Below are 57,671 nucleotides of genomic sequence, written 5' to 3'. Positions count from 1 at the left end.
GGCCAGCCGTGCGCTGATCGGCCCGATCGACCGCATCCTCACCCGCATCGGCGCCGGCGATGACCTCGCGCGCGGGCAGTCGACCTTCATGGTCGAAATGGCCGAGACCAGCTACATCCTGCACCACGCCACCGCGCATTCGCTGGTGCTGATGGATGAGATCGGCCGTGGCACCTCCACCTACGACGGCCTGGCACTGGCCGATGCAGTGGCCCGCCACCTGGCCTACCAGAACCGCTGCTACACGCTGTTTGCCACCCACTACTTCGAGCTGACCGCGCTGGCCGACGAGCAGCACGAGGGCGGCCGCAGCGGCATCGCCAACGTGCATCTGGATGCCGTCGAGCACGGCGAAGCGCTGGTGTTCATGCACGCAGTGAAGGACGGCCCCGCCAACCGCAGCTTCGGCCTGCAGGTGGCCGCACTGGCCGGCCTGCCGCGCGCCACCGTGGCGCAGGCGCGTCGTCGCCTGGCCGAGCTGGAGCAACGTGGCGGTGAAAGCCATGCCGCCGAACTGGCGCCGCAGGCGCTGGATGCACCACAGCAGTTCGGGCTGTTCGCAGCACCGTCGAACAAGGCCCAGGAAGCGCTGGCCGCCATCGACCCGGACGAGCTGACCCCGAAGCAGGCGCTGGAAGCCCTGTACCGGTTGAAAGCGCTGCTGTAACCGCAGCGCACGCCCAAGGCCTCCCCGCCTACCATGCGGGAGGCCCATCGAAAGGTTCTGCAAATCCGATTCTGAGTTTCAATTGACAGAATCTATCGACCTGAATGGATCATTCGATTATTCATTTCATCTGGCCCTAGCTAAAGTCGAGTGAAGATGTTCCATCCCGTCTTCACCCGCAGGAGCCAGCCATGAGCCAGTCCGATAACAACAGCCCCAAGTGCCCGTATCACACCGCGCCGTCGCCTGCGGAAGGCGCCCAGCAGCAGCGTGAACTGAGCACCACGCCCAAGCAGAAGCATGGCGATGATCCGGTCACGCCGATGACCACGGCCTTCGGCGCGCCGGTGGTGGACAACCAGAACAGCAAGACCGCCGGCCCGCGTGGCCCGCTGCTGATGGAAGACGTCTGGCTGCTGGAAAAGCTGGCCAACCTCAACCGCGAGATCATTCCCGAGCGCCGCATGCACGCGAAGGGCTCGGGCGCGTTCGGCACCTTCACCGTCACCCACGACATCAGCAAGTACACCCGCGCCAAGCTATTCGAGAAGGTCGGCAAGCAGACCGAGATGTTCGCCCGCTTCACCACGGTGGCCGGCGAGCGTGGCGCCGCCGACGCCGAGCGTGACATCCGCGGCTTCGCGCTGAAGTTCTACACCGAAGAAGGCAACTGGGACCTGGTCGGCAACAACACCCCGGTGTTCTTCCTGCGCGACCCGCGCAAGTTCGCCGACCTCAACAAGGCGGTCAAGCGCGACCCGCACACCAACCTGCGCAGCGCGCGCAACAACTGGGACTTCTGGACGCTGCTGCCCGAAGCCCTGCTGCAGGTGACCGTGGTGATGAGCGACCGCGGCATTCCGCGCAGCTTCCGCCACATGCACGGTTTCGGCTCGCACACCTACAGCTTCACCAACGCCGACAGCGAACGCTTCTGGGTGAAGTTCCACTTCGTCAGCCAGCAGGGCATCGAATCGCTGACCGACGCACAGGCGCAGATCCTGGTCGGCCATGACCGCGAAAGCCACGGCCGCGACCTGTTCGCCGCGATCGAGAAGGGCGACTTCCCGAAGTGGAAGCTGTTCATCCAGGTCATGCCGGAGCTGGACGCGGAAACCTACCGCGTGCATCCGTTCGACCTGACCAAGGTGTGGCCGAAGAGCGACTACCCGCTGATCGAAGTGGGCCAGTTCGAACTGAACCGCAACCCGGTCAACTGGTACCAGGACGTGGAGCAGTCGGCGTTCGCACCGAGCAACCTGGTGCCGGGCATCGGCCCGTCGCCAGACAAGATGCTGCAGGCACGCCTGTTCGCCTATTCCGATGCGCAGCGCTACCGCCTGGGCGTGAACCACCACCAGATTCCGGTGAACGCAGCGCGCTGCCCGGTGCACAGCAACCACCGCGATGGTGCGATGCGCGTGGACGGCAACTACGGCGGCCTGCCGCACTACGAGCCGAACAGCTACGGCCAGTGGCAGGAGCAGCCGCAGTACCGCGAGCCGCCGATGAAGATCCGGGGCGACGCCGACTTCTGGAATTTCCGCGAGGACGACACCGACTATTTCAGCCAGCCCGGTGCGCTGTTCCGCAGCTACAACCAGGCACAGAAGGACCGCCTGTTCGCCAACACCGCCCGTGCCCTGGGCGATGCGCCGGACTTCATCAAGCAGCGCCACATCGACAACTGCAGCAAGGCCGACCCGGCCTACGGTGCCGGTGTTGCCGCGGCGCTGAAGGCGCTGGCCAGCCAGCCGTCGGATCCGTTCAAGCCGGCGCAGCCGGAAGCGGACTTCCCCACCGCCACCCCGGGCGCCGAAGACATCGAGCTCTGATCGCCCTGCCCCGTGTACGGCACGCCGCCTCCCCGTGAGGCGGCGTCGCCGTTTTAACGGTCCGCGTCGTACCTTCTGCACGCCCAACCCCAATCAAGGATTCCGCAGATGAGCCTGACCGATGAACTTCTCGCCAAATTGCAGGGCGCCCCGCTGCAGCAGGTGTCGCAGCAGCTCGGCATCAGCGATACCCAGGCTTCCGGCGCGATCAGTGCCGCGCTGCCGGTGCTGATGGGCGCGCTGGGCAACAACGCCTCGCAGCCGCAGGGCGCGCAGGCCCTGCTCGGCGCCTTGCAGAACAACCACAGCGGCCTGGACCTGGGCAGCGTGCTCGGCTCAGTGCTGGGCGGCGGTGGCGGTGGTGCCGCCAGCGACGGCGCCGGCATCCTCGGCCACATCTTCGGCGGCAACCAGCAGAAGGTGGAAACCGGCCTGGCCCAGGCCACCCAGCTCGACAGCGGCCGTACCAGCCAACTGCTGCAGATCCTCGCACCAATCGTCATGGCCTTCCTCGCCCAGCGCCTCGGCGGCGGCCAGGCCGATGCCGGCTCGCTCAGCCAGGCGCTCGGCCAGGAAAAGCAGCAGGTGCAGCAACAGGGCGGTCTTGCCGGTGGCCTGCTCGGCAGCTTGCTGGATCAGGATGGTGATGGTCAGCTGGGCGTGGGCGATCTGCTCAAGCTGGGCGGCAATCTGCTCGGCGGCAAGCGCTGAGGGAAAGCCTGGCCGGACATGGGCCGGCGCTACCGGCATCGCCATGGGTAGCGCCGGGCCAGGCCCGGCGGCTTACCGGTTGCCCGCCTTCAAACGCTGCAGGATCGGTGCGAACAAGGGCGCCTGCATCGAGCGCGGCGGCTCGACATGGCCGCCCTTTTCCTGCGCCTGCCAGTACGACCACGGCAGCGGCTTGTCGCCCAGTTCGTAGTCCATGCCCTCCCAGCCATCCTCGCGGAAGGCGTAGAAGGCCCAGTGCACCTTGTCCTGCTCCAGCACCTGCAGCACATCCTGCAGGTAGCGGCTGCAGTCCGGCCACCGCCGCATGCAGCCGAATTCGGCCACCACCATGCGGTTGGCACCGACGCCATGCGAGGCGGCCCACGTCATCGGCTGCTGCAGGTAACGGCGTACACGCGCCGCATCCCAATGCTCGCTGCCTGCACCGAACGGCACCTGCGCCGGATAGCGCCAGGGTTTGGCACGCGTCTGGTTCGGTGCACTGGTTGCTGCATACGGCTCGTACATGTGCACGCTGTACAGCAGCTTCGAATCCGCCAGCGGTGCCGGCCAGTAGTTGAAACCGTCGGCGGCGGCATACCAGCCCGCATCCAGCATCAGCGGCATCGCGGTGTCGACCTCGCGGATGCTGGCGATCAGCTCCGAGTAGAAGCGGCGCAGATCGCGTGGGCCGTCCTGCACACCGGCATACCACCGCTGCATCGCCTCGGTGGACGCATGCTCGGCCAGGCCTGCACCGTACTCGGGCACCGGCTCATTGATGAGGTTGTAGGCGGCCAAGGCAGGATGACCCTTCAGCGCCGTGGCCAGGTCATGCCAGAAGCGACGGGCCGGCACATGGTTGTCGAAGGACTGCCACAGGCGCTGGTCGACCACATCGCCGTTGTGCTGCTTCCAGCGCAGCAACGGCAGCGACAGCGGCGTCAGCACCACTTTCAGTCCGGCCGCATCGGCGTCATCCAGCACCCGCCGCAGCGTGACCAGGTCGGCCGGAACCAGTCCGCGATAGTCATCGGCGTTGCCGATCAGGAAGTCACGACCGCCCTGCCCCTTCCACTTGTCCGGCACCAGCCGCACCCAGGTCGCACCGGTCGCACGCAGCGCCTCGAAGTATTTCCGGTCCGGAGGCGACATGTTCATGCTGTTGCCACCGCGTTGCGGAACGTCCCAGAAGGTGATGTCGGCAGCGTGCAGTGGCGCCGCAGCAAGCAGGGACAGGCATAACAGCAGACGACGCATGGGCAGGCCTCCGATAGGTGAAAAACCAGCCTGCCCAGCGCAATCCGAACGCACCGTGACCGGCGCTTTGTTTCGCACCGCGATAGGAACAATCCGTTGGAATCAGGATTTCGCTAGAGCGCGTCGATGTCACCCAAGGCCCGGATCAAACGCCGCGCGCGCTTGTCCGGCTTGTGTTCCGGCGGCTGGAAACCATCGCGTGCGGCAATGCGCAGTGCACGCTGTTCGGCACGGCGCGCCTTCGAAGCCTCGCTCTCGGCGTACAGCTGCTGTGCCGTTGGCGCCGGCCCGCGCTGGTCGCTCAGGCCCAGCACCTGGATCTCGAAATGCTCCTCGCCGCGGTCGACCTGCAGCTGCTCACCCACGCGCACCGCGCGCGAGGACTTCGGGCGCTGCCCGGCCACGCTGACCTTGCCGGTCTCGATGGCCTGCTTGGCCAGGCTGCGGGTCTTGAAGAAACGGGCCGCCCACAACCAGATGTCCAGGCGGACACTGGGCGACAACGGGGAAAGCTCAGGCATCGGTGCGGACTACTCCGGTGGCTTGTTCAGAGGACGCGGATGGTCGGGGTCGGTGCGGCAGCCGCTGCCCCCGATCAAGGCGGGTACACCAGCGGAAAGATCCTGGCGCTGGCTGCCGACCAGGCACTCGGGACGGTCGGTCGGCCGCACCTGGCTATCGCCCAGCCGGTCACCTGTCGAACATGCGGCCAGTGCGCCGCCGATCAAGGCCAACGCCAAGCTCCATTTCACCTGCAGTCGTTGATGCATTGCCACATCCTGCAAACCGGCTTGGTGCTAGTGTGCGCCTCCCGGGATTCGATCACCACTCCATGGCCAAAGCGCCGCTTGACCTGACCTCCGGCCCGATCGGCCGCAATCTTCTGCTGTTTTCACTGCCGATCCTGGCAGGCAACATCGCGCAGTCGCTGAACGGTTCGGTGAATGCGGTTTGGGTGGGGCGCTTCCTCGGCGAGGCGGCATTGACCGCCACCGCGAACGCCAACAACATCATGTTCTTCCTGATCGGCTCGGTGTTCGGCTTCGGCATGGCCTCGACCATCCTGATCGGCCAGGCGATCGGTGCGCGCGACATCGCGCAGGCACGGCGCGTGGTCGGTACCAGCGCCACCTTCTTCATCGGCCTGTCGGTGATCATCGCCATCGCCGGCTGGTTCATGGCCCATCCGCTGCTGGCGGCGATGGGCACGCCGGCCGCCTCGCTGCCGCTGGCCGAGGCCTACCTGCAGATCATCTTCCTGGCGATGCCGACGCTGTACGCGTTCGCCTTCCTCACCGCCGCGCTGCGCGGTGCCGGTGATTCACGCACGCCGTTCCGTTTCCTGATGGTGTCGGTGGCGCTGGACATCGTGCTGAACCCGGTGCTGATCTTCGGCATGGGGCCGTTCCCGGCGCTGGGCATTGCCGGTTCGGCCTGGGCCACGCTGGTCGCGCAGACGCTGTCGCTGGCCGGCCTGCTGCTGTACATGCGGCACAAGCGCCACACCCTGTGGCTGGGCCGCGCCGACATGCGCCTGTTCAAGCTCGACCTGACCATCCTCAAGGCGCTGGTCATCAAGGGCGTGCCGATGGGCCTGCAGATGGTGCTGATCTCGCTGTCGGTGATCCTGCTGATGACCATGGTCAACCAGTACGGCACCGACACCGGCGCCGGTTACGGCGCTGCCCTGCAGCTGTGGAACTACCTGCAGATGCCGGCGATGGCGATCGGTGCGGCGTGTTCTTCGATGGCGGCACAGAACGTCGGTGCGCAGCGCTGGGATCGCGTGCGCGGCACCGCGCGCCAGGGCGTGCTGTTCAACTTCCTGTTGACCGGCGCGCTGATCCTGCCGCTGGTGGTGTTCGATCGCCAGCTGCTGGCACTGTTCCTGCCACCGGCCAGCCAGGCGCTGGACATCGCCCGCCACCTCAACCACGTGGTGATCGGCTCGTTCCTGTTCTTCGGCGTCAGCTTCGTGATCTCCGGCGTGGTTCGCTCCACCGGCGCGGTGATTCCGCCGCTGCTGATCCTGGCCGGTTCGCTGTGGGGCGTGCGCGTGCCATTCGCCGAACTGCTGCAGCCGTATTGGGGCGCCGATGCGATCTGGTGGAGCTTCCCGGTCAGCTCGCTGGTCTCGATGCTGCTGTCACTGGCCTATTACCGCTGGGGTGGCTGGCGCAAGGCGAAGATGATGGGCAAGCCCTCGCACGCCGAAGAACTGGCCACGCCGTCGGAGATTCCGGCCTGCCCGCCGTCGCCGGTGGCCGACCCGGATGCCGCGCCACCGCGGTAGTGCCGGCCGCTGGCCGGCAACCTCAAACCCCTCCGGAAGCATCGCGCAACAGCCGGCCAGCGGCCGGCTCTACCGCTTCTTCTTCGCCGCCGGTCATTACCACGGTAGTGCCGGCCGCTGGCCGGCAACCTCAAACCCCTCCGGAAGCATCGCGCAACAGCCGGCCAGCGGCCGGCTCTACCGCTTCTTCTTCGCCGCCGGTCATTACCACGGTAGTGCCGGCCGCTGGCCGGCAACCTCAAACCCCTCCGGAAGCATCGCGCAACAGCCGGCCAGCGGCCGGCTCTACCGCTTCTTCTTCGCCGCCGGTCATTACCACGGTAGTGCCGGCCGCTGGCCGGCAACCTCAAAACCCCTCCGGAAGCATCGCGCAACAGCCGGCCAGCGGCCGGCTCTACCGCTTCTTCTTCGCCGCCGGTCATTACCACGGTAGTGCCGGCCGCTGGCCGGCAACCTCAAACCCCTCCGGAAGCATCGCGCAACAGCCGGCCAGCGGCCGGCTCTACCGCTTCTTCTTCGCCGCCGGTCATTACCACGGTAGTGCCGGCCGCTGGCCGGCACCTTCAAACCTCTCCGGAAGCATCGTGCAACAGCCGGCCAGCGGCCGGCTCTACCGCTTCTTCTTCGCCGCCGATCATTACCACGGTAGTGCCGGCCGCTGGCCGGCAACCTCAAACCCCTCCGGAAGCATCGCGCAACAGCCGGCCAGCGGCCGGCTCTACCGTTTCTTCTTTTTGGCAGCGTTGAACGTGGCCGCCGCGCGCAGCAGTGCCTTCAACGCCGCGGCATCCGGCATCGCGCCTTCATGGATGTCGATCGCACGTCGCGTGTTGCCGTCCAGGCTGGCGTTGAACAGGCCCTTCGGATCGGCCAACGCCGCACCGTTGGCAAAGGTCAGCTTCACCGCCTGTTTGTAGGTTTCGCCGGTGCACAGGATGCCGTTGTGCTCCCACACCGGTGTACCGCGCCACTTCCAGGTTTCCTGCACGTCCGGCAGCGCCTCATGGATCAAGGCACGCACGCGTGCCAGCGCCTCGCCACGCCAGTCGCCCAGCTCGGCGATGCGTGCATCGATCAGTTCAGCGGCCGGGGTTCCGGCATCGGCAGGGTTCGGTGCATGCGTGGCCATCAGCGGTTCTCGTCGGCAGGGAGATCGGAACGATGCACTTACATGCGCTCGCCGGGCAATGCCGCGGCCTGGCGCACCCAGTCGAGGAACTGAGCCTCATCCAACGCACCCTCCTGCTGGATGTGCAGGTAGCGCGTATCGGCACTCTTCGACGGCTCCGGCGGCACCGGCTTCAGCGCAGCGCCGCGGAAGAATGCCACCTTGATGTAGCGGGTGAAGCAGTGGAAGCTGAGAAACCAGCCTTCGCCCGGCGCAACCGCATACATCGGCGAATTCCACTTCACTGCCTTGTGCACACCGGGTACAGCCTCTTCGATCAGCGCATCCAGCTGTGCTCCGATCGGCCGCTTCCAGTCCGGCATCGCCGCGATATAGGCCTGCACCGGCGCATCGCCCTCGCCCTTGGCGATCTGCGGGTTGCCGCCGGACAACAGCGCGGGCGCGGTGGAAGGTGCGGTTCGCTTGGCAGGCATCGCACAGCACGTCCATCGGGATGAAACCGCAGCCTAGCGCGGTCTGTCCCCAACGGTCACGGCGCAGTGCGCCATCGGCTCAGTCCGCTTGCCGCGCCCGGAACTGCTGCCAGTCCGGCAGCTTGCGGTGGCGGCGCAGCGAGCGCATCAAGGCCGCCATCACCACGCCGAACAGCGCCCCGGCCACCAGGCCGGCCGCCAGCAGCAGGGCCAGCGGGCGTTCACTGCCCTGCCACAGCATCAGCCACATCAGCGCGGTCCAGAACAGCCCGAACAGCAGACCCTGCACCAGCGCATTGGTGCCGAAGCCGGCCAGGATCGGCGGTGGCAGTGCGATGCCCATGCGCCACAGAAGGCGATGCAGCAGCGGTGCCGACTGCATGCGCGCCAGCCCCTTGCCGTCGAGGAAGCGCAGCGCCGACTGGATCACGGCGGGATAGCGCGGGTTGATGTCGTTCATCCCCTGATCGTGGCCGATGCCATACCGGAAACGCAAACGGCCACCCGAAGGTGGCCGTCGCGGCAACAACCGAAGTTGTTTATCAGGCCTTTTCGGCCAGACGGGCAGCCTTGGCGGCAGCAGCGGCAGCCAGGTCTTCCTTGATGCGGGCAGCCTTGCCTTCCAGGCCACGCAGGTAGTACAGCTTGCCGGCGCGGACCTTACCACGACGCTTCACTTCGACCGAGTCGATGATGGCGCTGTGGGTCTGGAAAACGCGCTCGACGCCGTAGCCGTGCGAGATCTTGCGGACGGTGAACGAGGAGTTCAGGCCGGCGTTCTTGGTGGCGATGACAACGCCTTCGTAGGCCTGCACGCGCTCACGGCTGCCTTCCTTCACCTTCACGTTGACGACAACGGTGTCGCCCTGGCTGAACTTCGGCAGTTCACGGGTGATCTGGGCGGATTCGAATTCCGCGACGATGGACTTGTTCAGCTTGCTCATGGGTTACACCGATTCTTGTTCGGGTGGGCGTGTCGTATCGACAACGTAGGCTCATGCAGTCACCGGACTGTGCTGCACGTTTGTTTTGGGTACTGCGCGCGCCGGCCGGAGCCGACGGGAATTGGCCATGATAGCCGATAACGCCAGCCCTGCGCTAGGGGCTGGCCTTGTGTTTCTGGGCCTGACGGCCCTGCTCCAGCAGCTTGCGGTCGGACTTGCCCAGCGCCTGTTCATCCAGCAGGTCCGGGCGCCGCTGGGCGGTACGGACCAGCGACTGCTGGCGGCGCCAGGCCGCGATGGCCGCGTGGTTGCCCGAGCGCAGCACGTCCGGCACGTCACCCAGCGGGTGCTGGGCCGGCTGGCTGTAATGCGGGCAGTCGAGCAGGCCGAGGTCGCCCTCGAAGCTGTCCTGGGCCGCTGATTCAGCGTCATTCAGGGCCCCGTCCTGCAGGCGGGCCACGGCGTCGATGATGACCGCCGCACCCAGCTCGCCACCCGACAGCACGTAGTCGCCAAGGGAGATTTCCTCGTCGACATTGGCTTCCAGGAAACGCTCGTCGATGCCCTCGTAGCGGCCACAGAGCAGGACCATGCGCGGCAATGCCGCCAGTTCCCGCACCTTGGCCTGGGTCAACGGCGCCCCCTGCGGGCTGAGATGGATCACCCGCGCCGGGGTCGGATCAGCATCGCGGATCGCCTGCAGGCAGGCCTGCAGCGGCTCGATCAGCATCACCATGCCCGGGCCACCACCGAACGGGCGGTCGTCCACCCGGCGGTAGTTGCCTTCGGCGTAATCACGGGGATTCCAGCCATGCAGGCTGAACAGGCCCTTCTCCTGCGCGCCCGACCACGCCCAGTCCAGCGGACTGGGCGAGGAACTCGGGGAACAGGGTGATGACGTCGAAACGCATGCTCACACTCAGAACTCGGGATCCCAGTCGACCACGACCAGGTTGGCCTCGAAGTCGACCGACTTGACGAAGTCCGGCTGCACGAACGGGATCATCCGCTCGCGGTCACCCCGGACCACCACCACGTCGTTGGCGCCGGTGCTGAACAGGTGCGAGACCTGGCCCAGGGCAACGCCCTCGGTGGTCTTCACGTCCAGGCCTTCCAGGTCCACCCAGTAATACTCATCGGGCTTCGGCGGTGGCAGGGCACTGCGGGCCACGTAGATCTCGGTGCCGCGCATCGCTTCGACGGTATCGCGGTCCTCGACGCCGGGGAAACGGGCGACCAGGTGCTTGCCACTGTCGCGGCCACGCACACCTTCAATCGTGGTTTCCACGCCGGACGGGCTGCGCACGATCCACGGCTGGTAACGGAAAATGGCGGAACGTGGCTCGGTCCAGGACTCGAGCTTGATCTCGCCGCGCACACCAAAAGCGCCGACAACCCTGCCCAGCAGGATGCGGCGCTCGATATCTTTCATCTGCTTCAACCAAGAGGGCCACGCCGAAGCGTGGCCCGTCAGGATCAGGCCGCAGCGGCCTGGGACTTGGTCGCTTCCTTGATCAGGTTGCGGACCTTGTCGGTCGGCTGGGCGCCGTTCTTGACCCAATGGTCAACGCGGGCCAGGTCCAGCTCGATGCGCTTCTCGGCGCCCTGAGCGACCGGGTTGTAGAAGCCAACGCGCTCGATGTTGCGGCCGTCGCGCGCTGCGCACGTCGGTGACGATGATGTGGTAGAACGGACGCTTCTTGGCGCCGCCGCGGGTCAGTCGAATCTTGACCATGGTGTTTTTCCTATTGCCCAGTCGCCAGGATGGCGAGGTAAGCGGGCGATTATAGCGACAGAGCCCGGCCGAGCCAACCCCGGGGTGAATCCGCCTTCACGGCAGCGCCGGGCCATGCCCGGCGGCTTTCGTTCAGCAACGTGATCAATCTCCGACCGCCCCCGCCGACGCCCCCAGGGCAATAGCGTCAGAGTGCTCCAGAGACAGGCGCCCGATGCATGCCCAGCACGTCCATCTCCTGCTGCTGCAACAGGTCATCAAATGCATCACTGCCAATCCGCTCGACAAGTTGCCGCTCGGATTCGTGGATGGCGATGCACTGCAGCCAGTTGATCGCCACCGGCGGGAACTGCAGTCCCGGGAACCTGGCGTCATTCCAGAAGAAGGGCGGCACCAGATAGACGTGAGGCATCCGGGTCGATGGGAAGTAGTCCTGCAGGATGTTGGGAATCACACTTCCGGGTTGCACCGCTGCGCGATCGCGCATGATTGCAAAGGCCGTCGAGGCGACGACGTTGTCCCAATGCAGCGCGTCCTGTTCTGCACACGCACACAGTTCGACGCGCGTTTCCAGTTCGTGCCCCTCCGCACGACGTAAGACAAAGTCCGACAGCCCGATGGACGCGATGGACTTCAGCCCTGCTTCCGGAGAGCTGAACGTCGTGAGGATATCGACCGAACGCTGGCGATGATCATCGTGAAAGGCCTGGACCTTGGGCCGTCCCTCACCGCCCATGATCTTGATTGCGTGCATCGCTACCGCACGATGCTGCTCGGTGACCGTGCCCATGACTGATTGGATCTCCTGAGGGGTTCTGCGCTGCGGAGGCATCCGCCGGGCATGGCCCGGCGCTACCGATTACGGCTTGCCACGGTAACGCCGGGTCATGCCCAGCGACCGGTAACCCGCGCGCCCCGTTCAGGAAAGCGGCTGCCACGGCACACTCGCAAGCACCGCCCTTCCCTGTTCAGCCAAGGCCTGCGAGCCGGGCAGGACATGCCCATCAATGGCCTCCAGCGCCCACAGGCCGCTGGCGTTGCAGGCAAAAGCGGCGTTCATACCGATCAGGTCCGCCAGCCGCAACGGCTGCGTGGCCTGCGCCCCCGGCCAATGCTGCTTCAGCAGCGCTTCGGCGGTCCCGCGCAGGGCCGACGCCTGAGGCCAGAGCAGCCGGTCACCATCGTGCACGGCCAGGTTCCAGGTGCTGCCTTCACTCACCTCGCCATCGGCGGTCACGAACAGCACATCGTCAAATCCTTCCGCCATCGCAGCACGGCGTTCGGCAAACAGGCCGAAGGTGCCGACATGCTTGATCTGCGGCAGTTCACGCTGCCAGGTCACGCTGCGAACGCGCTTGGAGGCGGTCAGCGTCACCGGCGCGGACACCGCCACCAGCACGTCCACCGGTACGGCCGCCAGCGGATTGCGGAAATCGAAGCGGCGCGAGTACACCGTCACCCGCAGCGAGGCATCGGCCAGGCCGGCCTGCTGCAGCGCCTGCGCCATCCAGCCCTGCACCTGCGCCGTATCAAGTTCGCTGCCGAACAGTTCGCGGGTCGCCTGCGACAGCCGCGCCAGATGCAGGTCCAGCCCCTGCACCGCTCCGCCCCGCACCTGCAGCGAGGTGAAGTGGCCGTAGTTCACCAGCGCCGGCAGCAGATCCTTCACCTGCGCCGGCTGGCCGTTGCAGGTCAGCGTCATCGCAGCAGCGCCTGCGCCTGTTCCCACATGCCGCGCAATACGTCGGCGGCCGGCTGTGCCGGCGCCATCCACGCCGACTGCCCGGCCCAGGCCTGCATCGCCGCCAGACGATTTTCCTGCACGGCCTGCCTGCGCATCGGCGCGGTCAGGCCGCGCTGCACCGGATACGGGCGTGGCGCCGGTGCGCCTTCCGCAGCGGCGGCGCGCACATAGGGGGTCGCCAGGCCACGGCCCAGGCGGCCGCTGAAGGCGCGGGTCGGCCAGGTATCTTCGGGTTCGCTGGCCGCCAATCCATCGGCCCACGCTGAAGCGATCGCCGCTTCGGGCGTGCGCAGGAAGGCAGTGCCGATCTGCACGGCACTGGCCCCCAGGGTGAGTGCGGCAGCAATGCCACGGCCATCGGCGATGCCACCGGCGGCGATCACCGGAATCTGCAGGTGATCGGCCAGGCGCGGCAACAACGCAAACAGGCCGACCAACTGACGCTCGGCCATCGCCGGATCGAACGCGCCGCGATGGCCACCGGCTTCCACGCCCTGTGCCACCACCGCGTCGGCACCGGCGTCCTGTGCCGCACGCGCTTCGGACAAGGTGGTCGCGCAGGCGATCCAGGCAATGCCGGCGTCCTTCAGCTGCTGCACGTGGCGTGGCAGCAGCACGCCCATGATGGTCGAGGCCACCGCCGGACGTGCCGCAAGCAACGCAGCGAACTGTTCTTCGAAATCGGCGGGCGTGGCGTCGGCAGCGCTGGCCGGCACGTCCGGGCCCCACTGCGCGAGGAAGGCGCGGCTGGCGGCCTCGGCGGCAACATCACGGGTCGGTGCGGGATCCGGCACCCACAGGTTCACCTGCGCCGGACCGGTCGAAGCGGCGCGGAAATCGTCCATCCAGCGACCGATATCGGCCGAAGAGGACAACACCGCGCCCATCGCGCCCATGCTGCCGGCGTTGGCCAGCACGGCCGACAGCGGCACCGGGCAGGCACCGGCCATCGGTGCCAGCAGGATCGGAAGCTGCAATGAAAAACGCCGACAGAAGGTGTCGGCGCGTTCAAGAATCGGCGATGCATTCACGCGACATACCTGTTGGAGAAGTCGCCATCCAGCATACGCCAGTCGTTGTGACCGGGGCCGCGTCGCAATGCGCGCCGGCCCCGTCGCTGCATCAACGGAACGGCATGCCGCGGCCGCCCATGGCGCCCATCATGCCCTTCATGCTGCGCAGCATGCCCTTCATGCCGCCGCCGGCCATCTTGCTCATCATCTTTTCCATCTGCATGTACTGCTTCATCAGCTTGTTGACGTCAGCCGGCGTCACGCCCGAGCCCTTGGCGATGCGCGCGCGGCGCGAACCGTTCAGCAGGTTCGGGTTGCGCCGTTCCTTCTTGGTCATCGAGCTGATGATGGCGATCATGCGCGGCACTTCCTTGCCCTGGCTGACCTGCTGCTTCAGATGGTCGGGGATGTTGCCCAGGCCCGGCAGCTTGTCCATCAGGCCGCCGATGCCGCCCATGTTCTGCATCTGCTCAAGCTGGTCACGCATGTCGTTCAGGTCGAACTTCTTGCCCTTGGCGACCTTCTCGGCCAGCTTGGCCGCCTTGTCCTTGTCGACCTGCTGCTCGACCTGCTCGACCAGCGACAGCACGTCGCCCATGTCGAGGATGCGGCTGGCGATACGGTCCGGGTGGAACACGTCCAGGCCTTCCGGCTTTTCGCTGACGCCGACGAACTTGATCGGCTTGCCGGTGATGTAGCGCACGCTCAGTGCGGCACCGCCACGGGCGTCACCGTCGGTCTTGGTCAGCACCACGCCAGTCAGCGGCAGGGCGTCGCCGAAGGCCTTGGCGGTATTGGCCGCGTCCTGGCCGGTCATGGCGTCGACCACGAACAGGGTTTCGGCCGGGTTCACCGCCGCGTGCAGGGCCTTGATCTCGGCCATCATCGCTTCGTCGATGGCCAGGCGACCGGCGGTATCGACCAGCAGCACGTCGACGAACGACTTGCGTGCATCGTCGATGGCGGCGCGGACGATGGCTTCCGGCTTCTGGTCGGCGCTGGACGGGAAGAACAGCACGCCGACCTGCTCGGCCAGGGTCTTCAGCTGCTCGATCGCGGCCGGACGGTAGACGTCGGCCGAGACCACCATCACCTTCTTCTTGCGCTTTTCCTTCAGGTGCTTGGCCAGCTTGCCCACCGTGGTGGTCTTGCCGGCGCCCTGCAGGCCCGCCATCAGGATGATGGCCGGAGCGGGAACATTGAGGTTCAGGTCGCTGGCTTCGGCGCCCATCACCGCGGTCAGCTCGTCGCGCACGACCTTGATCAGGGCCTGGCCCGGGGTCAGCGACTTCAGCACTTCCTGGCCGACCGCGCGCACCTTGATGCGCTCGATCAGGGCCTGCACCACCGGCAGCGCAACGTCGGCTTCGAGCAGCGCGATGCGGACCTCACGGGTGGCCTCGCGGATGTTCTCCTCGGTCAGGCGGCCGCGGCCACGCAGGCGCTCGATGGTGCCGGAAAGGCGCTGGGTCAGTGACTCGAACATGCGGCGCAACCTGTCTGAAAGCGGGGGACAATAAGGCAGACAGTATAACGGGTCCGCTCCCCTACCCGGACTGCGACCACAGGGCCGTCGCCACCACCGCAGGGGTATGCGAAACTGCAACGATGTTAATCGTTCTCATCGCCGCCCTGCTCTACCTGGCCGCCAGCGCCCTGCTGGTGCGTGCGCTTGGCCGCGATGGAAGCACCGGCTCCCCGGCCTGGCTGTGGCCCGCCCTGCCGGCGATGCTGCTGCACGGCGGCTACCACGTGATGGTGGCGATGCGCACCAACGGCGGGCCGGACATGCACTTCTTCGCCGCGCTGTCGCTGGTCGGCCTGGGCATGGCCTGGCTGACCTCGCTGGTCGGCGCGCGCGGGCGCATGTCGGCACTGGGCGTGGTGGTGTTCCCGCTGGCCGCGGTACTGCTGCTGGCCTACCACGGCTACGGCCACGAACCGAGCAAGGTGCTGGGCTGGCGCCTGGCCAGCCACGCCTGGCTGGCGCTGCTGGCCTACGCCACGCTGAGCATCGCCGCGCTGCTGGCGATCATGCTGTGGCTGCAGGAACGCGCCCTGCGCCGCCGCGAGTTCCGGCCGTGGCTGCGCGCCCTGCCGCCGCTGGCCGATCTGGAATCGCTGCTGTTCCGGGTGATCACCGTCGGCTTCGCGCTGCTGACCTTGACCCTGGTCACCGGCGTGCTGTTCGTCGACGACCTGCTGGCGCAGAAGCTGGTGCACAAGACCGTGCTGAGCGTGCTGTCGTGGATCGTGTTCGGCGTGCTGCTGATCGGCCGTCGCCGCTACGGCTGGCGCGGCATGAAGGCGGTGCACTGGACGCTGGCGGCAATGCTGTTGCTGCTGCTGGCCTTCTTCGGCAGCCAGTTCGCGATCGAACTGGTGTTCGGGCATTCGCGATAGCGGTGTGCCGGCCAACGGTCGGCACCCACCCCGGTAGTGCCGGCCGCTGGCCGGCAACAGGACCGCACCCTGCGTGTATGCCGCAGACGGTCAAGGCAACGGCTGGGCCAGGATCTTCCGTACCGAGCGACCGCTGTTGGTGATGATGTCATCCACCTGCCAGCAGCCTTGGCCCTGGCGCATCATCGGCAGACGGGTCACGTAGGGCTTCTTCCATACCGAATAGCGCATCTCGACCTGGCCGGCGGTGGCCGACGCCTCTTTCCAGCTGTAACGCACCGGGGTTTCGATGTCGCCATCCTGCGCATCCAGCCACGGATTGGAATCGATGGTGCAGATGCCTTCCTCGCGCGTCTGGCAGGCGCGCTCGCCACGCAGGGCCTTGCCGAAGGCCGGGCTGACCAGCGCCGGCGGCGGTTCCAGCAGATCGCCATTGCCGGTGGTTGCCTCGTAGAAGGCACGGGCGACAGCCACTGGTTCCTGGCAGGCCGATGCGGCCTGCACGGCGGGGGCCAGCAGCAGCCCGGCGATCATGAACATCCCTGTCTTTCGCATGTATTTCTCCTTGAGGTAGTGCCGGCCGCTGGCCGGCAACACAGGATATCCCGGCGCTGCCGGCCAGCGGCCGGCACTACCCGATACCAGGCTTACAAGCCGTAACGCTCGATCACGTCCAGGTGCGGCTGGCGATCCTGGTCGCAGGCTTCGGCCAGCCGCAGCCAGCAATGCGGATGCGGCCACTTCGCGGTTTCCTGCTGCAGGAAGCGGTGCAGCGCCAGCGGTGCATGGTCCTGCGGCTGGGCGACGGTGAACAGCAGGCCCGGCAGCGTGCCCTCCTCCTCGTCCGGATCGGTCACGGTGTAGTCCGGGCGGCTGTGCGACCACACCTGCCAGCCCTGCGCCTCGGCCGCTGCGACAAAGGCATTCCACGCGTCTTCGCCCGGGTGCGCGCCGTCGATCAGCCAGCTGCGGGCGAAGCCGCCGCGCTCCAGGACATGCACCTGCGCATAGGTCGGGATGAAATGCTCGCGCGCTTCCTCCTCCTCCGGCGCCGGGTGCACCAGCGCAGCATCGAACACCACCCAGTCGCCCACCTGCTGGGCACGGTTGGCCGGTGCGTTCTCGACGATACGTGCGGTGACCGGGCCACTGCGGCGCGCGTAGTACTCCATCGGCTCGCCGTTCTCTTCGCTGCGGATGATCACCCAGCCCCACGGCTCCTCGACCACGCCGTCCTGGCTGGACAGCTCCATGCCGATCGCCGCCGCCGAGCGGCGCACCGCATCCCAGTCGCGTGCCGCGCTGGCCGCGCTCATGTGGTCCCAGTGTGCGGCGTTGGGTTCTTCCAGCAGCTCCACCAGCTGCGCATAGCAGGCCTGCGCCTCGCTGAAGCGACCGGTTTCCATGTACATCCGCGCCAGCGTACCGCGTGCGCCATGCGAGCCCGGCGAGGCCGCCAGCAGCGCCTGCGCGGCCTGCTCCAGTGCCGGCCAGTCGGACACGCGACGGGCGCGCTGCACCTCGCACCAGTGCGCGAACACCGGCACGCTGCCGCGATAGGCATCAGCCAGCTGGCGCAGGCCTTCGTCGTCGCCCTGCTCGGTCAGCCAGCGCATCAGCGTGTAGGCGGCCGGGCCATCATCCTGCGTGTGTGCGCGCACGAAGCGCCACAGCAATGCGCGCTTCCGTCTGCGCCCCACAGGCGCTCAGCGCGGAGGCAGCCATCTCGGCCAGCGCCTCGTCATCTGGCAGCTGCGCCTGTGCCTGCAGCAACCACTGCGCCTCACGTTCGGGATCGCGCGACTGGTTCTGCTCTCCCTGCTCGTTCAGCCAAACCAGTAGTTCAGCGGCCGGCACCGGCAACGGCGCCACATCCGGCAATGCATCGATGCGTGCCGCCAGGCCGGCCACCAGCGCAGCCGCCCCACGGTCCTGGCGCAGCTGTGCCAGATGGGTACGCGCCAGTTCCAGCTGGCGCAGCGCCACCCAGCGTGCGCCACGCTGCAGGGCCAGCTCCAGGCTCAGCGCAGCAACTTCGATCAGCAGGCGGTGCGAGCCAACCTCGGCAAAGTGTTCGATGATGGTGTTGAAGCGCGTACCCAGGTCCCAGGTATTGCGTGCGGGATCACGCCGGCACAGCGCTGCGGCGGTGTTCGCCCACAGCCGCCAGTAGGTAGGCGTCAGCTCGCTCCACGGCACCAGCTGCTGCAGGGCCTCTTCGTCGCGGTCCAGCTGCGCCAGCGCCCACGCCTTGGACAGGCGGCGCGGCACCGTGCAGTTGGCCGGCTCGTACTCGCCGGACGCCGCCACTTCGGCCTCGCGCTTCTCGATCAGCAGCAGCGCTTCTTCGGCGCGGCCCATGCCCAGCAGGATCTTGATCTGCATCTCCGGGAAGCTGTCGAACACTTCCTTGCCGCAGGCCTCGATCGCGTCGGACTGCACCTGCAGGTAATCCAGTGCCTCCTGGCCGCGGCCATCATCAAGCAGTGCATCGGCCTTCTCGCAGCTCAGGCACTGGAAGCAGGCCCAGCTCGGGTCGATGCGGCCCAGTGTTTCATCGCACACCTCGATGCGCTCCGGCACCCAGCCGGGGCCATCGATGTTGCCATAGCAGGCGGCAAGATCCTGGGTCACGCAGATCGACTGCGGGCATTCCAGGGTGTCCTCGCGATGCGCACGCTCGAACAGCGCCACGGCTTCGCCCAGCGCTCTCGCCTTCGACGCGGTTGCCGACGCGGTTGCGCAGCGCCCAGTGGCCGACGTAGACGTCGACCCACGGGTTGTCCAGCGCCTTGCCCAGCGCTCGCGCTTCGGGCAGCAGCGCGTCAACGCGGTCGACACGCAGTTCGCTCACCTCGTCGGCGAGGCGGTTCAGCAGGTGCGCATTCTGCGCCTGGCCGGCCTGGCGCAGGTCACCCTGCAGTTTTTCGACCCAGTTCCAGATGTCCATGGGGTAAGTACTCCTGTCTAGCGAAGGCTGGATGAGAGGATGCGGTGCTCAGCGCAGCATCTGCTGCAGGGCACCGGCGATATCGGTGAAGGCGCCGTTGAGATCCGGGCCGGGCGTGGCGGTCGCGCGGGCCAGTGGACGGCCCTGCGCGGCGACGATGATCTTCAGTGAGCGCAGCAGGCGCGCTGCGGCTTCGGCCTGCGGGTGGCCGTCGCGCTGGGCGCGCAGCAGCGCCTGCACCGCCGGGTTGTCGAGGTTGAGGTACAGCCGCGATGGCGCACGCGATTCGATGCGCGCAGTGAACTGACGCGCCAGCCGCAGCGCCGCCATTGAAACGCGCTTGTCGTTCTCATCGTCTTCCAGGCGCTGCTTCAGTTCGGCTTCGCGATCGGGCACCACCACCACCGGCAGCGACTCGGGACTGAAGCGTGCCGGCAGCAATTGTTCGCCGTCACCCAGCTGCTCGCGCAGCCATGCCAGCTGCGCCTCATCGAGGCTGTCATCGCTGCGGAACAGCGCACGGTTGCCCTGTTCGGTGCCCAGTTCAACCAGGCGCAGGCCCTTGGCCTGGGCCCAGCGCCGCAGGAACGGCACCACCGCATAGCGATGGCCATGCGCGACCGGCACGCCCATCGCACGGAACAGCATTTCCTCGAAGCCGCCACCGTTGTCGAGGATCACATGCACGGCACCGCGTGCGGGCAGCGCACTGGCAGGCAGATCGCCCTGCGAGGTCGGCACGCGCACGTGCTCCAGCAACAGGTCGAACAGGCGGTCATCGCACAGCGCCGCGCCCAGCAGCGCCTCGTTGTGGCGGCTCAATACACGTCGCCACGCTTCCGGCTGCTGCCGCGCGACGTCGGCCAGGCCATCAATCAGCGCCTCCAGCAACGCATGCTGCACGGCGCGGTACTGGTCGTCGCGCTGCAGGTCTTCGCGGCTGGCGGTAGGCGTGAGCCGCGAGGATTCGATCACCCCGCCGATGAAGCCCGCCCACGGCGGCAGCAGGTCACGCGCATCGTCGTCCAGCAGCATGCCGCGCACGAACACCGACAGGTTGCGGTTGTCACTGGTGCCGTAGGTGGCACCGTCCTGCACCCACAGCAGGCCGGTGGCATCGCTATTGCCATCGGCACGCAGCGGCACGGTGACGATCGGCTCGAAATCATGTTCGAAACGCGCCGCGAACTGCAGCGCCTGGCGACGCGCCTGCACCGGATGCAGGGCCACATCGCCCTGGCCGCGCCACGGCGGCGGCTCGGGGTTGAGCGCCTCGCCTGCAGCACCGATGAAGATCGGCTCGGACAGCAGCGCGCAGTAGCGACCCAGCACTTCGTGCAGGCGCGCCTCGTTGGCCAGCGGCAGGAAGTCCGGATGCAGCTCCAGTTCCACCTCGGTGCCGACCGCGCGTGCCGGCACTTCGCTGACGGTGTACTGCTCGGCGTTGCTGGACACGTACAGATGGCCCAGTTCCGGCGTCTGGTACGAGGTGGTGCGCACGCTGACCCGGCGCGCCAGCACGAAGGCCGACAGGAAGCCGAGGCCGAACATGCCGATCAGGCCCTCATCGTCCTCGCCGCCCTGGCGCAGGCCGCGGGTGTAGCCGACGCCGACGGTCGCCAGGTAGTCATGGATCTCCTGGCGGGTCAGGCCGGCACCGGTATCGATGATGCGCAGCACGCCGGCAGCGGCATCGACCTGCACCGAAATGCGCGAAGGTACCTCGATGCCGGGCTGTTCGATGCGGCGGCGGATGATCGAGTCGTGCGCGTTCTGCACCAGCTCACGCAGCGCCACCACCGGGGTGGAATACAGGTGCTTGCCCAGCACCGTCATCAGTCCATTGAGATCGACCCCGGCACGACGGATTTCGGCGTTGGGGGCGGTGAGCGCGGTGTCCTGCATGTAATCGTTTACTCCTGGGCACGGAAAGACGCCAGAGGGCGTCTTCGTCGAGCGGGAAAAACTAGCACAGGGAGGCTGACCGTTACCGTGTCGGCCGCCGTATTCCACGTGCGCTGTGGTGACGCCGGGCCATGCCCGACGCGATCACGCCGCGTCGATAGCCTCGGACAGGCGCTCCACCGCGATCACTTCCATACCCTTCACCGAGCCGCCCTTGGGCGCATTGGCCTTGGGCACGATGGCGCGCTTGAAACCATGGGTGGCGGCCTCGCGCAGGCGGTCTTCGCCATTGGGTACCGGTCGGATCTCGCCGGACAGGCCAACCTCGCCAAACGCAATCGTCTTTTCCGCCAGCGGCCGGTCCTGCAGCGAGGACAGCACCGCCAGCAGCACCGGCAGGTCGGCAGCGGTCTCCTGCACGCGGATGCCACCGACCACGTTGACGAACACGTCCTGGTCGCCGACCAGCACGCCGCCGTGGCGATGCAGCACCGCCAGCAGCATGGCCAGCCGGTTCTGCTCCAGGCCGACCGCGACACGACGCGGGTTCGACAGCGGCGACGCATCGACCAGTGCCTGCACTTCCACCAGCAGCGGCCGGGTACCCTCGCGCGTGACCATCACGCAGCTGCCCGGCTGATGGGTGCTGCCACCGGACAGGAAGATCGCCGACGGATTGGAGACTTCCTTCAGGCCCTTGTCGCCCATCGCGAACACGCCCAGCTCGTTGACCGCACCGAAGCGGTTCTTGAACGCGCGCAGCAGGCGGAAGCGGCTGCCACTCTCGCCTTCGAAGTACAGCACCGCATCGACCATGTGTTCGAGCACGCGCGGGCCGGCGATACCGCCCTCCTTGGTCACGTGGCCGACCAGGAACACGGCGGTGCCGGTCTCCTTGGCGAAACGCACCAGCCGCGCCGCGCTCTCGCGCACCTGGCTGACCGAGCCGGGCGCGGCGGTCAGGCTCTCGGTCCACAGAGTCTGCACGGAGTCGGCCACGATCAGCCGTGGGCCGGCCTTGGACGCATGCTGCAGGATCGACTCGACGCCGGTCTCGGCCAGCGCGTTGACACCATCCAGCGGCAATTCCAGCCGGTGTGCGCGGCCGGCCACCTGGGCCAGCGACTCCTCGCCCGTGACGTACAGCACCGGCAGCTCGGCCGCCATCTTCGCCACCGCCTGCAGCAGCAGGGTCGACTTGCCGATGCCCGGGTCGCCACCAACCAGTACCACCGCGCCCTCGACCAGGCCACCGCCCAGCACGCGATCGAACTCGCCGATGCCGGTCAAGACACGGCGATGCTCGGTCTGCTCTACGTCCTTCAGGGCGGTGATCTTCGGCGGGTCGATCTTGCCGGCCCAGCCGGCCCGGCGCGACGCGGGCGCCTTGGCCGCCGCAGCGCTCTCCAGCACGATTTCCGACAGCGAGTTCCAGGCGTTGCACTCGGTGCACTGGCCCTGCCACTTGCTGAATTCGGCGCCGCATTCATTGCAGACGTAGGCGGTGCGGGCTTTTGCCATCGGATGATTTCCAGCAACGGGAACAGGCGTGGCAGGATAGCCGAGCCGGGTCGCAGGTGCTGCGACCGCTCAAGTCCCGCCCTCCCGCGCCGATAGCTGTCGCGGGCGTGCGCCTTGCGGGCCCCTCCCTCCCCCTCTGGATTCAACATGACTGGCAGTTACAGTCAGAGCCTGGTCGCCATCTCCCTGCTGGTGGCCATTCTTGCTTCGTACACGGCGCTGGACATGGCCGGCCGCCTGGCCACGGCCGAGGGCCGCGTGGCCCGCTGGTGGCTGGCCGGCGGCGCGGCGGCGATGGGCCTGGGTATCTGGTCGATGCATTTCATCGGCATGCTGGCCTTCGACCTGCCGATTCCGGTCGGCTACGATCTCGGCATCACCCTGTACTCGCTGGCCGTGTCGATCGGCGCCTCGGCCTATGCGCTGTGGCTGGTGTCGCGGTCCAGCCTGCCCTGGCGACGTCTGCTGGCCGGCGCCGTGCTGATGGGCCTGGGCATTGCCACCATGCACTACCTGGGCATGGCCGCGATGCGCATGCAGCCGGGCATCGACTATCACCCGGGCTGGTTCGCTGCCTCCATCGCGGTTGCCATCGGCGCCGCCGGTGCGGCGCTGTGGATTGCCTTCCGCCTGCGTACCGAGCAGCGCCACACCATGCGCCTGCGCGCACTGGCCTCGCTGGTGATGGGCCTGGCCATCGTCGGCATGCATTACACCGGCATGGCCGCCGCACGCTTCCCCGAAGGCAGCATCTGCGGCGCGGTCGGCAGCGGCGGCATCGACACGCGCTGGCTGGCAGTGCTGGTGATCGTCACCACTGTAGCCACGCTGGGTATCGCCCTGGTCGCCTCGCTGTTCGATCGGCAGATGCGCGTGCGTACCGGGTTGCTGGCCGATTCACTGGCACACGCCAACGACAAGCTGATCCAGGCCGCCCTGCATGACCCGCTGACCCAGCTGCCCAACCGCATGCTGCTGCAGGACCGCATCGAACAGGCCATCGAGAAGGCGCGCCGCCGCGGCCGCGCAGTGGCGGTGATGTTCTGCGACCTGGACGGCTTCAAGGCGGTCAACGATGCCTACGGCCACCAATTGGGCGACCGCCTGCTGGTGGCGGTGGCACAGCGCATCGGCGGCCTGCTGCGGCCGCAGGACACGTTCGCGCGCCTCGGCGGCGACGAGTTCGTGATCGTGCTGGCCATCGACACCCCGGACGATGCGGTGGTGGTGGCCGAACGCATCATCGCCGCCGCCGGCGAACCATTCACCCTGGATGCCGCCGAACTGCAGGTCAGCGCCAGTCTCGGCATCGCCCTGTACCCGGATGACGCCAGCAACGAGCGCGAACTGATGGCGCACGCCGATGCGGCGATGTACCACACCAAGGAAACCGGCCGGAACGGCTATACCTTCTTCACCCCGTCGATGCAGCTCAGCGCCAACCGCCAGCTGCGCCTGCTGCAGGATCTGCGCAAGGCGATCGCGCGTGACGAGCTGCTGCTGCACTACCAGCCGAAGTTCCCGGCCGCTGGCGCACCAGCTACCGGCGCCGAGGCCCTGCTGCGCTGGCAGCACCCGGAACTGGGCCTGCTGGCGCCGGATGTGTTCATTCCCATCGCCGAGCGCAGTGGCTTGATCCTGCCGATCGGCGACTGGGTACTGGACCGTGCCTGTGCACAGCTGCGTGCATGGCACGAGGCCGGGCATACCGGATGGTCGATGGCGGTGAACCTGTCGCCGCTGCAGTTCTCCTCGCCGGCCCTGCTGGACAGCGTGCGCGAGGTGCTGCAGCGGCACCGGATCGAGCCGGCGCGGTTGACCCTGGAGATCACCGAGACCACGGCGATGAAGGATGTCGACGCCAGCCTGGCGATTCTCAACGATCTGACCGCGATGGGCGTGCATATCGCCATCGACGATTTCGGCACCGGCTACTCCAGCCTGCTGTACCTGAAGCGGATGCCGGCCACCGAACTAAAGATCGACCGCGCGTTCGTGCACGATCTGGAATGCAATGAAGAGGATGCCGCCATCGTCTCGTCGATCATCGCGCTGGGCCGCACCCTGCAGCTGCAGGTGGTGGCCGAAGGCGTGGAGACGCAGGCGCAGCGCGAATACCTGAGCGAACTGGGCTGCGACCAGCTGCAGGGCTATCACCTGGGCCGACCGATGGACGCCGAGGAATTCCTGCGCCGGGTGGGGTGAGACCCCATCCGCGCATGGCGTGGATCTCCTGGTAGCGCCGGCCGCTGGCCGGCTTCCCGCAACTGCCGGCCAGCGGCCGGCACTACCCCCTTTGTGCCGGCCATGCCAGGTGGGATGAGGCCGATGGCTTTGGGGTCGGATCCCTTGCTGCAGGCAAGGACTCTGACCCCATCCACGCATGGCGTGGATCCTGGTAGAGCCGGCCGCTGGCCGGCTTCCCGTAATTGCCGGCCAGCGGCCGGCACTACCACGCTGTGCCGGCCATGCCGGGTGGGATGAGGCCGATGGCTTTGGGGTCGGATCCCTTGCTGCAGGCAAGGGCTCTGACCCCATCCCCGTACAGCGTGGATCTCCTGGTAGAGCCGGCCGCTGGCCGGCTTCCCGCAATTGCCGGCCAGCGGCCGGCACTACCACCGCGCGTGCCATTCCCGGTGGGCGCGACAAACAAAAAGGCCGCCCGAGGGCGGCCTTTCTGCGTGGCAACGTCGCGCGGACGTCAGTGCATCATGTGCACGTTCATGTTGTGCATGACCCACAGGGTACCGACCACGATGATGCCGATCACCACCACGGTGAAGGCCGCAGCGTTGACGTTCCAGCGGCTTTCCGAAGAGCGGTCCAGGTGCAGGAAGAACACCAGGTGGACCAGCATCTGCAGCACCGCGGTGATCGCGATCACCACACCGTTGACGGTGCGCGAGAAGTCGCCCGACATCACCATCCAGAACGGGATGACGGTCAGCACCACCGCCAGCACGAAGCCGATCAGGTACGACTTCACGGTGCCATGGCTTTCGCCGCCGGTGCCGTGGTCGTGTGCATGGTTGTCATGTGCCATTACAGCGCTCCATTGAGGTAGACGACGGAGAACACGCCGATCCAGATCAGGTCCAGGAAGTGCCAGAACAGGCTCAGGCACGCCATGCGGGTCTTGTTGGTCGGGGTCAGGCCGTACTTCTTCAGCTGCACGAACATCACCAGCAGCCACAGCAGGCCGGCGCTGACGTGCAGGCCGTGGGTACCGACCAGGGCGAAGAACGCCGACAGGAAGGCACTGCGGTCCGGACCGTAGCCCTGATGGATCAGGTGCTGGAACTCCCACACTTCCATGCACATGAAGCCGAAGCCCAGCAGCCAGGTGATGCCCAGCCACAGGTACATCTGGCCCATCTGCTTGCGGTGCATGGCAATCATGCCCAGGCCGAAGGTCAGCGAGGAGGTCAGCAGCAGCGCGGTTTCCCATGCCACGAACGGCAGTTCGAACAGGTCCTTCGCGGTCGGGCCACCATCGGTACCGCCGGCCAGCACCACGTAGGTGGCGAACAGCGAGGCGAAGATGAGGCAGTCGCTCATCAGGTACACCCAGAAACCGAAGACGGTGTTGCCGCCGGTGTCGTGGTGCTCGTGGTCGTCATGGCCATGGGCCGCCGCGTGCGCGGCGTGCCCGTGGCTCAGGGTCGAGGTATTGGTGCTCATGCCTTCAGCTCCGACTTCACCAGGCCCTGGGCTTCCAGGTGCTTGCGGTGTTCGTTCTCGATGCGTTCCACCTCGGCGGCCGGGACCCAGTAGTCCACGTCCTGGTCGAAGGTGCGGTAGATGAACGTGGCGATCATGCCGACGAAGCCGACGATGGCCAGCCACCAGATGTGCCAGATCATCGCGAAGCCGAACACCAGGCTGAAGGCACCGATGACAACGCCCGTGCCGGTGTTGCGCGGCATGTGGATGTCGGTGTACTTGGCCGGCTTCGGCCAAGCTTCACCACGCTGCTTGCGCTCCCAGAAATCGTCCAGTTCGGTGACTTCCGGCAGGGTGCCGAAGTTGTAGAAGGCCGGCGGCGAAGAGGTTTCCCACTCCAGCGTACGCGCATCCCACGGGTCGCCGGTCAGGTCGACGGTCTTCTTGCGGTCACGGATCGACACGGCCACCTGGATGATCTGGCACAGGATGCCGGCGCCGACGATGAAGGCACCTGCAGCTGCGATCAGCAGCAGCGGCTCATAGGCCGGGTTGACCGTGCTCTGCAGGCGACGGGTCATGCCCATGAAGCCCAGCACGTACATCGGCATGAAGGTCACGTAGAAGCCGATGAACCAGCACCAGAACGCGCACTTGCCCCAGAACTCGTTGAGGCGGAAGCCGAACATCTTCGGCCACCAGTAGGTGATGCCGGCGAACATGCCGAACACCACGCCGCCGATGATGACGTTGTGGAAGTGGGCGATCAGGAACAGGCTGTTGTGCAGCACGAAGTCGATGGCCGGGATCGCCAGCATCACGCCGGTCATGCCGCCGATGACGAAGGTGACCATGAAGCCGATCGTCCACAGCACCGGGGTGGTGAAGTGCACGCGACCGCGGAACATGGTGAACAACCAGTTGAAGATCTTCACGCCGGTCGGGATCGAGATGATCATCGTCGTGATGCCGAAGAAGGCATTGACGTTGGCACCCGAGCCCATGGTGAAGAAGTGGTGCAGCCACACGATGAACGACAGCACGCCGATGCAGGCGGTGGCATAGACCATGCCCTTGTAGCCGAACAGCGCCTTGCGCGAGAAGGTCGCGATGACTTCGGAGAACACACCGAACGCCGGCAGGACCAGGATGTACACCTCCGGGTGACCCCAGATCCAGATCAGGTTGATGTACAGCATGGCGTTGCCGCCACCGTCATTGGTGAAGAAGTGCGTACCCAGGTAACGGTCCAGGGTCAGCAGCACCAGGGTGATGGTCAGCACCGGGAAGGCAGCGACGATCAGCACGTTGGTCACCAGGGCGGTCCAGGTGAACACCGGCATCTGCATCAGCTTCATGCTGGGGGTACGCATCTTCAGGATGGTGATGAAGAAGTTGATACCGCTCAGCGTGGTACCCAGGCCTGCGACCTGTAGACCCCAGATGTAGTAGTCCATGCCTACGCTTGGACTGTATTCGATGCCCGACAACGGCGGGAACGCCAGCCAGCCGGTGGCAGCGAACTCACCGATCCACAGCGACAGCATGATCAGCACCGCGCCGGACACGAACAGCCAGAAGCTGAGCGAGTTGACGAACGGGAACGCGACGTCGCGCGCACCGATCTGCAGCGGCACGGCCAGGTTCATCAGGCCGGTGATCAGCGGCATCGCCACGAAGAAGATCATGATCACGCCGTGGGCGGTGAAGATCTGGTCGTAGTGGTGCGGCGGCAGGTAACCCTCGGACCCGCCGACGGCGAGCGCCTGCTGGGTACGCATCATGATGGCGTCGGAGAAACCGCGCAGCAGCATGACGAAGGCGACGATGAGGTACATCACGCCGATCTTCTTGTGATCCACCGAAGTGAACCACTCCTTCCACAGATAGCCCCACAGCTTGAACTTGGTGATCAGGGCCATGACGCCCAGGCCACCCAGCACCGCGCCGACCAAGGTGGTCAGCACGATCGGATCGTGGGGGATCGACTCAATTGAGAGTTTACCCAACATGTTCATTCTCCCGAGCCCGCATGGCCGGCGTGGCCTGCGTGTTCGTGTTCGTTGGCATCCAGGTTTTCACCCGATTCCTTGGAATCATGCGCGTCACTGGGGGCATGGCCCTCGTGCGCTTCATGGCTGGCGGCATCGGCAGCGGCGGCACCGGCGTGTTCGTGCTTCATGCCGTAATGCTTGTTGTCGCCCATGTGCTTGGCGATGACCCAGTCGAACAGGCCTTCTTCGGTCTTGCCGAAGTAAGTGACCGGATACCACTCGGCGTTGCGTGCTTCACCCAGCGCCTTGAACGAGGCCTTGTCCAGGGTCTGCTCGCCGGCGCGGACCTGGTCCAGCCACTGGTGGTATTCGGCATCGGTGACCGAGTAGGCGGTGAAGTGCATCTTGGCGAAGCCCGCGCCGCTGTAGTGCGAGGACATGCCCGGGAATTCACCGGTCTCGTTGGCGATCAGATGGAGCTTGGTCTCCATCGCAGCCATCGAGTAGATCATGCTGCCCAGGTGCGGGATGAAGAACGCATTCATCACCGAATCGGACGTGATCTTGAAGTTCAGCGGCGTGTTGACCGGGAACTTGATTTCGTTGACGACCGCCACCTTCTCTTCCGGATAGATGAACAGCCACTTCCAGTCCAGCGAGATCGCCTCGATGGTGACCGGCTTGACGTCCGATTCCAGCGGCTTGTACGGGTCCAGCGCGTGCGACGAACGCCAGGTCAGGACCGCCAGCACCAGCACGATCATGCAGGGAATGGACCACACCACCACCTCGATCGCCGTCGAGTGGGACCACTTTGGCTCGTAGCGGGCCTTGGTGTTGGAGGCGCGATACTTCCACGCGAAGGTCAGGGTCATGATGATGACCGGGATGACGACCAGCAGCATGAGCACGGTAGCCGTGATCAGCAGGGTCTTCTCATCCTGGCCGATCTGGCCCTTCGGACTGAGGATGGCCACCGCATCGCAGCCGGTGAGCATCACCAGCAACGACAGCAGCAGGCCCGGGCGCAACCAGCGCCCAAGGGTTTTCAACGGAATCATCGGTCGATCCAATTGCGAGGGAATGCCGTTCCCCGTCCTGCCTGTTCCGGCCAAAGCCGGTCCCACCGGTCCGGAAGACAGGCAGGGAGGTGGGGTCGAGTCAGCCTTTCAATTTTAGGCCGTCACGCACCATTTAAGAAAGGCATTGACAATGATCGAGCGCAGGAAAGGCCTGATTCTGACTGCGACACGTTGTCGCACCGCGCGGGCGCGGCGGGCAGGACGCACGGGGGCGGCATCCTAGCATCGGGCGATGGCGGCTGCTCCGCCCGTGTTCGGCAAAGTCATCTGAACCTGTTCAGGCGTGCTGGCGGGTGCCCGGCGTGGGATGCTCGGCGCAGGAGGAAGGCCCGTGGACAAGATCGACTTCAAGAAGCGCGATCGCGCGTTGTACCTGCCCCCGGCGGGCCGGTTCGTGACGGTAGACGTACCGCCCCTGCCCTACCTGATGGTCGACGGCCACGGTGATCCGAATACCGCCCCCGCGTATGTGCAGGCGGTGCAGTGGCTGTACTCGGTGAGCTATGCACTGAAGTTCGCGCTGAAGGCCGGGGGCCAGGACTACGTGGTGCCACCGCTGGAAGCGCTTTGGACTGCCGAGGATCCGTCGAGCTTTGTGGCACGCCGCAAGAGTGAGTGGGCCTGGACAGTGATGATCCGGACGCCGGACGGGATCAGTCCAGCGCAGTTGGAGGCTGCCATCGCCAAGTCGGCGAAGAAACTGGGCGAGGTCCCGGCCAGCCTTCGCCATGAAATTCTTGAAGAAGGCCTCTGCCTGCAGACCCTGCATGTAGGCGCCTACGATGACGAGGGTCCGGCCCTCGCCCATCTGCACAACGAACTGATGCCTTCGCTGGGCTACGCCTTCGCCGGCCCCCATCACGAGATCTACCTGAGCGATCCGCGCAAGACCGACGCGGCGCGGTTGAAGACCGTGCTGCGGCAGCCGGTGCGCGCTTGAGCCTGATAAGGGTTCGCGCTCATGACACAAGGCCAGTGATTGCTTCAAATGCCAAAACAAAAAGCCCCAACCAAGGCCGGGGCTTTTCATTACAACTGGTGCCGGAAACAGGAGTCGAACCTGCGACCTACGCATTACGAATGCGCCGCTCTACCAACTGAGCTATTCCGGCGGAGCCCGCGATTTTACGGGCTGGGCGCCCCGGCGGTCAATCCATCCGGCTCAGCCCGCCTCTACCCGGTTGGCGCACACCCGCCCGGCCACGAAATCCTGCAGATTCCCCAGCGTGATCGCCGAGATCTCCTGCAGCGCCTCCACGGTGAAGAAGCCCTGGTGGCCGGTCACCAGCACATTCGGGAAGGTCATCAGGCGCTGGAAGGCCTCGTCGTCGATGATCTCGCCAGACAGGTCCTGGAAGAACAGCGCGCTTTCCTGCTCGTACACGTCGATGGCCAGATGACCCAGCCGGCGCGACTTCAGCGCGCGGATCACCGCATGGGTATCGACCAGTGCGCCGCGCGACGTATTGACCAGCATCGCGCCCGGCTTCATCCGGGCCAGTGATGCATCATTGATCAGGTGATGGGTCTCAGGCGTCAGCGGGCAATGCAGCGACACGATGTCGGCACGCGCCAGCAGTTCATCCAGCCCGACCATTTCGCCGATACCGCCGAACGCGGGTGACGGATAAGGATCGTGCCCCAGCACGGTGCAGCCCATGCCGTTGAAGATGCGCGCGGTGGCCACCCCGATCTTGCCGGTACCCACAATGCCAACCGTGCGGCCATGCAAGGTGCGTCCGAGCAGGCCATCCAGCATGAAGTTGCCCTCGCGCACGCGGTTGTAGGCGCGATGAGTCTGCCGGTTGAGGGTCATCACCAGCGCCAACGCATGCTCGGCCACCGCCTCCGGGGAATAAGCCGGTACGCGTGCGACGAACAGATCCAGCGCTTTCGCGGCTGCCAGGTCCACATTGTTGAAGCCGGCACAGCGCAGCAGTACGGCCCGCACGCCCATCGCATGCAGGGCGTGCAGCACCGGCGCATCCAGGCGGTCGTTGACGAACACGCATACGGCTGCGCAATCCTGCGCCAGCGCGGCCGTGTGCACGTCCAGCGCCACATCGAAGTACACGAACGCAAAGCCGTCCCCAGCCGCATCGCGCTGGTTCGCCTCATCAAGGAAACGACGGTCGTAGGGACGGGCACTGAAGACGGCGATCTGCATGGACGGGCCTGGGTGGAATGGCAGACCGACCATACCGCAGCAGCACCCGCGTTGGGATGGCACCGGCGATGCCGTCATCGCCGGTGCCGGGTGCCACTTAGAACTTGTAGCCCAGGCCCAGCATCACGCCGTTCTGGATCTGCCCGTCGCGGCGCTCACCCACGTAATCGGCCATGATCGACAGCCGCTCGCTGGCACGGCTGGTCACACCCAGGTTCCAGGCCAGCACCTGCTCGCCCACCGCCTGGCTGCTGGCGCCGAACACCAGATCCGGTGCCGCGGCGAAGCCGGTGCTGTAGCGGGCCTGCGAATCGCCCAGTTCCTTCTGCCAGACCACCCGCGCGCGGGGTGATGCGCTCGCCGTTGTTGCCTTCGAAGGTCTTGAACAGCTGCAGGCCCGCACCCACGCGGATGCTCTCCAGGCTGCCGCTGCGGCCAACCAGCGCACCGGCGCCCTGCCCTTCGTTGAAGCGGGTGGCCGAGGTGCGCGCGTAGTCCACCACCGGCAGCAACGGCTGGATCACCAGGCCCTTGCCGGTGGTGAAGGAGAACGCATGTTCCACCCGTGCGGAGATCGCATCGTTGCTGTACTTGGCGCGCAGCGGCTGCTGCAGGCCATCGATGCCGTTGATGCTGCGACGCGTATCGTGGCGCAGATCGGTGTAGCGCACGGCCGCCGACAGATAGCCGCGCGCGTACGTCGCGTCGAGGTAGCCGCCCACGTCCAGCGCACGCACGTCACCAGTGAAACCAGAGCCATCGCTGGCCTTGGTCGACATGTCCGCCGCGGCCACGCTGACGCCCAGGGTCACGCGGTCATCGGCCACGCGGGTATCGGCACCGACCACGATGCCACCGATGGTGTGGCTCAGGCCGGCCACGCCACCGTCGGCATCGAGGCGGCCATGGCTGGCGAAACCACGCGCCCAGATGCCATGGCTGCGTCCAGCATCACCGCTGCCCGCAACGCTGCCCGACGCCGGCTCGACCAGGTGCATCGCCAGCTGGTTGAACAGGCTGCCATGGCGCATGCCCGGCTGGGAGGAGACCGACTGCGCCACCTGCGAGGCCAGGCCATCGGCATCACCGCCGCTGCGCATGGCCGACTGGTGCTGCTGCACGACGTTGCCGATACTGCCCACCAGCGCGGTGTCGGCCAGTCGCAGGCTGGCGTGCGCATCACCGCGCAGGGCACCGGCCTGTTGTGCGATCACATCGCGGTCGGCGAACTGCAGTGCGCCCAGCAGCGATCTCAGTCCCTTGTCCTGGCGATCGGAGGCGGTCGCCAGCGGCCCAGGCCGTCGCCGGACGTGCCATTGGCGAACAGGCCCAGCTGGTCAAAGCCCGGGTTGGCGGTCAGCCACAGGCCATCGGCCGTCTGCTTCACGTTGAAGCTGAGCAGTGAATTGTGGCGCGGGCGGAACACTTCACCGGCAGTGATGCTGGCACTGTATCCGGCGTCCCCCAGCCGCACGACATCCTGGAAGCCCCCCTGGTAGATCGGCCCTTCCACCAGATCGCGGCGGTAGGCACCGGCATAGAAGCCCTGGGCCACATTCAACGCAAGGTGTGCGCCCTGCGCGATCACCAGCGCGCCCTCCTCGGTGCCGCCGTCGTAGAAGCTGCCGACGCGCAGGCGGCCACTGCCGGTACCACCGGCTTCGGTAACATCAAACAGCACCTGGCCGCCGGGCATGATGTTGACGTAGCCGTGGGTCACCAGATCCCCACCGCGCGGCATCAGCGTGCCGAACACGCGCAGGCGGTTGAAGCCATCTTCGCGGTAGGACGGGCCGGTGCCATCCAGCAGCGCATCGCTGTCGGTGCCGACCGATGCGATATCACCGTGGCCAACCACGATGCTGCCCGGCATCACCCGCAGCTCGGGGGTGCGCAGCGCACCACCCTCCAGTGCGATGGTGCCGTTGTCCACCAGAATGAAATCGGCGCCGGTGGTTTCAGCAGTGCGCCAGGTGGCGCCATTGCTGACACGGATCACGCCGGCGGAGTTGGCCAGGGTCGAGGCATCCAGATCGGCCAGCCGCAGCTGGCCGCGCAGTTCATCCTGGAGGTCGGGGTCGGCGAGCAGCTGCTGCAACGACTGCGCGCCGATACCGTTCGCCCCCCGCGTGGAGAAGTTGTACAGGCTCACCGCATAGTTGATGTAGGTGCTGGCCCAGTCGGTGTTCCAGCGCGCGAAATCGTCGTCGACAAAGGCCTGCAGCTGGCGCGCGGTACGAAGGTAGCCCGGGTTGATGTCGCCGCTGACGTTGCTGGTGACACGAAGGGTGTCGCCCGGATCGCGATAGCCCGCCGTGTTGATGATGCTGTTGCTGCGGATGTCCTGGCCCGGGAATGACTCCAGCTTGCTCCCATTGCCATCCGGATCGAAGGTAACCGACGTACCCGTGGTACGCGCCGGGTCGCGGAATACCAGCAGGCCATTGGGCTGCACCACTTCATACATGGCCTTGTGCAACAGGCCCGCATCCATGCCACCGCCGTAGTTGCCTGTGTAGATCTGGGTCATGCGCGGCGACGGCGCATAGGTGATCCTGCCACCACTGCTGGCGGCATGGATCTGCACCGAGTCGACCAGCGGCAGATCGCCGCCGAGGTAACGGTTGACGCCACCGGACTGCATGATCGAGCAGGACGAAATGCAGTGGCCGGACACGATGGTGTCCAAGCCCTGGGTACGGATCACCGCCTGCAGCCACTCGCCGGCGATCAGCGCGCCACCGTTGGACGTTCGCAGCACGACTTCGCGGATCGGACGGCCTTCAGCCTGCGCCTTGGCCAGCAGTGCGGGCAGCGCCACCACATCGGCGACGGTGACGCCGCCGCTGAGGAAGACCCGATCGTCCTGCACGTGATAACTCATTGCCATGACGTCATCAGCTGCCGCGATGGCGCCAACGCCCATCAGCCCGGCCAGGGCCAGGCTCAACTTCGAATACTTCATGCGTTCTCTCTCTCCACCCGCAACACGCGGGTAGAACGATCAACGCCGCAGCGGGGCGATCTCCCCCAGTGGAACGGATCCTGAAAAATGAATACATTCACAATAAGAATCCGATCGATGCACACTCTTCCCCATCCGGTCATCGTCGCGTAAAACTCGATGACGCATTCGCCACCGACAGTCGAGGCCAGCCCTGTCCACCCCGTCTCCCCTGATCCATCGCGCGCCGGAGCCGCCCGCACCTGCGGATGCCTTCATCGCGTTCGTACGCGAAGAGGGCGCACCGCTGTGCGCGTTCCTGCGCAGCGCGGGGGTCGGGCCTGAGGATGCGGAGGATATCGCGCAGGACTGCATGGAGCGGCTGATCCGCTATCGCGCACAGGGCCCGGACGAACTGCGCCTGCTGCTGTATCGTATCGCCCGCAACCGCCTGGCAGACCGCGGACGCTCGCCGCAGTCGCGGCCGCATCTGCCGCTGGCCGAACACGATGGCAGCGACGAACCGCCCAGTTCCTCGCCCGATCCATTGCGCCAGGCCGAGTCAGGGCAGATGCTGTCCCTGCTGCGGCAGGCCCTGTTCAAGCTGCCCGAACGCGCACGCGAGGTCTATCTGCTCAACCGCATCACCGGCATGAGCTACACGCAGATCGCACGGCATTGTGGAATTACTGCCAAGACCGTGGAAAAACATATCGCCCGGGCCCTGCAGGGCCTGCGTCAGGAGTTGGGATCGGATCCGCTGCACAACGACAGGGACGGCCAATGAGTGGCACCCCGCACAGGAATGATGCACAGCTGTTTGAACGCGCCAGCGCCTGGGTAGCCCGCCTGGAAGCCCCGGACTGCACATCGGCCGAACGCGAAACGTTCGAGGACTGGCTGGCCGAAGATCCGGCCCACGTCAAAGCCTGGGTGCAGGCCGAAACCCTGTTCCAGCAGGGTGCGGAGCTTGCGGCTGACCCCTGGCTGCGCACCGCCGCGGCACGGGCGGCGCGTCCGCCGCGCCGGCGCTGGTTGCCGGGCGTGGCCGCTGCCGCCGGTGTCTGCATGGCGATCGGCATCGGCTGGATGGTTGCCGTCGACGGCAACCCGACGCCACAGGTCTACGCCAATGATTCGCACCAGGCACAGCAGCAGACGCTGGCCGATGGCAGCGTCGCCATGCTGGATGCCGGCACCACCCTCCGCGCCCGCTTCGGCTGGCGTCATCGTGATCTGGTGCTGGAGCGGGGTCGGCTGCAACTGCAGGTCGCTCCGTCGAACAAGGCGCTGCAGCTGCACGCCGGCGGCAGTACGATCCGCGACATCGGCACGACCTTCCAGGTGGAACGCCTGCGCGACGGCCTGGTCGAGGTCGCACTGCTGGAAGGTGCCGTGGAAGTCAGCAACGGCGCAGCGCAGCACACGCTGGCACCCGGCCAACAGCTGCAGGTATTGCCCTCCGGCCGTATCCAGCCGGGCCCTGCCCTCTCGTCCAACGCAGCCGCTGAAGGCTGGCTGCGTGGGCAACTGGTGTTCGATGCCACGCCACTGTCGATCGTGGTCGAGCGCATGAACCGTTATGGCCGCACGCCACTGGTGATCGTCGATCCGGAGATCACCGACCTGGCTGTAAGCGGCACCTTCCGCGCCGGTGATGCACAGGAGCTGCTGTCGGCGCTGGAACTGGGTTGGTCCGTGGCTGGCCAGACGCGTCCGGATGGCGCGCTGGAACTGCGCCGCACCTACTGAGGAGACCGGCAGTGAAGGCAGGTCCGGGTGCGCTGCAGTGGGGGCTGCTCCGCGCCCTGCTATGCCTTGCACTGGGTGTTGCCGCACTACCGATGGCCGATGCCGGCGAGCCCGCCGGCACGCTGGAGATCGACGTGGGCGCCGGCCCACTGGTGCCGGCACTGCAGCAATGGGCCCGGCAGAGTGGCACCGCCCTGCTGTTCGACGCACGTGAACTGGATGATCTGCGCACCGGCGGCAGCCGTGACCAACGCGATACCGGGGCCTCCCTGAAGCAGCTGGTCGCCGGCCTGCCGGTCAACATCCTGCGCACTTCATCCGGTGCCTTTGTCGTGCGGCGCGTCCATCCCGAGCCCCCTGCCACGCCGCCGAAAGCGGTCGCAGCCCCGCGCCTGCCGCGCCCGGCTCCCAAGTCCGCCGACACGCCACACCAGGTGGAACTGGCGCCCATCCATGTCACCGGCAGCCGGCTGCCGCGCTCTTCGGTGCAGACCACACTGCCGGTCACCACCATCGATCGCGACGATATCCTGCGCAGCGGCTACGGCAATCTGTTCGACCTGCTGCGGCACCTGCCCGGCATGAACGGCCATCCGGCCATGAGCACCTCGCGCGGCGGCGATTCGCAGTACCTGCCGGTGGGCGCAGCGGCCACCACCAGTCTCGACGGCATGGGCCCGCGGGCGACGCTGTTCCTGGTCAACGGCCGGCGCCTGCCGCGCTATCCGATGGTGTCGCTGGAACAGGGTGGGCTCACCGACCTCGGCGGCATTCCGCTGAGCTTCGTCGACCGCATCGAACTGGTACGCGGTGGTGCCTCGGCCATCTATGGGGCCGACGCCATGTCCGGCGTGGTCAACATCATCCTGCGCGACCAGGCCGATGGGCCCGAAGCCATGCTGCAGACCGGGCTCAGCAGCCGCGGCGATGCGGGCCAGTACCGCCTGCAGGCCGCCACGGGCGGCGCGCGTGGCAACGGGGACCGCTGGTTTGCCGGACTCGATCTGCACCGTGTCGAACATGTCGCCGGTGACCAGCGTGACTGGCACGCGGAAACCTCGCTGTATCCGATCGGCGCGATCTTCGGCAACTGGTACGTGCCCGCCCGGCGCTGCGAGCCGCCCCTGAAGCGGCGCGAGGATGGCTGCTGGTTTGACAGCGCGCGGCCGCGGTCGCTGCAGCCCGCCTCGGATACCGCGTCGGCCTTCCTGCACTACCGGCATGAACGTGGTGAGGGACGCTATGCCTATGTCGAGGCGCGGGCCAGTCACAACCGCCAGCGCTTCGATCTGGGCCCGACCGCCGTTGCGGTGGTCTCGCGCGGAATCACCTTCAACAGTGTGCTGCGTGAGGCCGGCAACGTGCGCCCCAGCGTCCGCGCCACCGATGCCGACCTTACCTTCGGCATCGGCCGCGACCAGGGCCGGCGCAGCTGGGAGGCGGGCATCAGCGCGCAGCGCAGCGACGTGACCTTGTCCACTGCAGGCACCGTGCGCACGACACGCCTGCTTGAAGCAACGCAGGCGCGCAGGTTCACTCCCGGTTTCGACGCGCCGCCGGCGGCCGAGGCGGACACGCTGTTTCCGTCCATCCGCAACCGCGGCAGCACCGCACAATGGCAGGGCTGGTGGGGCGTGCAGCGTGAGCTGATGGCAATGCCCGGCGGCAATGCGCAGCTGGCCACCGGCATCGACCTGCGCCATGAACGCTGGACCTCGCGCCCGGACGCACTGCTGAGTCAGGGCGACCTTGCGCTGGGCCTGCCACAGCAGCGACGCCGCCTGTCGCGACAAAGCAGTGGCGTCTACGCCGAGCTGGGCCTGCCGCTGGCCCCCACGTTGCGCGCGGACCTGGCTGCACGCTGGGACCGCGACGGCGGCTTCATGGCGTTCTCGCCTCGTGCCGGGCTGCGCTGGAGCCCGACGCCGCACTGGTCGTTCCTGCTGGCCAGCGGGCGCGGCTATCGTGCACCGAGCCTGTTCGAGCAACGGCGGCCTCCCGGCTACTTCGGCTCGATCACGCTTCCGGTGTCCAGTGCCCTTCCGGAATGTGCGATCGCCACGCGTGGTGGCGGCTGCAGCGTCACGGCCAACGTGGTTGAGAACGATGCACTGAAGGCCGAGCGATCACGCAGCCATTCGCTGGCTGCCACGTGGACGCCCAACGACACATTCTCGCTGTCGCTGACCCACAACATCGTGGAACTGCGCAACGAGATCCTCGCCCTGCAGCCGAGCGATGCGGTGTGGAACCGCAGCACGTGGGAACTGGATGAAGACGGCCACCTGGGCAGCCTGCGCCTGTCGTTCGACAACATCGGCCGCACCACCTCCCGCAACTGGGTGCTGCGTGGCGAGTACCGCATCGACAGCGGCAGCAACGGCCAATGGTTGTTTTCGCTCGATGCGCTGAAGCAGCAGGAACTGCTTCGCCGCCGTGACCATGAGGCCGCCGTGGACCTGCGTGGTCATGTGACACCCGAGCTGGCTGCGGTGTTGAACGTGCAATGGCAGAACAGCAACTGGGACATCGCGCTGCGCGGCAACCAGATCGGGCGCACGCGTGCCTGGCTGCCGGGGGCGGAGTGCCCGCAGAAGCAGGTCGACCGGAACCACTGCATGAACCCACGGCAGCTGCGCTGGAACCTGCACCTCGCACGCCGGCTGGGGCCGCGCATCGTTGCAGCGCTGGACGTGCACAACGTGCTGGACACGCAACCGGTGAACTATCTGGTCGGCAACGGCGGGCAGATGCCCGGGCTGGACGATCCGCTCGGCCGCTACTACCTGCTTACCCTGCAGTTCCGCTGAAGCGTAGTAATCTACGCGCCCTGTTCCACCGCGGTCCCCTTCCCCCATGAAAGCCTATCTCTGGTTCTGGGGCGCGTTCCTGCTGTTCTTCGCGTTGCCTTTTCCCTGCATTCTCTATTTCGGCACTTCGTGGCCGGTGGCGCTGGTCGACCGCAGCGCACCGTGGCTGGCACTGTTGCTGCTCGCACTGTCGATGGTCCTGTGGCTGACGCTGCTGTTCGCCTTCCTGCACTACCTGTTGCTGGGGCCGCCACGAGCACTGCACCGGGTGCAGTCGATCCTGGCCGACGGTGAACCGCGCAGTGCGCTGATCGAACAGGCCGAACAGACCGGCGTGCAGGTGCGTGGGTTCGCGCAATGGAAACTGCAGTTGTCCTTCAAGAACCTGTCCGGTACGCCGGTCCGCGAACAGATGCTGGTGGTCGACAGCAAACCCCAGCTGCATCGCTTCGAGGTGGGCAGGCACATCGATGCGCGCCTGGGCCGGACACCCGGAGCATTCCCCAACATCGTGCTGGACGGTGCCCAGCCCGAACTGAATGTCGCCAGCCTGTGGCGGCGCGGCATCGGTGCAGCACTCGGCATCGCCATCGTTGCCGCTGCCTATGTGTGGGCCTACCAGCTGCAGAGCGAGGGGCTGGGCTGGACCTTCCTGTCGTTCGGTCACCCGCTGCTGGTGTGCCCGCTGGTGCTGTGTGGCTATGCGCTGGGCCTGCGCCTGCTCGGCCGCCTGCTGCACGCCGATGCCCGCGGCGATGCGCTGAAGTATCGCGGCATCGGCGTGGAGGCCAGGGTGTTGAAGGTGCGTCAGACCGGCACCTACCTCAACGAACAGCCGCAGGTGGAGTTCCAGCTGGAATACATCGACCGCGAAGGCAACGTGCAGCAGGCTCGCGTGCGCCGCTTCATCCCGCTGATTGAACTGGCCAACATCCCGCGCGAGCATGTGACGCTGCTGTACGACCCGGATGACCGCAGCAACGTGCGCCTGGAGGGAGTATGAAACAGCCGCCCTCAACCCGCACCGTGTTCCTGGTACTGCTGCTGGTTCTGGCGGGCGTGGCCGTTGCCGGCGGCGCCCTGCAGACCATCAGCGAAACGCTGGGGCATTCGGTACAGCCGGACCGGTTGCCCGCGTCCGTCTCGTCCCAGTCGCCGCGCGAACAATCCGCATCGCTTGTGCCGTCCCCGGCGCCCTTCCCCGCCGCGAGCACCGCTGGAGCGCCCGAGCGCAACAACCGCCTGTTCGATGCGGACTACCTGCTGGCTGCCCGTCAGGCACTGGAGCAGATGCCAGCGCTGGCCGGCCAGCGGCTGACGGTCTTCCACAGCATCCACTTCTACGACGATGGCCGCATCAACCTCGATCTGGTCGATCCGCAACAGCCGGGCCACGTCGACAGCTATCACTTTGAACGTGGCCAATGGCGCAAGGGCAATCCGGTGAACCCGCAGCAGTTTGCTCCGACCATCAGCCTGCAGCGCAGCAGCACATCCCTGGCCAGCATCGATTTCGAGGCTGTTCCGCGCGTGGCGCAGGCGCTGCAGGAACAGCGCAATGCACTGCAGAACCCCGCATCTGAAGTCGGCCACGTCTACGTGATCGTGCGCAAAGCCGGCAAGCTGGTATGGCTGCCGGACGAAGTCGCCGGTGACCGCGAATCCGTGCGCCTGCAGTTCGATGCGCAGGGCGCCCTGCGCGGCGTGAGCCGCCGGTAGGCCACACAAAAAAGGGACGGAGGGGATTAAGTCGTATGTGCCTTGGTGCGGTTTGCGACTTAATCCCCTCCGTCCCCTTTTTCTATTTCACCGAGCGCGCGATGGCGTACTGCGCGGCGTAGTACGTGGACAGCACCAGCAGGCTGGCCAGCGGCAGGCCGCCGGCGAAGCGGTCCCAGGCCAACAGGGAATCGCTGGCCACGAACAGCAATGCACCTGCCGCAGCCCAGCGGGCGCTTCGGGCTTCCACGGCAGCGGGCTGTGGCCGGCGCCACTGGCGTGCCAGGGCCAGCACCGCCATCGATGCCAGCACCACCACGTACGCCAGCACCGGAATACGCATCGGTGCGGGCAGGTGTGGCCACAGGCCCAGCACGTTGAGCACGGCAAACGCACCGAGCAGGACGCTGGCGCCGACCAGCCCACGCCCGGCACGCAGGCCTCCGCGGAAGGCGATGATGTAGCAGACATGCGCCAGCAGGAATGCGACCAGCCCTGGTACGAACGCATCCATCGGCAGCATCAATGCGATATCGCCCACGCACGAGAGCAGCATGCCGGCCAGCACCGCACGCCGATAGAACGGCTGCACCGGATCATGCACGCCCCAGACGATGGCAGCGATCAGCAGCGTGGTGGCCGGCTTGGCCAGCCAATGCAGCCAGCGCCCATCGCCATGCAGGAACGCGCCGATGATGGCGAAGACCGCCATCAGCAGGATCACGCCATCGCGGGCACGCGGTTTCATCGCGCCTTCCACAGGTCCGCCAGGCGGTCAGGCTTGCCGGCGATGCGCTCCAGCACCGGGTACTGCAGGCCACCGTGGTAGGCGATGCTCATCGTTTCGATGCGATCGAACTGCTTCACCAGCAACACGATCGGCGCCTTGTCCTTTGCTGCGGCGGCGACTGCATCCTTCAAGCGCTGGCTGCTGTATTCACGGCCGCCAACCGCGATCACCTTCATGCCCGGTGCAAGACCGGCGTTGAACGCCGGACTGTCCCAGATCACGTCACCGACCGTGCCGTTGTCGAGCACGGTCGCACCCAGTGAGTACGCCAGCAACGCGGCCTTGGCGCGCTTTTCCTGCGCCTTGTAGGCGTCGTTCGGGGTATCGCGGTAAACCAGCTTCCAACCTGCCAGCTCCAGGCCGCCGGTCAACGAACCGTGGCCATCCAGGCGGCCGCGCAGGAAGCTCGACCAGTCGTACGGCGCGATGCCGTTCAAGGTCGCGACCACATCGTCGAAGGTGTACGGATTGACGTCCCAATTGCCATTGCCGACGCCGAAGAACGCACGCGCGAAGTCGTCCAGGCTGCGACGGTTGCCACTCAGCTCGCGCAGCTTGCCTTCCACCTCCAGCCACAGCATCTGGCCGCCGGAGTAGTAGTCCTCGCTCATCTGGTAGTTGCGGTACGGCAGGGTGCGGCGCTGGGCGATGGTCGGGTCGTTGGTGGTGTCCTGCAGTGGGCGCCAGGCCAGCCCCGGGCGGCCACGGTCATAGGTCGCGGCCACGTTGGCCAGCATGTCGCGCGCCTGCGCCGTCGACCACAGGCCTGAGCGCGCGGCCAGCACCTGGCCCCAGAACTGGGTCTGGCCCTCGTACACCCACAGCAGGCTGTCGCCCATCGGCACGTTGAAATTGGCGGTGGCCAGATCGGCGCCGCGACGGTACTTCCCGTTCCACGAATGGGTGTACTCATGCGGCAGCAGGTCGCGCATCCACGCGTTGCTGTCCCACTCTGTGAAGTAGCCTGGATCGGCACTGTTCTCGCTGGAACGGTGGTGTTCCAGACCAATGCCACCGAGGCGGTCGGTCAACGCCAGCAGGAACTCATAGTGGTTGTAATGGCGCGCCCCATAGAGCTTCTCGGCCTGCTGCACCAGCGCGCGGTGCAGCTTGATCTGTTCGTCGGTCGGCTTCAGCGACTTGGCGTCGTCGGCGAACACATTGAGGTGCACCGGCACCTTCGCACCCGGGTCGAGATCGATGCGCTGGTAGTGCTCGCCGGCGAACAACGGCGAATCGACCAGATGGTCATACGAGATCGGCTTGAACACCACGGTGTCACCGTCGCGTCGCGCGGTTTCCAGCGCAGTGGCGAACGACCAGCCCTTGGGCAGGGTCACGCTGGCCTGCGCCTGCAGGTTGCGCGCATCGACGCCGGCCGGATACAGCGAATTGGCGTTCCACTGCAGGTTGAGCATTTCCGGGGTCATCACCACCCGGCCCTGGCTGCCGCCCTGCGAGGACAGGAAATCGAAGTGGGCGACGATCTCGCTCACGCCCTCGGGCACGTTCACCTTGAACGCATAGACGTTGAACTGGTCGCGCTGCCAGGCCAGCGGCTTGCCGTTGGCCGTTACGCGCAGTCCGGCCAGCTTGTCGATCGGACCGGTGGGCGAATGGTTGCCGGGAATCCACTGCGGGTACAGCAGGGTCATCGGGCCGGGCTTGGCCGGCACCGTGGCGGTCACCTTGAAGATGCGGCGCGCGAGGTCGCGTGCATCCACGTCGATGCGCAGCAGGCCAGGGGCCGCGGCATCGCCCGACGGCGAGGTCTGCGCCAGCGCGGGCGTGGCCGCGAGCGCGAACAGCAATGACATGGCCAGGGCTCGGGTCTTCATCGGGCAGGTTCCAACAACGGAGAATCTTCCGATGCTAGGCCTGTGCAGTGCCCGGCCCCATGGCCGAAGGTCATGGTCGGTGGCGCTCCGGCCTGATGTGGCAAAACGCCATCCGACAGTGCGAACCAAGGTTCGCACCCACCAGAGTCAGGCCCGGTCAGTCGACCAGGCGCAGGCGCAGTTCCTTTGGCAGCGCGAACACCATCGATTCCGGTTCGCCGTCCAGCTCGCCCACGCCGCTGGCGCCCAGCTCGGCCAGACGCGCCAGCACGCCATCAACCAGCACCTGCGGCGCCGAGGCACCTGCGGTCACACCGATGTGCTGCTTGCCAACCACCCACTGCGGGTCGATCTCGTGCGCGCCGTCGATCAGGTACGACTCCACGCCCTCACGACGGGCCAGCTCGCTCAAGCGGTTGGAGTTGGAACTGTTCGGCGAGCCGACCACCAGCACCAGGTCGCAGCGCTTGGCCAGATCGCGCACGGCGTCCTGGCGGTTCTGCGTGGCGTAGCAGATGTCGTCGTTCTTCGGGCCCTGCATTGCCGGGAAACGCTCGCGCAATGCATCGATGATGCCGCGCGTATCATCCACCGACAGCGTGGTCTGGGTGGTATAGGCGAAGTTTTCCGGCTGGTTGATGTGCAGCGTGGCAACCTGCTCGACATCCTCGACCAGATAGATCTGGCCGGTGCCGGCTTCGCGGTTCCACTGGCCCATGGTGCCCTCCACTTCCGGGTGACCGGCGTGGCCGATCAGCACCACGTCACGGCCGGCACGGCAGTGGCGGGCGACTTCGAAGTGGACCTTGGTCACCAGCGGGCAGGTGGCGTCGAACACCTTCAGGCCACGACGCTCGGCCTCCTGGCGCACGGCCTGGGACACGCCATGCGCGCTGAAAATGACCGTGTTGTTGTCCGGCACTTCATCGAGTTCCTCGACGAAGATCGCACCGCGCTGCTTCAGGTCGTCGACCACGAAGCGGTTGTGCACCACTTCATGGCGGACGTAGATGGGCGCGCCCAGCGTTTCGATCGCGCGCTTGACGATCTCGATCGCACGATCGACGCCGGCACAGAATCCACGCGGGTTGGCGAGCAGCACATCCATCAGTTCAGTCTCCCGGCAGCGGCCGGCTTACGGTTTCGGATTGGCATTATCCGCCTTTTTGGCGGACTTGCCGTCGAACAGGCCAAACAGGGCGATGCCGATGGCACCCACCACGATGGCCGAATCGGCGATGTTGAACGAGGGCCAGGTGTAGCTGCCCACGTACCACTGGATGAAGTCGACCACGTGGCCGTGCACCTGGCGGTCGATCACGTTGCCGATGGCGCCACCGATGATCAGCGCGTACGGCACCGCGGCCTTCCAGTTGCCGCGGGCAGTGCTACGCAGCCACCAGGCCATCAGGCCGCTGATGACGATCGCCAACACGGTGAAGAAGTGTTTCTGCCAGCCACCGGCGTCGCTCAGGAAACTGAACGCGGCACCGGTGTTGTAGGTGCGGTACCAGTTCCAGAAGCCGTCGATGACCACCACTGGCTGGAACTCCGGCAGGCTCGACAACACCCAGGCCTTGGACCACTGGTCCAGGCCGATGATGGCGGCCGACAGCAGCAGCCAGACCAGGGCGTTCGGATGCGGACGGGGCGCGGCCATCAGAACCAGCTCCGCACTTCACCGGCGCCGGTGATGTTGCTCACGCAGCGGCCGCACAGTTCCGGGTGGTCGGCGTTGCTGCCGACGTCGGCGCGGTGGTGCCAGCAGCGCACGCACTTGGCCTTGGTGGTCGGCTGGGCGCTGACGAACACCTCGTCGGTGGTCGCCGGGCGCACCTGCACGTCGCCACTGATGAACAGGAAACGCAGTTCATCGGCCAGCGGCTGCCACTTCGCGGCCTGCTCTTCGCTGGCGGCGATGGTGATTTCCGCTTCCAGCGCGGCACCGATCGCGCCGTTGGCACGCATCGGCTCGAGCACCTTGGCCACCTGCTCGCGCACGGCCAGCAGCTGGTCGAAGTCGGCGGCGTTGAGCTGGGCATCGGCCGGCAGCGGCGCCAGGCCGTCGTACCAGGTGGTGAACAGCACATGGCCGGCATGCTCGCCCGGCAGATAGCCCCACAGCTCGTCGGCGGTGAAGGTCAGGATCGGCGCCACCCAGCGGGTGAACGCTTCGGCGATGTGGTACATCGCGCTCTGTGCCGAACGGCGACCGTGCGAATCGGTCGGCATCGTGTACAGGCGGTCCTTGGTCACGTCCAGGTACAGCGAGCCCAGGTCCACGCTGCAGAAGTTCAGCAGCAGCTGCACGATCTCGGCCATGTTGTAGCCGTCGTAGGCCGCCTTGATCTTCTCCTGCAGCTCCCACGCGCGATGCACGATCCAGCGGTCCAGCGCGACCATCTGGTCGAGCGGCTGCAGGTGCTGGGCCGGATCGAAACCGTCCAGGTTGCCGAGCAGGAAGCGTGCGGTGTTGCGCAGGCGACGGTAGGCGTCGGCGTTGCGCTTGAGGATCTCCTGCGACAGCGACATCTCGTTGCTGTAGTCGGCCGAGGCGATCCACAGGCGCAGGATGTCCGCGCCCAGCTTGTTCATGATGTCCTGCGGCTCGATGCCGTTGCCCAGCGACTTGGACATCTTGCGGCCGTGCTCGTCCACGGTGAAGCCGTGGGTCAGGCACTGCTTGTACGGCGCGCTTGTCGATCGCCACGCCGGTCAGCAGCGAGGACTGGAACCAGCCGCGGTGCTGGTCGGAACCTTCCAGGTACAGGTCGGCCGGCTTGCCGAAGCCACGCGCCGCAAGCACGCCTTCATGGGTCACGCCCGAGTCGAACCAGACGTCGAGGATGTCGGTGACCTTCTCGTAGTCGGCCGCTTCGGCGCCCAGCAGTTCAGCAGCATCCAGCGAATACCACACGTCGATGCCCTCAGCCTCGACGCGGTCGGCGACCTGCTGCATCAGCTCCACCGAACGCGGGTGGATCTCGCCGGTCTGGCGATGGGTGAACAGTGCGATCGGCACGCCCCAGGTGCGCTGGCGCGAGATGGTCCAGTCCGGACGACCGTCGACCATGCTCTGGATGCGCGCCTTGCCCCAGGTCGGGAACCAGCCGACGGTATCGATGGCGGCCAGCGCATCGTTGCGCAGGTTGGCCTTGTCCATCGAGATGAACCACTGCGGGGTGGCGCGGAACACCACCGGCGTCTTGTGGCGCCAGCAGTGCGGGTAGCTGTGGCGGATCGGGTGGAAGGCCAGCAGCGAACCGTTGTCGCGCAGCACGCTGACGATGGCCTCCTGCGCCTTCCACAGGTGCTGGCCGGCCAGCACCACGTCACCGGCCGGCGGGGTCGATTCCAGGTACACGCCACGGCCGTCGATCGGGGTCACCTGGCCGGCGTTGTACTTGTCCAGCAGGCCGTACTTCTGGCTGACCACGAAGTCTTCCTGGCCGTGGCCGGGGGCGGTGTGCACCGCACCGGTACCGTCCTCGTCGGAGACGTGCTCGCCGTTGAGCACCAGGATCTCGCGCTCCGGGTAGAACGGGTGCGCCAGCAGCTGGTTCTCCAGCGCGGCACCGGTGGTTTCACCGTGCAGCACCACGTTTTCGACGCCATAGCGCTGCAGCGCGCTCGGCCAGGGCCGCGGCCAGCACCAGCCAACGGCGCTTGCCGTTGTGCGCCGGGCCTTCGGCCAGCACGTAGTTGATCTCCGCGCCCAGCGACACCGCCAGCGAAGCCGGCAGCGTCCACGGGGTGGTGGTCCAGATCGGCACGGCCACTTCCACGTCAGCCGGCACGCTCACGCCGAACGCCTGGCCGATGGCCTGCGCATCGCGCGCGGCGTAGGCCACGTCGATCGCCGGCGATTCCTTTTCCTGGTACTCGATCTCGGCCTCGGCCAGCGCCGAGCCACAGTCGAAGCACCAGTACACCGGCTTGGCGCCACGCACCAGGTGGCCATTGGCCACGACCTTGGCCAGCGCACGGATCTCGTTGGCTTCGAAGTCGAAGCTCAAGGTCTTGTACGGGTTGTCCCAGTCGCCGGTCACGCCCAGGCGCTTGAAGTCCACGCGCTGGATGTTGATCTGCTCTTCGGCGAACTCGCGGCACTTCTGGCGGAATTCGACGGCGTCGAGCTTGGTGCCGACCTTGCCCCACTTCTTCTCGACGGCGATTTCGATCGGCAGGCCATGGCAGTCCCAGCCCGGCACGTAGGGCGCGTCGAAGCCGGCCAGGTAGCGCGACTTGACGATGATGTCCTTCAGGATCTTGTTGACCGCGTGGCCGAGATGGATGCGGCCGTTGGCGTACGGCGGGCCGTCGTGCAGCACGAACAGCGGGCGGCCGGCGGCGTTTTCGCGCAGCTGCTGGTAGAGCCCCTGCTCTTCCCACCGCGCCAGAATGCCCGGCTCGCGCTTGGGCAGGTCGCCGCGCATCGGGAATTCGGTGGCTGGCAGGTTCAGGGTGGTCTTGTAGTCCTGGCTCACGCAGTGGCTCGCAATCTATGTTCGGAAAGGATGGCGCGCCTGTTCGGCATCGCGGTGCATCTGGTCGGTCAGCGCCGCCAGATCATTGAATTTCTCTTCGTCGCGCAGCTTGGCGACGAACTCCACGTCGATGTGGCGCCCGTACAGGTCGCCCTGGAAATCAAACAGGTGCGCTTCCAGCAGCGGCTCCACGCCGTCCACCGTCGGCCGCGTGCCGAAGCTGGACACCGACGGCCACGGCTGGTCGAACACGCCGTGCACCCAGGTCGCGTAGATGCCCGACAGCGCCGGGGTCTTCGGGAACCGCAGGTTGGCGGTGGGGAAGCCCAGCGTGCGGCCGAGCTGGCGCCCACGCACCACCCGCCCGCTGATCGCGTAGGGACGGCCGAGCAGATCGCCGGCACGGGCGAAATCGCCGTCCTGCAGCAGCTGGCGGATGCGGGTGCTGGAGATGCGCTCGCCGTGCAGATCGACCGCTTCGATCTCGCCGGCGCTGAAGCCGAGCTCGGCGCCGAGCTGCTGCAGCAGGGCCAGGTCGCCGCGGCGGCGGTTGCCGAAGCAGAACTCCGGGCCGATCCAGACCTCACGCGCACTCAGGCGATTGACCAGCAACTGGCGCACGAAGGTCTCGGCCGGCATCGCCGCCATCGCCGCGTCGAAACGCAACAGGCCGATCGCATCGACGCCGAGCTCGCGCAGGATCTCGACCTTGCTGCGCGCCAGGGTCAGCCGCGGCGGCGGCGTGCCCTGGGCGAAGAATTCACGCGGCAGCGGCTCGAACGCCACGGCCACCGCGGCCACGCCCAAGGCGCGCGCGGGCAACCGCGTGGCGGACCAGCGCACGATGGCCCAGGTGGAGGCCGTCGAATGCACCGATACAGACCACGCTTCCGTTGGGGAACAGCTCCCCGCCCTCGACGCTTCTGAACAGCCTGCTCATCAACTCTCGTTCCGGCCCGACCGGGGCCGCTGCTTCAATGGTGTAACCCTGAAGTATAGCCGCCACGGGCCGCGATCAATGCCCACGCAGGTCGCGCGGGCGGAAGCCCATCGCCAGCATGGCCACCGCATAGGTCGCGCCACCGCCGCCGACCAGCAGCATCAGGCCACCGATACGGTGCCATTTGTCCATGACGGTGAAGTCGGGAACCCAGTGCAGCAGGGCCAACAGCACGCCGACCATGGCCGCACAGGCCAGCAGCAGCCGCACCAGGTAGCCGCCCCAGCCCGGCCGGCGCTGGTAGACATCGGTCTTGCCCAGCCAGTACCAGAGCAGGCCCAGGTTCAGGTAACTGGACAGTGCGCTGGCGATGCCCAGCGCCAGGTGCAGGCCCGGCTGCTTGCCGATGGCCGCCATCACGCCCTGCGCCTTCAGCTCGTCCGGCACCATGACCTGGTAGAGCACGGCCAGCAGGGCGAAGTTGAACACCATGTTGGCCACCAGCGCGGCCACACCGGCACGGACCGGGGTCTTGGTGTCCTGGCGGGCATAGAACGCCGGCAGCACCACCTTCAGCAGGGCGAACGCCGGCAGGCCGAAACTCAGGCCGTACACCGACAGCGCGGTCATGCGGGTATCGAAGGCGGTGAACTGGCGGTACTGGAACAGAGTGGCGATCAGCGGCTCGGCCAGCAGCAGCAGGCCCAGCATGGCCGGCACCGAGATCAGCAGGGTCATCCGCAGGCCCCAGTCCAGCGAGCGCGAGAAACCCTCGCGGTCGGTGCTGACGTGATGGCGGGCCAGCGCCGGCAGGATCACCGTGCCCAGCGCCACGCCGAACACACCCAGCGGCAGCTCCAGGAAGCGATCGGCCAGCGACAGCCACGACTGCGAGCCGTCGGTCAGCTTGGCCGCGATGAGGGTATCCAGCAACAGGTTGATCTGCGCCACCGACGAACCGAACAGGGTCGGCACCATCAGCGTCAGCACCTTGCGCACGCCCGGATGGCGCCAGCCCCAGCGCGGCAGGGTCAGCAGGTTGATGCCCTTCAGCGAGGGCAGCTGGAACAGCAGCTGCAGGATGCCGGCGGCGAGTACCGCCCAGCCCAGCGCCAGGATCTGTTTTTCCGGGGTGCCGCCCAGCCGCGGCGCCAGCCATAGCGCACCGGCGATCATGCACAGGTTGAGGATGACCGGGGTCAGCGCCGGCATCGCGAAACGCTGGAAGCTGTTCAGCGCGCCACCGGCCAGCGCGGTCAACGAGACGAACAACAGGAACGGGAAGGTCAGGCGGAACAGGTCGACCAGCAGGGTCTGCTTGACCGGGTCGGTATCAGCACCACTCGCGAATGCGACCGCCAGCTGCGGCGCGAAGATCAGCGCCAGCGCGGTGACCAGCATCAGCACGCCGCCCAGGGTGCCGGCGGTGCGGGCCATCAGTTCACGCAGCTCGGCATGGCTGCGGGTTTCCTTCACTTCCGTGAACACCGGCACGAAAGCGGTGGCGAAAGAGCCTTCGGCGAACAACCGGCGCAGGAAATTGGGTACCCTGAAGGCAACCCAGAACGCATCGGTAACCGCATTGGTGCCGAACGTGGTGGTGATCACCTGGTCACGGACAAGTCCGAGTACCCGCGAGACCATGGTCATGCTGCTGAACGACAGCAGGCCTCGCAACATCTTCGGTGAACTCACTCAGCGTCCCTCTTGACAATCGACTTGACGTGCATTTCTCGGGCCATCATACTAGCTAGCTTGCTGTTCCCATAACACCGATTTTTTCAGGAAACCACCACCGTGGCCAATATCAAGTCCGCCAAGAAGCGCGCCAAGCAGACCGTCGTGCGCAACGCGCGCAACGTGGCTCAGCGCTCGATGCTGCGCACCGCTGTCAAGAAAGTGATCAAGGCGCTGGACGCCAACGATGCCGCCGGCGCCGAAGCCGCCTTCGCCGTTGCCCAGCCGATCCTGGATCGCTTCAGCGCGCGTGGCCTGATCCACAAGAACAAGGCTGCTCGCCACAAGAGCCGCCTGAACGACCGCATCAAGGCCCTCAAGGCCGCCTGATCCGGCGTTGCCGCCCTGCCCCTTCGGGGGTCGGGCAGCAGACAAGAACCCGGCCCCGGCCGGGTTTTTTGTTGCCTGCGATCCACGCGATCCGGTAGTGCCGGCCGCTGGCCGGCAACCCCGAGGAATGCCGGCCAGCGGCCGGCACTAATGGAAAATGAAAAACCCGGCCGAAGCCGGGTTTTTCGCATGGAACCACAACAGCATTACTGCGCGTTGCGGGCTTCCAGCTCGTCTTCCTTCTGGCGATCGAAGAAGGCCATGATCCGGCTCATGATCGGGAAGGTACCTTCGCGGCCCAGCGCGGAAACCAGGAACCACGGCTCCTTCCAGCCCAGCTCGGCGACGATCTGTTCGGCCGCAGCCTTCGCTTCGTCTTCGAACATCAGGTCGGCCTTGTTCAGCACCAGCCAGCGCGGCTTCTGCAGCAGCTCCGGATCATGCTTTTCCAGTTCGCGCTCGATCGCGCGCACCTGCTCGACCGGGGAAATGCCTTCCACACCGCCTTCCATCGGCGAGATGTCCACCAGGTGCAGCAGCAGGCGGGTGCGCTGCAGGTGGCGCAGGAACTGCGCACCCAGGCCGGCACCGTCGGCAGCGCCTTCGATCAGGCCGGGAATGTCGGCAATCACGAAGCTGCGGTAGTTCTCCACCTTCACCACACCCAGGTTCGGGTACAGCGTGGTGAACGGGTAATCGGCCACCTTCGGCGTCGCCGCCGAAACGGCACGGATCAGGGTGCTCTTGCCAGCGTTGGGGAAGCCCAGCAGGCCGACGTCGGCCAGCAGCTTCAGCTCCAGCTTCAGCGTGCGCTCTTCGCCCGGCTCGCCCGGCAGCGCCTGGCGCGGCGAGCGGTTGGTCGAGCTCTTGAAGTGCATGTTGCCCAGGCCACCACGACCGCCCTGCGCCACCAGCAGGCGATCACCATGCCGGGTCAGGTCGCCGATGATTTCATCGGTGGCGACGTTGATCACCACGGTGCCGACCGGCACGGTGATGGTCAGGTCTTCGCCGCCCTTGCCATAGGCCTGGCGGCCCATGCCGTTCTCGCCACGCTGCGCCTTGAAGATGCGGTCATGGCGGAAGTCGACCAGGGTGTTCAGGTTTTCGTCGGCGCGGATGTACACGCTGCCGCCCGCACCGCCGTCGCCGCCGTCCGGGCCGCCGAGCGGAATGAACTTCTCGCGACGGAAGCCAATGCAGCCGTTGCCGCCGTTGCCGGCGAACACTTCGATTTCTGCTTCGTCTACCAGTTTCATTGTTTCGATGCCTGCGATGGGCGCGGCCTGCCTGCCGTCGCCTTGAATGTTATGCCAGCCACTGGCCGGCACCCCGGCCTGGCCGGTCTTGCTTTCACTCTAACGAAAAGCCCCGCCGAAGCGGGGCTCTTCATGCAGCACCCCCATGCCGAGGCACGGGTGCGGGCGATGCCTGGATCAGGCGTCGGCCGAGACGATGCTGACGGTGCGGCGCTTCTTGGCGCCCTTGACCGAGAACTCCACCTTGCCGTCCACGAGGGCGAACAGGGTGTGGTCACGGCCCAGGCCAACGCCCGAACCCGGGTGGAACTGGGTGCCGCGCTGACGCACGATGATGTTGCCGGCTTCGATGGCCTGGCCGCCGAAGATCTTGACGCCCAGGTACTTCGGGTTGGAGTCGCGACCGTTGCGCGAGGAGCCTACGCCCTTTTTATGTGCCATGACTGCTTCTCCTGATGCTTAGCCGGCGATGCCGGTGATCTCGATTTCGGTGTAGTACTGACGGTGACCCTGACGCTTCATGTGGTGCTTGCGGCGACGGAACTTGATGATCCGGACCTTGTCAGCACGACCCTGGGACAGGACCTTGGCGGTGACGGCAGCGCCCTTCAGCGCATCGCCCAGCTTCACGCCGTCGCTGTCACCCAGCATCAGGATGTTGTCAAACTTGATCTCGCTGCCGACTTCGACTTCGAGCTTTTCAATGCGGAGCTTTTCGCCCTGCGCCACGCGGTATTGCTTACCGCCGGTGACCAGTACTGCGTACATGACCAGGCCTTCCTCTGTAGTTATTGTGGTCTGAGCTGCCGCCATCGAGGGCGGACAGGAGCGGAATTGTACGCAGATCAGCGGGCGCGGGTCAAGTCAACCCCTGAACGGCCTGGAGACCGGGCCCTGTAGAGCCGGGCCATGCTCGGCTGAACGGTTCGGGGTCCCGGCAGCCGAGCATGGCTCGGCTCTGCACAAAGCTGTCGGCCGGTCTCATCAGGTGAGACATCGGGCTGGCATTGTCGCCCATTGCCCCCATCTGGTCACCTCGGTAGGCTGACCGATTGCCGTTCCCTGCTGGCCCGGCACCCAGCCAACGCCCCCACAACCGGATCCCCCATGGCGATGGATTTCATCCGCATCCGCGGCGCGCGGACGCACAATCTGAAGAACCTCGACCTCGACCTGCCCCGCGACAAGCTGATCGTGATCACCGGCCTGTCCGGTTCGGGCAAGTCCTCGCTGGCGTTCGACACCATCTATGCAGAAGGCCAGCGCCGCTACGTCGAGTCGCTGTCGGCCTATGCGCGCCAGTTCCTGAGCGTGATGGAAAAGCCGGACCTGGACCACATCGAAGGCCTGTCCCCGGCCATCTCGATCGAGCAGAAGTCGACCTCGCACAACCCGCGTTCGACCGTCGGCACCATCACCGAGATCTACGACTACCTGCGCCTGCTGTACGCCCGCGTCGGCACTCCGCGCTGCCCGGACCACGGCTACCCGCTGGAAGCGCAGACGGTCAGCCAGATGGTCGACCAGGTGCTGACGCTGGACCCGGAACAGCGCTACATGCTGCTGGCGCCGGTCATCCGCGACCGCAAGGGCGAACACGCACAGGTGTTCGACCAGCTGCGTGCGCAGGGCTTCGTGCGTGTGCGCGTGGACGGCGAGCTGTATGAAATCGATGCGGTGCCGCCGCTGGCGCTGCGCCAGAAGCACACCATCGAGGCGGTGATCGACCGCTTCCGCCCGCGCGAGGACATCAAGCAACGCCTGGCCGAGAGCTTCGAGACCGCACTGAAGCTGGGCGATGGCATGGCCTCGGTGCAGAGCCTGGACACCGCCGACGCCACGCCGGCACTGTTCTCCTCCAAGTACTCCTGCCCGGTGTGCGACTACTCGCTGCCGGAGCTGGAACCGCGCCTGTTCTCGTTCAACGCACCGATGGGCGCCTGCCCCGGCTGCGATGGCCTGGGCATCGCCGAGTTCTTCGACCCCTCGCGCGTGGTGGTGCATCCGGAGCTGTCGCTGGCCGCCGGTGCGGTGCGCGGCTGGGACCGCCGCAACGCCTACTATTTCCAGCTGATCGCTTCGCTGGCCAAGCACTACAAGTTCGACGTGGATGCCGCGTGGAATTCGCTGTCGGCCAAGGTGCAGCAGGCCGTGCTGTACGGCAGCGGCGACGAAACGATCACCTTCACCTACTTCACCGAAGCCGGCGGCCGCACCCAGCGCAAGCACCGCTTCGAGGGCATCATTCCCAACCTCGAACGCCGCTACAAGGAAACCGAGTCGCCGGCGGTGCGCGAGGAGCTGTCCAAGTACATCAGCGAACAGCCGTGCCCGGAATGCAATGGCGCGCCTGAACAAGGCAGCACGCAACGTGTTCGTGGCCGATCGCCCGCTGCCGGAGCTGGTGGTGCTGCCGATCGACGAGGCACTGAAGTTCTTCAGTGAACTGAGCCTGCCGGGCTGGCGTGGCGAGATCGCCGCGAAGATCGTCAAGGAGATCGGCGAACGCCTCGGCTTCCTGGTCGATGTCGGCCTGGATTACCTGACCCTGGAGCGCAAGGCCGACACCCTGTCTGGTGGCGAGGCACAGCGCATCCGCCTGGCCAGCCAGATCGGCGCCGGCCTGGTCGGTGTGATGTACGTGCTCGACGAGCCGTCGATCGGCCTGCACCAGCGCGACAACGAACGCCTGCTCGGCACCCTCACCCGCCTGCGTGACCTGGGCAATACGGTGATCGTGGTCGAACATGACGAGGATGCGATCCGGCTGGCCGACTACGTGCTGGACATCGGCCCGGGCGCGGGCGTGCACGGCGGCGAGATCGTCGGCCAGGGCACCCTGCAGGACATCCTGGAGGCACCGCGTTCGCTGACCGGCCAGTACCTGTCGGGCAAGGCGCGATCGAGATTCCGGCGCGCCGGCACACGCCGAACCCGAAGATGACCCTGCACCTGCGCGGGGCGACCGGCAACAACCTGAAGGGCGTGGACCTGGCGATTCCGTCGGGCCTGCTGACCTGCGTGACCGGCGTATCCGGCTCGGGCAAGTCGACCCTGATCAACGACACCCTGTTCTCGCTGGCCGCCAACGAGATCAACGGCGCCTCGCACCCGATCGCTCCGTACAAGGAGATCGATGGCCTGGACCTGTTCGACAAGGTGGTGGACATCGACCAGTCGCCGATCGGCCGCACCCCGCGCTCGAACCCGGCCACCTACACCGGCCTGTTCACACCGCTGCGCGAACTGTTCGCACAGGTGCCCGAAGCGCGTGCGCGCGGCTATTCGCCGGGCCGTTTCAGCTTCAACGTGCGCGGCGGCCGCTGCGAAGCCTGCCAGGGTGACGGCCTGATCAAGGTCGAGATGCACTTCCTGCCGGACGTGTACGTGCCCTGCGACGTCTGCCATGGCAAGCGCTACAACCGCGAAACGCTGGAGATCCTGTACAAGGGCTTCAACATCAACGACGTGCTGGAAATGACCGTCGAGGATGCACTGAAGCTGTTCGAGCCGGTGCCGTCGATTGCGCGCAAGCTGGAAACACTGGTCGACGTCGGCCTGAGCTACATCAAGCTGGGCCAGAGCGCGACCACGCTGTCCGGTGGTGAAGCGCAGCGCGTGAAGCTGTCCAAGGAACTGTCGCGCCGCGATACCGGCCGCACCCTGTACATCCTCGACGAGCCGACCACCGGCCTGCACTTCCACGACATCGAAGCGCTGCTGGGCGTGCTGCACAAGCTGCGCGACGAAGGCAATACGGTGGTGGTGATCGAGCACAACCTGGACGTGATCAAGACCGCCGACTGGATCGTCGATCTGGGTCCGGAAGGCGGCCATCGCGGTGGCACCATCCTGGTCACCGGCACGCCGGAAGACGTGGCTGCCTGCCCGCAGTCGTATACCGGCCAGTTCCTGGCGCGCATGCTGCCGTCCACCAGCGCGCCCCGAGCAGCCGGCTGCCGTGGCCAACAAGCCAGACGCCCGCCCGCCGCGCAAGGTGAAGCCTGAAAAGCCGGCCAAGGTCGCCAAGAAGGCGGTAGCCGCCAAGAGCACCGGCAAGACCAGCAAGAGCACGACGAAGAAGAAGGACGCCTGATGAGCAGCGAACACAAGATCCTGGCCCGCATCCCGATCAGCGTGCGCTGGCGTGACATGGACAGCATGGGCCATGTGAACAACGCCAAGTACATCTCCTACCTGGAAGAAGCGCGCGTGCGCTGGATGCTGGGCGTGGACGGTGTGTCGATGACCGACCGCATCGCACCGGTGGTGGCCGCGACCAACGTCAACTACCGGCTGCCGATCGTGTGGCCCAACGACATCCTGGTCGAGCTGTTCGTCGAGCGCCTGGGCAACAGCAGCGTGACCATCGGCCACCGCATCGTCGACCAGCAGGACGAATCGAAGCTCTATTCGGACGGCAACGTGGTGGTGGTCTGGATGGACACCCAGACCGGCAAGAGCGCACCGCTGCCTGAGGCGATCCGCAACGCGTCGACCTGACGCGCCTGTGGTAGTGCCGGCCGCTGGCCGGCAACCTCCAGATGTATCGCGGATGCCGGCCAGCGGCCGGCACTACCGATCCAATTCAAAGGACTGACATGATCCACCAGACTGAACTGCGCGACCTGCTGCCCGGCATGGTCCCCTTCCCCACCGACGTCTTTCCCGCCGACCAGGCCTGGCTCGGCCAGCACCTGCTGCCGCTGCTGAAGATCGACCTGGGCGTGCTGCGCCCGGAACTGGCCGGCCAGGTGGCAACGATGCTGTGCCCGATCGAGCCGTATGACGGCTGCATCGGCGAGACCACAGAAGAACACCACAACGATTTCACCGGCACCAACTGGATCGCCTTCGAACTGACCGCCGGCAACGAGATGCGTTTCCTCGGCAACGCGGGCTATTTCATCGGTGATGCGGTGCAGGACAAGGATGCGCAGGAACACATCGCGCAGATGCGCGAGAGCTACGCCAAGGCCCGCGATTACCATGCCACGCATGGCCGTCTCGCCTGCTACTCGCGCTACGGCAAGGGTGAAGCCAGCGAGCGCGATTACCTGGATACGCTGGGCGGACAGATTTCCTGCGGCAACTGGATCGAGACGGCTGACATCCCGAACGCCTTCACCCTGGAATTCACCGACGCCGCCAACGACCGGCATGCACCGGACGATGCGGAACTGGCAATCATCCGCCGCGATGGCAACGCGTTCTTCGCGGTGGCCGACGTGGCCGGCTACAACTGGTGCGCCACCGGTGCCGATGCGATCGTGATGCTGTACGAGCCGGAAAGCCGCACGGTGCTGTTCTCGTACGACTGGTCGTAAGCCCCCTGGTAGTGCCGGCCGCTGGCCGGCTTTCACCACGCTGCCGGCCAGCGGCCGGCACTACCGGATATTCCGTTCGCGCCGAGCGTCCTCGACGCTACGACAGCCATCCCAATCGTCGCTTCATCCGTAGAGTCGAGCTTGCTCGACTGCCGCTGGCCGGCTTTCACCACGCTGCCGGCCAGCGGCCGGCACTACCGGATATTGCGGTCGCGCCGAGCGTCCTCGACGCTACGGCAGCCATCCCAA

General features: G+C 66.4%; 42 protein-coding genes, 1 tRNA gene and 8 pseudogenes (1 of these 51 only partly in view). 16 read left to right on the top strand and 35 right to left on the bottom strand.

Annotated elements, in window-relative coordinates; all coding sequences use genetic code 11:
- The 3 genes from mutS to ACZK2V_RS06425 form a co-directional block, all read left to right on the top strand.
- A protein-coding gene (mutS, locus tag ACZK2V_RS06435; RefSeq protein ID WP_049424489.1) for a DNA mismatch repair protein MutS crosses the window boundary here: on the top strand, nucleotides 1-667 show its final stretch. It extends 1,889 nt beyond the left edge of the window; the window shows 667 of its 2,556 coding nt (coding positions 1,890-2,556); the start codon falls outside the window, past its left edge; its stop codon occupies nucleotides 665-667.
- 191 nt (nucleotides 668-858) lie between these two features.
- Nucleotides 859-2,502, top strand: a complete 1,644-nt coding sequence (locus ACZK2V_RS06430; RefSeq protein WP_107432627.1) for a catalase — start codon at nucleotides 859-861, stop codon at nucleotides 2,500-2,502.
- Between the two features lie 108 nt (nucleotides 2,503-2,610).
- Nucleotides 2,611-3,213: a DUF937 domain-containing protein gene (locus ACZK2V_RS06425; RefSeq protein WP_189720737.1), complete on the top strand. Its 603-nt coding sequence runs from the start codon at nucleotides 2,611-2,613 to the stop codon at nucleotides 3,211-3,213.
- A gap of 72 nt (nucleotides 3,214-3,285) precedes the next feature.
- Here the strand turns inward: ACZK2V_RS06425 and ACZK2V_RS06420 are convergent, their stop codons facing one another.
- From ACZK2V_RS06420 to ACZK2V_RS06410, 3 genes are all read right to left on the bottom strand, one after another.
- The gene (locus ACZK2V_RS06420) at nucleotides 3,286-4,473 is read right to left on the bottom strand and encodes a glycoside hydrolase family 5 protein (RefSeq protein ID WP_486323020.1); all 1,188 of its coding nucleotides are present in this window, start codon (nucleotides 4,471-4,473) and stop codon (nucleotides 3,286-3,288) included.
- 113 nt (nucleotides 4,474-4,586) lie between these two features.
- Nucleotides 4,587-4,994, bottom strand: coding sequence for an RNA-binding S4 domain-containing protein (locus tag ACZK2V_RS06415; RefSeq protein WP_004149153.1), 408 nt, complete (start codon nucleotides 4,992-4,994; stop codon nucleotides 4,587-4,589).
- 9 nt (nucleotides 4,995-5,003) lie between these two features.
- On the bottom strand, nucleotides 5,004-5,243 hold the full coding sequence (locus tag ACZK2V_RS06410) for a hypothetical protein (RefSeq protein ID WP_189720735.1): 240 nt from the start codon (nucleotides 5,241-5,243) through the stop codon (nucleotides 5,004-5,006).
- 62 nt (nucleotides 5,244-5,305) lie between these two features.
- Here ACZK2V_RS06410 and ACZK2V_RS06405 point away from each other — a divergent pair, with 62 nt between their 5' ends.
- Nucleotides 5,306-6,766, top strand: a complete 1,461-nt coding sequence (locus ACZK2V_RS06405) for an MATE family efflux transporter (protein WP_486323019.1) — start codon at nucleotides 5,306-5,308, stop codon at nucleotides 6,764-6,766.
- A 718-nt stretch (nucleotides 6,767-7,484) separates the two neighbouring features.
- Here the strand turns inward: ACZK2V_RS06405 and ACZK2V_RS06400 are convergent.
- The 11 genes and pseudogenes from ACZK2V_RS06400 to ffh form a co-directional block, all read right to left on the bottom strand.
- A complete protein-coding gene (locus tag ACZK2V_RS06400; protein ID WP_032127552.1) occupies nucleotides 7,485-7,895 on the bottom strand; it encodes a DUF1801 domain-containing protein in 411 nt (136 codons plus the stop codon).
- A 38-nt stretch (nucleotides 7,896-7,933) separates the two neighbouring features.
- Nucleotides 7,934-8,368, bottom strand: coding sequence for a DUF1801 domain-containing protein (locus ACZK2V_RS06395; protein ID WP_049424480.1), 435 nt, complete (start codon nucleotides 8,366-8,368; stop codon nucleotides 7,934-7,936).
- Nucleotides 8,369-8,447: 79 nt separating this feature from the next.
- Nucleotides 8,448-8,828 carry a DUF6404 family protein gene (locus tag ACZK2V_RS06390; RefSeq protein WP_486323018.1) on the bottom strand — a complete coding sequence of 127 codons (381 nt, stop codon included), beginning with the start codon at nucleotides 8,826-8,828 and terminating at the stop codon, nucleotides 8,448-8,450.
- Between the two features lie 82 nt (nucleotides 8,829-8,910).
- Complete coding sequence (gene rplS / locus ACZK2V_RS06385; RefSeq protein ID WP_005408597.1) at nucleotides 8,911-9,312, bottom strand: 50S ribosomal protein L19; 402 nt, start codon at nucleotides 9,310-9,312, stop codon at nucleotides 8,911-8,913.
- Between the two features lie 154 nt (nucleotides 9,313-9,466).
- Nucleotides 9,467-10,223 (bottom strand): annotated as a pseudogene (gene trmD / locus ACZK2V_RS06380) (tRNA (guanosine(37)-N1)-methyltransferase TrmD).
- Nucleotides 10,224-10,231: 8 nt separating this feature from the next.
- Entirely contained in the window at nucleotides 10,232-10,744 is a 513-nt protein-coding gene (rimM, locus tag ACZK2V_RS06375) for a ribosome maturation factor RimM (RefSeq protein ID WP_005408595.1), read from the bottom strand.
- A gap of 44 nt (nucleotides 10,745-10,788) precedes the next feature.
- A pseudogene (gene rpsP, locus ACZK2V_RS06370) lies at nucleotides 10,789-11,047 on the bottom strand (30S ribosomal protein S16).
- A gap of 187 nt (nucleotides 11,048-11,234) precedes the next feature.
- A complete protein-coding gene (locus tag ACZK2V_RS06365) occupies nucleotides 11,235-11,837 on the bottom strand; it encodes a suppressor of fused domain protein (RefSeq protein ID WP_486323017.1) in 603 nt (200 codons plus the stop codon).
- A gap of 129 nt (nucleotides 11,838-11,966) precedes the next feature.
- Nucleotides 11,967-12,749: an aminotransferase class IV family protein gene (locus ACZK2V_RS06360; protein ID WP_107433543.1), complete on the bottom strand. Its 783-nt coding sequence runs from the start codon at nucleotides 12,747-12,749 to the stop codon at nucleotides 11,967-11,969.
- Nucleotides 12,746-13,822, bottom strand: a complete 1,077-nt coding sequence (locus ACZK2V_RS06355) for an NAD(P)H-dependent flavin oxidoreductase (protein WP_107433544.1) — start codon at nucleotides 13,820-13,822, stop codon at nucleotides 12,746-12,748. Before ACZK2V_RS06355 ends, ACZK2V_RS06360 begins: the two co-directional genes overlap by 4 nt.
- Nucleotides 13,823-13,913: 91 nt before the next feature.
- On the bottom strand, nucleotides 13,914-15,290 hold the full coding sequence (gene ffh, locus ACZK2V_RS06350) for a signal recognition particle protein (protein ID WP_005408591.1): 1,377 nt from the start codon (nucleotides 15,288-15,290) through the stop codon (nucleotides 13,914-13,916).
- A 122-nt stretch (nucleotides 15,291-15,412) separates the two neighbouring features.
- On the opposite strand from ffh, the gene ACZK2V_RS06345 reads away from it, so the two are divergent.
- Nucleotides 15,413-16,207 carry a cytochrome C assembly family protein gene (locus ACZK2V_RS06345; RefSeq protein WP_107433545.1) on the top strand — a complete coding sequence of 265 codons (795 nt, stop codon included), beginning with the start codon at nucleotides 15,413-15,415 and terminating at the stop codon, nucleotides 16,205-16,207.
- 90 nt (nucleotides 16,208-16,297) lie between these two features.
- Here ACZK2V_RS06345 and ACZK2V_RS06340 read toward each other — a convergent pair whose 3' ends face one another.
- From ACZK2V_RS06340 to radA, 4 genes and pseudogenes are all read right to left on the bottom strand, one after another.
- Nucleotides 16,298-16,762: a YqhG/Tai3 family protein gene (locus ACZK2V_RS06340; RefSeq protein ID WP_486323016.1), complete on the bottom strand. Its 465-nt coding sequence runs from the start codon at nucleotides 16,760-16,762 to the stop codon at nucleotides 16,298-16,300.
- Between the two features lie 92 nt (nucleotides 16,763-16,854).
- Nucleotides 16,855-19,157, bottom strand: a pseudogene (locus tag ACZK2V_RS06335) (tetratricopeptide repeat protein).
- A gap of 48 nt (nucleotides 19,158-19,205) precedes the next feature.
- Nucleotides 19,206-21,062, bottom strand: coding sequence for an ATP-binding protein (locus ACZK2V_RS06330; protein WP_071227731.1), 1,857 nt, complete (start codon nucleotides 21,060-21,062; stop codon nucleotides 19,206-19,208).
- 144 nt (nucleotides 21,063-21,206) lie between these two features.
- Entirely contained in the window at nucleotides 21,207-22,583 is a 1,377-nt protein-coding gene (radA, locus tag ACZK2V_RS06325; RefSeq protein WP_486323015.1) for a DNA repair protein RadA, read from the bottom strand.
- 147 nt (nucleotides 22,584-22,730) lie between these two features.
- Here radA and ACZK2V_RS06320 point away from each other — a divergent pair, with 147 nt between their 5' ends.
- Complete coding sequence (locus ACZK2V_RS06320; RefSeq protein ID WP_486323014.1) at nucleotides 22,731-24,788, top strand: putative bifunctional diguanylate cyclase/phosphodiesterase; 2,058 nt, start codon at nucleotides 22,731-22,733, stop codon at nucleotides 24,786-24,788.
- Nucleotides 24,789-25,284: 496 nt separating this feature from the next.
- Here the strand turns inward: ACZK2V_RS06320 and cyoD are convergent, their stop codons facing one another.
- Genes cyoD through cyoA form a run of 4 tightly spaced genes read right to left on the bottom strand, consistent with a single transcriptional unit; the run spans nucleotide 25,285 to nucleotide 29,301 of the window.
- Complete coding sequence (cyoD, locus tag ACZK2V_RS06315) at nucleotides 25,285-25,626, bottom strand: cytochrome o ubiquinol oxidase subunit IV (protein ID WP_005408584.1); 342 nt, start codon at nucleotides 25,624-25,626, stop codon at nucleotides 25,285-25,287.
- Nucleotides 25,626-26,264, bottom strand: a complete 639-nt coding sequence (cyoC, locus tag ACZK2V_RS06310; RefSeq protein ID WP_005408583.1) for a cytochrome o ubiquinol oxidase subunit III — start codon at nucleotides 26,262-26,264, stop codon at nucleotides 25,626-25,628. Before cyoC ends, cyoD begins: the two co-directional genes overlap by 1 nt.
- Entirely contained in the window at nucleotides 26,261-28,258 is a 1,998-nt protein-coding gene (cyoB, locus tag ACZK2V_RS06305) for a cytochrome o ubiquinol oxidase subunit I (RefSeq protein ID WP_049424462.1), read from the bottom strand. The genes cyoC and cyoB overlap by 4 nt, the downstream gene beginning before the upstream one ends.
- A 2-nt stretch (nucleotides 28,259-28,260) precedes the next feature.
- Nucleotides 28,261-29,301 (bottom strand): ubiquinol oxidase subunit II, encoded by a 1,041-nt coding sequence (gene cyoA, locus ACZK2V_RS06300; protein ID WP_107433550.1) that lies wholly within the window; start codon nucleotides 29,299-29,301, stop codon nucleotides 28,261-28,263.
- 352 nt (nucleotides 29,302-29,653) lie between these two features.
- Here cyoA and ACZK2V_RS06295 point away from each other — a divergent pair.
- A pseudogene (locus ACZK2V_RS06295) lies at nucleotides 29,654-30,287 on the top strand (GyrI-like domain-containing protein).
- 71 nt (nucleotides 30,288-30,358) lie between these two features.
- On the opposite strand, the gene ACZK2V_RS06290 reads toward ACZK2V_RS06295, so the two are convergent.
- From ACZK2V_RS06290 to ACZK2V_RS06280, 3 genes and pseudogenes are all read right to left on the bottom strand, one after another.
- Nucleotides 30,359-30,434, bottom strand: a tRNA-Thr gene (locus ACZK2V_RS06290).
- A 50-nt stretch (nucleotides 30,435-30,484) separates the two neighbouring features.
- A complete protein-coding gene (locus tag ACZK2V_RS06285; protein ID WP_486323013.1) occupies nucleotides 30,485-31,489 on the bottom strand; it encodes a 2-hydroxyacid dehydrogenase in 1,005 nt (334 codons plus the stop codon).
- A gap of 97 nt (nucleotides 31,490-31,586) precedes the next feature.
- Nucleotides 31,587-34,454, bottom strand: a pseudogene (locus ACZK2V_RS06280) (autotransporter domain-containing protein).
- A 286-nt stretch (nucleotides 34,455-34,740) separates the two neighbouring features.
- On the opposite strand from ACZK2V_RS06280, the gene ACZK2V_RS06275 reads away from it, so the two are divergent.
- The 5 genes from ACZK2V_RS06275 to ACZK2V_RS06255 are packed head-to-tail and all read left to right on the top strand — an operon-like array spanning nucleotide 34,741 to nucleotide 40,714.
- Nucleotides 34,741-35,220: an RNA polymerase sigma factor gene (locus ACZK2V_RS06275; RefSeq protein WP_486323309.1), complete on the top strand. Its 480-nt coding sequence runs from the start codon at nucleotides 34,741-34,743 to the stop codon at nucleotides 35,218-35,220.
- Nucleotides 35,217-36,185 (top strand): FecR family protein, encoded by a 969-nt coding sequence (locus ACZK2V_RS06270; protein ID WP_049424370.1) that lies wholly within the window; start codon nucleotides 35,217-35,219, stop codon nucleotides 36,183-36,185. Before ACZK2V_RS06275 ends, ACZK2V_RS06270 begins: the two co-directional genes overlap by 4 nt.
- 11 nt (nucleotides 36,186-36,196) lie before the next feature.
- Entirely contained in the window at nucleotides 36,197-38,995 is a 2,799-nt protein-coding gene (locus ACZK2V_RS06265) for a TonB-dependent receptor plug domain-containing protein (RefSeq protein WP_071227738.1), read from the top strand.
- A gap of 46 nt (nucleotides 38,996-39,041) precedes the next feature.
- Entirely contained in the window at nucleotides 39,042-39,998 is a 957-nt protein-coding gene (locus ACZK2V_RS06260) for a hypothetical protein (RefSeq protein ID WP_049398927.1), read from the top strand.
- Nucleotides 39,995-40,714: a hypothetical protein gene (locus ACZK2V_RS06255; protein WP_032127576.1), complete on the top strand. Its 720-nt coding sequence runs from the start codon at nucleotides 39,995-39,997 to the stop codon at nucleotides 40,712-40,714. The genes ACZK2V_RS06260 and ACZK2V_RS06255 overlap by 4 nt, the downstream gene beginning before the upstream one ends.
- Nucleotides 40,715-40,796: 82 nt before the next feature.
- On the opposite strand, the gene ACZK2V_RS06250 is transcribed toward ACZK2V_RS06255, so the two are convergent.
- The 7 genes and pseudogenes from ACZK2V_RS06250 to murJ form a co-directional block, all read right to left on the bottom strand.
- Nucleotides 40,797-41,462: a lysoplasmalogenase gene (locus ACZK2V_RS06250; RefSeq protein WP_486323012.1), complete on the bottom strand. Its 666-nt coding sequence runs from the start codon at nucleotides 41,460-41,462 to the stop codon at nucleotides 40,797-40,799.
- A complete protein-coding gene (locus tag ACZK2V_RS06245) occupies nucleotides 41,459-43,342 on the bottom strand; it encodes a M61 family metallopeptidase (RefSeq protein ID WP_486323011.1) in 1,884 nt (627 codons plus the stop codon). The genes ACZK2V_RS06250 and ACZK2V_RS06245 overlap by 4 nt, the downstream gene beginning before the upstream one ends.
- A 157-nt stretch (nucleotides 43,343-43,499) precedes the next feature.
- On the bottom strand, nucleotides 43,500-44,450 hold the full coding sequence (gene ispH / locus ACZK2V_RS06240; protein ID WP_049424359.1) for a 4-hydroxy-3-methylbut-2-enyl diphosphate reductase: 951 nt from the start codon (nucleotides 44,448-44,450) through the stop codon (nucleotides 43,500-43,502).
- Between the two features lie 27 nt (nucleotides 44,451-44,477).
- On the bottom strand, nucleotides 44,478-45,002 hold the full coding sequence (gene lspA, locus ACZK2V_RS06235) for a signal peptidase II (RefSeq protein WP_049424357.1): 525 nt from the start codon (nucleotides 45,000-45,002) through the stop codon (nucleotides 44,478-44,480).
- Nucleotides 45,002-47,829 (bottom strand): annotated as a pseudogene (ileS, locus tag ACZK2V_RS06230) (isoleucine--tRNA ligase). The gene lspA and the pseudogene ileS overlap by 1 nt, the downstream one beginning before the upstream one ends.
- A pseudogene (locus tag ACZK2V_RS06225) lies at nucleotides 47,826-48,769 on the bottom strand (bifunctional riboflavin kinase/FAD synthetase). The pseudogenes ileS and ACZK2V_RS06225 overlap by 4 nt, the downstream one beginning before the upstream one ends.
- 75 nt (nucleotides 48,770-48,844) lie before the next feature.
- A complete protein-coding gene (gene murJ, locus ACZK2V_RS06220; RefSeq protein ID WP_486323308.1) occupies nucleotides 48,845-50,449 on the bottom strand; it encodes a murein biosynthesis integral membrane protein MurJ in 1,605 nt (534 codons plus the stop codon).
- Nucleotides 50,450-50,566: 117 nt separating this feature from the next.
- On the opposite strand from murJ, the gene rpsT reads away from it, so the two are divergent.
- A complete protein-coding gene (gene rpsT / locus ACZK2V_RS06215) occupies nucleotides 50,567-50,836 on the top strand; it encodes a 30S ribosomal protein S20 (RefSeq protein ID WP_005408560.1) in 270 nt (89 codons plus the stop codon).
- A 206-nt stretch (nucleotides 50,837-51,042) separates the two neighbouring features.
- On the opposite strand, the gene cgtA is transcribed toward rpsT, so the two are convergent.
- The 3 genes from cgtA to rplU form a co-directional block, all read right to left on the bottom strand.
- On the bottom strand, nucleotides 51,043-52,095 hold the full coding sequence (gene cgtA / locus ACZK2V_RS06210; RefSeq protein WP_049398916.1) for an Obg family GTPase CgtA: 1,053 nt from the start codon (nucleotides 52,093-52,095) through the stop codon (nucleotides 51,043-51,045).
- Nucleotides 52,096-52,272: 177 nt separating this feature from the next.
- On the bottom strand, nucleotides 52,273-52,536 hold the full coding sequence (rpmA, locus tag ACZK2V_RS06205) for a 50S ribosomal protein L27 (RefSeq protein ID WP_005415704.1): 264 nt from the start codon (nucleotides 52,534-52,536) through the stop codon (nucleotides 52,273-52,275).
- 18 nt (nucleotides 52,537-52,554) lie between these two features.
- Nucleotides 52,555-52,863: a 50S ribosomal protein L21 gene (gene rplU, locus ACZK2V_RS06200; protein ID WP_005408557.1), complete on the bottom strand. Its 309-nt coding sequence runs from the start codon at nucleotides 52,861-52,863 to the stop codon at nucleotides 52,555-52,557.
- Nucleotides 52,864-53,202: 339 nt separating this feature from the next.
- On the opposite strand from rplU, the pseudogene uvrA reads away from it, so the two are divergent.
- From uvrA to ACZK2V_RS06185, 3 genes and pseudogenes are all read left to right on the top strand, one after another.
- A pseudogene (gene uvrA, locus ACZK2V_RS06195) lies at nucleotides 53,203-56,191 on the top strand (excinuclease ABC subunit UvrA).
- Nucleotides 56,191-56,598 carry an acyl-CoA thioesterase gene (locus tag ACZK2V_RS06190; protein WP_053449117.1) on the top strand — a complete coding sequence of 136 codons (408 nt, stop codon included), beginning with the start codon at nucleotides 56,191-56,193 and terminating at the stop codon, nucleotides 56,596-56,598. Before uvrA ends, ACZK2V_RS06190 begins: the two are co-directional and overlap by 1 nt.
- Nucleotides 56,599-56,696: 98 nt before the next feature.
- The gene (locus tag ACZK2V_RS06185; RefSeq protein ID WP_486323010.1) at nucleotides 56,697-57,422 is read left to right on the top strand and encodes an enolase; all 726 of its coding nucleotides are present in this window, start codon (nucleotides 56,697-56,699) and stop codon (nucleotides 57,420-57,422) included.
- Nucleotides 57,423-57,671 lie beyond the last annotated feature (249 nt).

The organism is Stenotrophomonas sp. 93052_Sma (genome assembly GCF_056481145.1).
The sequence above is the reverse complement of the archived record's forward strand: the minus strand, read 5'-3'. Positions and strand labels throughout refer to the sequence as shown.

Coding starts and splice junctions, on each gene's coding strand:
- ACZK2V_RS06430 (WP_107432627.1), top strand. CDS start 859: ATGAGCCAGTCCGATAACAACAGCCCCAAGTGCCCGTATCACACCGCG.
- ACZK2V_RS06425 (WP_189720737.1), top strand. CDS start 2,611: ATGAGCCTGACCGATGAACTTCTCGCCAAATTGCAGGGCGCCCCGCTG.
- ACZK2V_RS06420 (WP_486323020.1), bottom strand. CDS start 4,473: ATGCGTCGTCTGCTGTTATGCCTGTCCCTGCTTGCTGCGGCGCCACTG.
- ACZK2V_RS06415 (WP_004149153.1), bottom strand. CDS start 4,994: ATGCCTGAGCTTTCCCCGTTGTCGCCCAGTGTCCGCCTGGACATCTGG.
- ACZK2V_RS06410 (WP_189720735.1), bottom strand. CDS start 5,243: ATGCATCAACGACTGCAGGTGAAATGGAGCTTGGCGTTGGCCTTGATC.
- ACZK2V_RS06405 (WP_486323019.1), top strand. CDS start 5,306: ATGGCCAAAGCGCCGCTTGACCTGACCTCCGGCCCGATCGGCCGCAAT.
- ACZK2V_RS06400 (WP_032127552.1), bottom strand. CDS start 7,895: ATGGCCACGCATGCACCGAACCCTGCCGATGCCGGAACCCCGGCCGCT.
- ACZK2V_RS06395 (WP_049424480.1), bottom strand. CDS start 8,368: ATGCCTGCCAAGCGAACCGCACCTTCCACCGCGCCCGCGCTGTTGTCC.
- ACZK2V_RS06390 (WP_486323018.1), bottom strand. CDS start 8,828: ATGAACGACATCAACCCGCGCTATCCCGCCGTGATCCAGTCGGCGCTG.
- rplS (WP_005408597.1), bottom strand. CDS start 9,312: ATGAGCAAGCTGAACAAGTCCATCGTCGCGGAATTCGAATCCGCCCAG.
- rimM (WP_005408595.1), bottom strand. CDS start 10,744: ATGAAAGATATCGAGCGCCGCATCCTGCTGGGCAGGGTTGTCGGCGCT.
- ACZK2V_RS06365 (WP_486323017.1), bottom strand. CDS start 11,837: ATGGGCACGGTCACCGAGCAGCATCGTGCGGTAGCGATGCACGCAATC.
- ACZK2V_RS06360 (WP_107433543.1), bottom strand. CDS start 12,749: ATGACGCTGACCTGCAACGGCCAGCCGGCGCAGGTGAAGGATCTGCTG.
- ffh (WP_005408591.1), bottom strand. CDS start 15,290: ATGTTCGAGTCACTGACCCAGCGCCTTTCCGGCACCATCGAGCGCCTG.
- ACZK2V_RS06345 (WP_107433545.1), top strand. CDS start 15,413: ATGTTAATCGTTCTCATCGCCGCCCTGCTCTACCTGGCCGCCAGCGCC.
- ACZK2V_RS06340 (WP_486323016.1), bottom strand. CDS start 16,762: ATGCGAAAGACAGGGATGTTCATGATCGCCGGGCTGCTGCTGGCCCCC.
- ACZK2V_RS06330 (WP_071227731.1), bottom strand. CDS start 21,062: ATGCAGGACACCGCGCTCACCGCCCCCAACGCCGAAATCCGTCGTGCC.
- radA (WP_486323015.1), bottom strand. CDS start 22,583: ATGGCAAAAGCCCGCACCGCCTACGTCTGCAATGAATGCGGCGCCGAA.
- ACZK2V_RS06320 (WP_486323014.1), top strand. CDS start 22,731: ATGACTGGCAGTTACAGTCAGAGCCTGGTCGCCATCTCCCTGCTGGTG.
- cyoD (WP_005408584.1), bottom strand. CDS start 25,626: ATGGCACATGACAACCATGCACACGACCACGGCACCGGCGGCGAAAGC.
- cyoC (WP_005408583.1), bottom strand. CDS start 26,264: ATGAGCACCAATACCTCGACCCTGAGCCACGGGCACGCCGCGCACGCG.
- cyoB (WP_049424462.1), bottom strand. CDS start 28,258: ATGTTGGGTAAACTCTCAATTGAGTCGATCCCCCACGATCCGATCGTG.
- cyoA (WP_107433550.1), bottom strand. CDS start 29,301: ATGATTCCGTTGAAAACCCTTGGGCGCTGGTTGCGCCCGGGCCTGCTG.
- ACZK2V_RS06285 (WP_486323013.1), bottom strand. CDS start 31,489: ATGCAGATCGCCGTCTTCAGTGCCCGTCCCTACGACCGTCGTTTCCTT.
- ACZK2V_RS06270 (WP_049424370.1), top strand. CDS start 35,217: ATGAGTGGCACCCCGCACAGGAATGATGCACAGCTGTTTGAACGCGCC.
- ACZK2V_RS06260 (WP_049398927.1), top strand. CDS start 39,042: ATGAAAGCCTATCTCTGGTTCTGGGGCGCGTTCCTGCTGTTCTTCGCG.
- ACZK2V_RS06255 (WP_032127576.1), top strand. CDS start 39,995: ATGAAACAGCCGCCCTCAACCCGCACCGTGTTCCTGGTACTGCTGCTG.
- ACZK2V_RS06250 (WP_486323012.1), bottom strand. CDS start 41,462: ATGAAACCGCGTGCCCGCGATGGCGTGATCCTGCTGATGGCGGTCTTC.
- ACZK2V_RS06245 (WP_486323011.1), bottom strand. CDS start 43,342: ATGAAGACCCGAGCCCTGGCCATGTCATTGCTGTTCGCGCTCGCGGCC.
- ispH (WP_049424359.1), bottom strand. CDS start 44,450: ATGGATGTGCTGCTCGCCAACCCGCGTGGATTCTGTGCCGGCGTCGAT.
- lspA (WP_049424357.1), bottom strand. CDS start 45,002: ATGGCCGCGCCCCGTCCGCATCCGAACGCCCTGGTCTGGCTGCTGCTG.
- murJ (WP_486323308.1), bottom strand. CDS start 50,449: ATGTTGCGAGGCCTGCTGTCGTTCAGCAGCATGACCATGGTCTCGCGG.
- cgtA (WP_049398916.1), bottom strand. CDS start 52,095: ATGAAACTGGTAGACGAAGCAGAAATCGAAGTGTTCGCCGGCAACGGC.
- rpmA (WP_005415704.1), bottom strand. CDS start 52,536: ATGGCACATAAAAAGGGCGTAGGCTCCTCGCGCAACGGTCGCGACTCC.
- rplU (WP_005408557.1), bottom strand. CDS start 52,863: ATGTACGCAGTACTGGTCACCGGCGGTAAGCAATACCGCGTGGCGCAG.
- ACZK2V_RS06190 (WP_053449117.1), top strand. CDS start 56,191: ATGAGCAGCGAACACAAGATCCTGGCCCGCATCCCGATCAGCGTGCGC.
- ACZK2V_RS06185 (WP_486323010.1), top strand. CDS start 56,697: ATGATCCACCAGACTGAACTGCGCGACCTGCTGCCCGGCATGGTCCCC.